This is a genomic window from Hydrogenophaga sp. H7 (assembly GCF_002025745.1).
Classification (GTDB): domain Bacteria; phylum Pseudomonadota; class Gammaproteobacteria; order Burkholderiales; family Burkholderiaceae_C; genus Hydrogenophaga; species Hydrogenophaga pseudoflava.
The window spans coordinates 280,607-336,885 of record NZ_MCIC01000014.1; the positions used below are offsets into that span (position 1 = coordinate 280,607).

Annotated in this window: 52 protein-coding genes and 3 tRNA genes (2 of these 55 running past the window's edge); 19 read left to right on the top strand and 36 right to left on the bottom strand. The window is 65.2% G+C overall.

Annotated elements, in window-relative coordinates:
• From BC358_RS10410 to BC358_RS10435, 6 genes are all read left to right on the top strand, one after another.
• Window positions 1-1,739 carry the 3' portion of an acetolactate synthase 3 catalytic subunit gene (locus BC358_RS10410; RefSeq protein WP_079365762.1) on the top strand. The gene continues 43 nt to the left of window position 1, outside the view, so only the last 1,739 of its 1,782 coding nucleotides appear in the window; the start codon falls outside the window, past its left edge; its stop codon occupies window positions 1,737-1,739.
• A 132-nt stretch (window positions 1,740-1,871) separates the two neighbouring features.
• Window positions 1,872-2,363 carry an acetolactate synthase small subunit gene (ilvN, locus tag BC358_RS10415; RefSeq protein WP_066151204.1) on the top strand — a complete coding sequence of 164 codons (492 nt, stop codon included), beginning with the start codon at window positions 1,872-1,874 and terminating at the stop codon, window positions 2,361-2,363.
• 110 nt (window positions 2,364-2,473) lie between these two features.
• The gene (ilvC, locus tag BC358_RS10420) at window positions 2,474-3,490 is read left to right on the top strand and encodes a ketol-acid reductoisomerase (RefSeq protein ID WP_066151200.1); all 1,017 of its coding nucleotides are present in this window, start codon (window positions 2,474-2,476) and stop codon (window positions 3,488-3,490) included.
• 111 nt (window positions 3,491-3,601) lie between these two features.
• Complete coding sequence (gene pssA / locus BC358_RS10425; protein ID WP_066151197.1) at window positions 3,602-4,411, top strand: CDP-diacylglycerol--serine O-phosphatidyltransferase; 810 nt, start codon at window positions 3,602-3,604, stop codon at window positions 4,409-4,411.
• A 241-nt stretch (window positions 4,412-4,652) separates the two neighbouring features.
• Entirely contained in the window at window positions 4,653-6,194 is a 1,542-nt protein-coding gene (locus tag BC358_RS10430; RefSeq protein WP_066151194.1) for a 2-isopropylmalate synthase, read from the top strand.
• Between the two features lie 175 nt (window positions 6,195-6,369).
• Window positions 6,370-7,593 carry a serine hydrolase gene (locus tag BC358_RS10435; RefSeq protein WP_079365763.1) on the top strand — a complete coding sequence of 408 codons (1,224 nt, stop codon included), beginning with the start codon at window positions 6,370-6,372 and terminating at the stop codon, window positions 7,591-7,593.
• A 63-nt stretch (window positions 7,594-7,656) separates the two neighbouring features.
• On the opposite strand, the gene BC358_RS10440 is transcribed toward BC358_RS10435, so the two are convergent.
• From BC358_RS10440 to BC358_RS10500, 13 genes are all read right to left on the bottom strand, one after another.
• Window positions 7,657-8,460, bottom strand: a complete 804-nt coding sequence (locus tag BC358_RS10440) for an IclR family transcriptional regulator (protein WP_079365764.1) — start codon at window positions 8,458-8,460, stop codon at window positions 7,657-7,659.
• 37 nt (window positions 8,461-8,497) lie between these two features.
• Window positions 8,498-9,238 (bottom strand): arginyltransferase, encoded by a 741-nt coding sequence (locus BC358_RS10445; RefSeq protein ID WP_066151189.1) that lies wholly within the window; start codon window positions 9,236-9,238, stop codon window positions 8,498-8,500.
• The gene (gene aat / locus BC358_RS10450; RefSeq protein ID WP_079365765.1) at window positions 9,235-10,008 is read right to left on the bottom strand and encodes a leucyl/phenylalanyl-tRNA--protein transferase; all 774 of its coding nucleotides are present in this window, start codon (window positions 10,006-10,008) and stop codon (window positions 9,235-9,237) included. Before aat ends, BC358_RS10445 begins: the two co-directional genes overlap by 4 nt.
• Before the next feature lie 4 nt (window positions 10,009-10,012).
• Window positions 10,013-10,369, bottom strand: a complete 357-nt coding sequence (locus BC358_RS10455; protein ID WP_079365766.1) for a VanZ family protein — start codon at window positions 10,367-10,369, stop codon at window positions 10,013-10,015.
• Window positions 10,370-10,786: 417 nt separating this feature from the next.
• Window positions 10,787-10,862 (bottom strand) — tRNA-Asn (locus tag BC358_RS10460).
• Between the two features lie 65 nt (window positions 10,863-10,927).
• Window positions 10,928-11,992: an NAD(P)/FAD-dependent oxidoreductase gene (locus BC358_RS10465; RefSeq protein ID WP_143434264.1), complete on the bottom strand. Its 1,065-nt coding sequence runs from the start codon at window positions 11,990-11,992 to the stop codon at window positions 10,928-10,930.
• Between the two features lie 9 nt (window positions 11,993-12,001).
• Window positions 12,002-12,331, bottom strand: coding sequence for a ferredoxin FdxA (fdxA, locus tag BC358_RS10470; protein ID WP_066151171.1), 330 nt, complete (start codon window positions 12,329-12,331; stop codon window positions 12,002-12,004).
• 108 nt (window positions 12,332-12,439) lie between these two features.
• Complete coding sequence (locus tag BC358_RS10475; RefSeq protein WP_079365768.1) at window positions 12,440-13,744, bottom strand: sulfate adenylyltransferase subunit 1; 1,305 nt, start codon at window positions 13,742-13,744, stop codon at window positions 12,440-12,442.
• A gap of 44 nt (window positions 13,745-13,788) precedes the next feature.
• The gene (cysD, locus tag BC358_RS10480; protein WP_079365769.1) at window positions 13,789-14,745 is read right to left on the bottom strand and encodes a sulfate adenylyltransferase subunit CysD; all 957 of its coding nucleotides are present in this window, start codon (window positions 14,743-14,745) and stop codon (window positions 13,789-13,791) included.
• Between the two features lie 35 nt (window positions 14,746-14,780).
• Window positions 14,781-15,404, bottom strand: a complete 624-nt coding sequence (locus BC358_RS10485) for a phosphoadenosine phosphosulfate reductase family protein (RefSeq protein WP_079365770.1) — start codon at window positions 15,402-15,404, stop codon at window positions 14,781-14,783.
• A 17-nt stretch (window positions 15,405-15,421) separates the two neighbouring features.
• Window positions 15,422-15,805, bottom strand: coding sequence for a DUF934 domain-containing protein (locus tag BC358_RS10490; RefSeq protein WP_079365771.1), 384 nt, complete (start codon window positions 15,803-15,805; stop codon window positions 15,422-15,424).
• A 17-nt stretch (window positions 15,806-15,822) separates the two neighbouring features.
• Window positions 15,823-17,604: a nitrite/sulfite reductase gene (locus BC358_RS10495; protein ID WP_079365772.1), complete on the bottom strand. Its 1,782-nt coding sequence runs from the start codon at window positions 17,602-17,604 to the stop codon at window positions 15,823-15,825.
• A 20-nt stretch (window positions 17,605-17,624) separates the two neighbouring features.
• Window positions 17,625-18,416, bottom strand: a complete 792-nt coding sequence (locus BC358_RS10500; RefSeq protein ID WP_079365773.1) for a sulfite exporter TauE/SafE family protein — start codon at window positions 18,414-18,416, stop codon at window positions 17,625-17,627.
• 137 nt (window positions 18,417-18,553) lie between these two features.
• On the opposite strand from BC358_RS10500, the gene BC358_RS10505 reads away from it, so the two are divergent.
• Entirely contained in the window at window positions 18,554-19,345 is a 792-nt protein-coding gene (locus BC358_RS10505) for a hypothetical protein (RefSeq protein WP_079365774.1), read from the top strand.
• 6 nt (window positions 19,346-19,351) lie between these two features.
• Here BC358_RS10505 and BC358_RS10510 read toward each other — a convergent pair whose 3' ends face one another.
• Both BC358_RS10510 and BC358_RS10515 read right to left on the bottom strand, forming a co-directional pair.
• Window positions 19,352-20,521 carry an FAD-dependent oxidoreductase gene (locus tag BC358_RS10510; protein ID WP_066151142.1) on the bottom strand — a complete coding sequence of 390 codons (1,170 nt, stop codon included), beginning with the start codon at window positions 20,519-20,521 and terminating at the stop codon, window positions 19,352-19,354.
• Between the two features lie 24 nt (window positions 20,522-20,545).
• On the bottom strand, window positions 20,546-20,824 hold the full coding sequence (locus BC358_RS10515; protein ID WP_066151138.1) for an oxidative damage protection protein: 279 nt from the start codon (window positions 20,822-20,824) through the stop codon (window positions 20,546-20,548).
• A 289-nt stretch (window positions 20,825-21,113) separates the two neighbouring features.
• Here BC358_RS10515 and BC358_RS10520 point away from each other — a divergent pair, with 289 nt between their 5' ends.
• Both BC358_RS10520 and BC358_RS10525 read left to right on the top strand, forming a co-directional pair.
• Window positions 21,114-21,890: a ferredoxin--NADP reductase gene (locus tag BC358_RS10520; RefSeq protein ID WP_066151134.1), complete on the top strand. Its 777-nt coding sequence runs from the start codon at window positions 21,114-21,116 to the stop codon at window positions 21,888-21,890.
• A 72-nt stretch (window positions 21,891-21,962) separates the two neighbouring features.
• The gene (locus BC358_RS10525; protein ID WP_079365775.1) at window positions 21,963-22,475 is read left to right on the top strand and encodes a disulfide bond formation protein B; all 513 of its coding nucleotides are present in this window, start codon (window positions 21,963-21,965) and stop codon (window positions 22,473-22,475) included.
• A 24-nt stretch (window positions 22,476-22,499) separates the two neighbouring features.
• On the opposite strand, the gene argA is transcribed toward BC358_RS10525, so the two are convergent.
• Complete coding sequence (gene argA / locus BC358_RS10530; RefSeq protein WP_066151130.1) at window positions 22,500-23,840, bottom strand: amino-acid N-acetyltransferase; 1,341 nt, start codon at window positions 23,838-23,840, stop codon at window positions 22,500-22,502.
• Between the two features lie 69 nt (window positions 23,841-23,909).
• On the opposite strand from argA, the gene hrpA reads away from it, so the two are divergent.
• Both hrpA and BC358_RS10540 read left to right on the top strand, forming a co-directional pair.
• Complete coding sequence (hrpA, locus tag BC358_RS10535) at window positions 23,910-27,845, top strand: ATP-dependent RNA helicase HrpA (protein ID WP_179130060.1); 3,936 nt, start codon at window positions 23,910-23,912, stop codon at window positions 27,843-27,845.
• 71 nt (window positions 27,846-27,916) lie between these two features.
• Window positions 27,917-28,633 (top strand): twin-arginine translocation signal domain-containing protein, encoded by a 717-nt coding sequence (locus tag BC358_RS10540; RefSeq protein ID WP_079365900.1) that lies wholly within the window; start codon window positions 27,917-27,919, stop codon window positions 28,631-28,633.
• 9 nt (window positions 28,634-28,642) lie between these two features.
• Here BC358_RS10540 and BC358_RS10545 read toward each other — a convergent pair whose 3' ends face one another.
• Genes BC358_RS10545 through lptF form a run of 5 tightly spaced genes read right to left on the bottom strand, consistent with a single transcriptional unit; the run spans window position 28,643 to window position 33,392 of the window.
• On the bottom strand, window positions 28,643-29,824 hold the full coding sequence (locus BC358_RS10545; RefSeq protein WP_079365777.1) for a pyridoxal phosphate-dependent aminotransferase: 1,182 nt from the start codon (window positions 29,822-29,824) through the stop codon (window positions 28,643-28,645).
• 4 nt (window positions 29,825-29,828) lie between these two features.
• Window positions 29,829-30,773: a CysB family HTH-type transcriptional regulator gene (locus tag BC358_RS10550; RefSeq protein ID WP_066151121.1), complete on the bottom strand. Its 945-nt coding sequence runs from the start codon at window positions 30,771-30,773 to the stop codon at window positions 29,829-29,831.
• Entirely contained in the window at window positions 30,770-31,135 is a 366-nt protein-coding gene (locus BC358_RS10555; protein WP_079365778.1) for a sirohydrochlorin chelatase, read from the bottom strand. Before BC358_RS10555 ends, BC358_RS10550 begins: the two co-directional genes overlap by 4 nt.
• Before the next feature lie 2 nt (window positions 31,136-31,137).
• Window positions 31,138-32,256, bottom strand: coding sequence for an LPS export ABC transporter permease LptG (lptG, locus tag BC358_RS10560; RefSeq protein ID WP_066151115.1), 1,119 nt, complete (start codon window positions 32,254-32,256; stop codon window positions 31,138-31,140).
• The gene (gene lptF / locus BC358_RS10565) at window positions 32,253-33,392 is read right to left on the bottom strand and encodes an LPS export ABC transporter permease LptF (protein WP_256861467.1); all 1,140 of its coding nucleotides are present in this window, start codon (window positions 33,390-33,392) and stop codon (window positions 32,253-32,255) included. Before lptF ends, lptG begins: the two co-directional genes overlap by 4 nt.
• Before the next feature lie 4 nt (window positions 33,393-33,396).
• Between lptF and BC358_RS10570 the strand changes: the two genes are divergently transcribed.
• From BC358_RS10570 to BC358_RS10595, 6 genes are all read left to right on the top strand, one after another.
• Complete coding sequence (locus BC358_RS10570) at window positions 33,397-34,899, top strand: leucyl aminopeptidase (RefSeq protein ID WP_079365779.1); 1,503 nt, start codon at window positions 33,397-33,399, stop codon at window positions 34,897-34,899.
• The gene (locus BC358_RS10575; protein WP_079365780.1) at window positions 34,896-35,327 is read left to right on the top strand and encodes a DNA polymerase III subunit chi; all 432 of its coding nucleotides are present in this window, start codon (window positions 34,896-34,898) and stop codon (window positions 35,325-35,327) included. The genes BC358_RS10570 and BC358_RS10575 overlap by 4 nt, the downstream gene beginning before the upstream one ends.
• Window positions 35,328-35,520: 193 nt before the next feature.
• Window positions 35,521-36,729: a branched-chain amino acid ABC transporter substrate-binding protein gene (locus tag BC358_RS10580; RefSeq protein WP_066151105.1), complete on the top strand. Its 1,209-nt coding sequence runs from the start codon at window positions 35,521-35,523 to the stop codon at window positions 36,727-36,729.
• 195 nt (window positions 36,730-36,924) lie between these two features.
• A complete protein-coding gene (locus BC358_RS10585; RefSeq protein WP_079365781.1) occupies window positions 36,925-38,100 on the top strand; it encodes an ABC transporter substrate-binding protein in 1,176 nt (391 codons plus the stop codon).
• Window positions 38,101-38,120: 20 nt separating this feature from the next.
• Window positions 38,121-39,740, top strand: coding sequence for an ABC transporter permease (locus tag BC358_RS10590; RefSeq protein ID WP_079365782.1), 1,620 nt, complete (start codon window positions 38,121-38,123; stop codon window positions 39,738-39,740).
• 1 nt (window position 39,741) lies between these two features.
• Window positions 39,742-40,389: an ATP-binding cassette domain-containing protein gene (locus BC358_RS10595; RefSeq protein ID WP_066151095.1), complete on the top strand. Its 648-nt coding sequence runs from the start codon at window positions 39,742-39,744 to the stop codon at window positions 40,387-40,389.
• Between the two features lie 24 nt (window positions 40,390-40,413).
• Here BC358_RS10595 and selD read toward each other — a convergent pair whose 3' ends face one another.
• From selD to BC358_RS10635, 8 genes are all read right to left on the bottom strand, one after another.
• Window positions 40,414-42,699: a selenide, water dikinase SelD gene (gene selD / locus BC358_RS10600; RefSeq protein WP_079365783.1), complete on the bottom strand. Its 2,286-nt coding sequence runs from the start codon at window positions 42,697-42,699 to the stop codon at window positions 40,414-40,416.
• Between the two features lie 45 nt (window positions 42,700-42,744).
• Window positions 42,745-42,821, bottom strand: a tRNA-Arg gene (locus tag BC358_RS10605).
• 58 nt (window positions 42,822-42,879) lie between these two features.
• Window positions 42,880-42,956: transfer RNA gene (locus BC358_RS10610), tRNA-Pro, on the bottom strand.
• A gap of 57 nt (window positions 42,957-43,013) precedes the next feature.
• Complete coding sequence (locus BC358_RS10615; protein ID WP_066151089.1) at window positions 43,014-44,273, bottom strand: acyl-CoA dehydrogenase family protein; 1,260 nt, start codon at window positions 44,271-44,273, stop codon at window positions 43,014-43,016.
• Window positions 44,274-44,315: 42 nt separating this feature from the next.
• Complete coding sequence (locus BC358_RS10620; protein WP_079365784.1) at window positions 44,316-45,401, bottom strand: phosphotransferase family protein; 1,086 nt, start codon at window positions 45,399-45,401, stop codon at window positions 44,316-44,318.
• Window positions 45,402-45,432: 31 nt separating this feature from the next.
• The gene (locus BC358_RS10625) at window positions 45,433-46,152 is read right to left on the bottom strand and encodes a Crp/Fnr family transcriptional regulator (RefSeq protein ID WP_066151083.1); all 720 of its coding nucleotides are present in this window, start codon (window positions 46,150-46,152) and stop codon (window positions 45,433-45,435) included.
• Between the two features lie 138 nt (window positions 46,153-46,290).
• Window positions 46,291-47,070, bottom strand: a complete 780-nt coding sequence (locus tag BC358_RS10630) for an oxepin-CoA hydrolase, alternative type (RefSeq protein ID WP_079365785.1) — start codon at window positions 47,068-47,070, stop codon at window positions 46,291-46,293.
• A 2-nt stretch (window positions 47,071-47,072) separates the two neighbouring features.
• Window positions 47,073-48,593, bottom strand: a complete 1,521-nt coding sequence (locus tag BC358_RS10635; RefSeq protein ID WP_079365786.1) for a 3-hydroxyacyl-CoA dehydrogenase — start codon at window positions 48,591-48,593, stop codon at window positions 47,073-47,075.
• Between the two features lie 75 nt (window positions 48,594-48,668).
• On the opposite strand from BC358_RS10635, the gene BC358_RS10640 reads away from it, so the two are divergent.
• The gene (locus BC358_RS10640; RefSeq protein ID WP_143434265.1) at window positions 48,669-50,720 is read left to right on the top strand and encodes a FimV family protein; all 2,052 of its coding nucleotides are present in this window, start codon (window positions 48,669-48,671) and stop codon (window positions 50,718-50,720) included.
• Between the two features lie 68 nt (window positions 50,721-50,788).
• On the opposite strand, the gene BC358_RS10645 is transcribed toward BC358_RS10640, so the two are convergent.
• The 3 genes from BC358_RS10645 to lexA all read right to left on the bottom strand — a co-directional run bounded on the left by BC358_RS10645 (window position 50,789) and on the right by lexA (window position 53,007).
• The gene (locus BC358_RS10645; RefSeq protein ID WP_079365788.1) at window positions 50,789-51,796 is read right to left on the bottom strand and encodes a D-2-hydroxyacid dehydrogenase family protein; all 1,008 of its coding nucleotides are present in this window, start codon (window positions 51,794-51,796) and stop codon (window positions 50,789-50,791) included.
• Between the two features lie 47 nt (window positions 51,797-51,843).
• On the bottom strand, window positions 51,844-52,194 hold the full coding sequence (locus BC358_RS10650; protein WP_066151068.1) for a hypothetical protein: 351 nt from the start codon (window positions 52,192-52,194) through the stop codon (window positions 51,844-51,846).
• Window positions 52,195-52,326: 132 nt separating this feature from the next.
• Window positions 52,327-53,007, bottom strand: a complete 681-nt coding sequence (gene lexA, locus BC358_RS10655) for a transcriptional repressor LexA (RefSeq protein ID WP_066151065.1) — start codon at window positions 53,005-53,007, stop codon at window positions 52,327-52,329.
• Window positions 53,008-53,123: 116 nt separating this feature from the next.
• On the opposite strand from lexA, the gene BC358_RS10660 reads away from it, so the two are divergent.
• Window positions 53,124-54,062: an asparaginase gene (locus tag BC358_RS10660; protein ID WP_306292796.1), complete on the top strand. Its 939-nt coding sequence runs from the start codon at window positions 53,124-53,126 to the stop codon at window positions 54,060-54,062.
• A 74-nt stretch (window positions 54,063-54,136) separates the two neighbouring features.
• Here the strand turns inward: BC358_RS10660 and adk are convergent, their stop codons facing one another.
• The 4 genes from adk to lpxK all read right to left on the bottom strand — a co-directional run.
• A complete protein-coding gene (adk, locus tag BC358_RS10665) occupies window positions 54,137-54,793 on the bottom strand; it encodes an adenylate kinase (RefSeq protein WP_066151059.1) in 657 nt (218 codons plus the stop codon).
• A gap of 126 nt (window positions 54,794-54,919) precedes the next feature.
• Window positions 54,920-55,702 (bottom strand): 3-deoxy-manno-octulosonate cytidylyltransferase, encoded by a 783-nt coding sequence (gene kdsB / locus BC358_RS10670; protein ID WP_066151056.1) that lies wholly within the window; start codon window positions 55,700-55,702, stop codon window positions 54,920-54,922.
• The gene (locus BC358_RS10675) at window positions 55,699-55,899 is read right to left on the bottom strand and encodes a Trm112 family protein (protein ID WP_066151054.1); all 201 of its coding nucleotides are present in this window, start codon (window positions 55,897-55,899) and stop codon (window positions 55,699-55,701) included. Before BC358_RS10675 ends, kdsB begins: the two co-directional genes overlap by 4 nt.
• Window positions 55,880-56,279, bottom strand: partial view of a tetraacyldisaccharide 4'-kinase gene (gene lpxK, locus BC358_RS10680; protein ID WP_079365790.1) — the 3' end only. The gene runs 707 nt beyond the window's last position; the window shows 400 of its 1,107 coding nt (coding positions 708-1,107); its start codon lies off the right edge, out of view; its stop codon occupies window positions 55,880-55,882. The genes BC358_RS10675 and lpxK overlap by 20 nt, the downstream gene beginning before the upstream one ends.

Below are 56,279 nucleotides of genomic sequence, written 5' to 3' on the forward strand. Positions count from 1 at the left end.
CCGGCCAATCCCCCGCATCCGAACAGCTCATGGGCGCCGAAATCATGGTGCGCGCCCTGCAGGCCGAAGGTGTGAAGTACATCTGGGGTTACCCGGGTGGTGCGGTGCTCTACATCTACGACGCCCTGTACAAGCAGGACACCATGCAGCACGTGCTGGTGCGCCACGAGCAGGCCGCCGTGCACGCCGCAGACGGCTACGCCCGTGCCACCGGCGATGTGGGCGTGGCGCTGGTCACCTCGGGGCCTGGCGTGACCAATGCCGTCACCGGTATTGCCACGGCGTACACCGACAGTATTCCCATGGTCATCATCGCGGGCCAGGTGCCCACGGCGGCCATCGGCTCGGACGCATTCCAGGAATGCGACACCGTCGGTATCACGCGACCCATCGTCAAGCACAACTTCCTGGTCAAGGATGTGCGCGATCTGGCCGACGTGATGAAGAAAGCCTTCCACATCGCCCGCACCGGTCGTCCGGGTCCTGTGGTGGTGGACATTCCGAAGGACGTGTCCTTCAACAAGGCCACCTGGACCGGTTATCCCGAGTCGGTGGAGATGCGCTCCTACAACCCGGTGCGCAAGGGGCATGGTGGCCAGATCCGCAAGGCGCTGCAGCTGCTGCTGAACGCCAAACGACCTTACATCTACACCGGTGGTGGCGTTCTTCTCGGCAACGCGGTTCCCGAACTGCGTACCCTGGTTGACCTGCTGGGCTACCCGGTCACCCACACCCTGATGGGGCTGGGCGCCTACCCGGCGACCGACCGCAAGTTCCTGGGCATGCTCGGCATGCACGGCACCATCGAAGCCAACCACGCCATGCAGAACTGCGACGTGCTGCTGGCGGTGGGTGCACGCTTTGACGACCGCGTGATCGGCAACCCCAAGCACTTTGCTTCGGTGGAACGCAAGATCATCCACATCGACATCGACCCTTCGAGCATCGCCAAACGCGTGAAGGTCGATGTGCCCATCGTGGGCGACGTCAAGGATGTGCTGACCGAGCTGATCAACATGATCAAGGAAGCTCAGGCAAGGCCGGACGAGAAGGCGCTGGCCTCCTGGTGGGACACCATTGAGGGGTGGCGTTCGCGCGACTGCCTGCGCTATGACCGCACCAATACGCAGGTCATCAAGCCGCAGATGGTGGTGGAAACGCTCTGGAATCTGACCAAGGACGATGACTGCTACATCACGTCCGACGTGGGCCAACACCAGATGTTCGCGGCGCAGTTCTACAAGTTCAACGAGCCTCGGCGCTGGATCAACTCGGGCGGCCTGGGCACCATGGGTGTGGGTCTGCCATACGCCATGGGCATCAAGCTGGCCAAGCCCGATGCCGACTGCTGGTGCATCACCGGCGAAGGCTCTATCCAGATGAACATCCAGGAGCTGTCCACCTGCCAGCAATACGGCACGGCGGTGAAGGTGTTGTCCCTGAACAACCGCTATCTGGGCATGGTGCGCCAGTGGCAGGAACTGATTTACCAGGGCCGTTACAGCCACAGCTACATGGATGCGCTGCCGAACTTCGTCAAGCTGGCCGAAGCCTACGGTCACGTTGGCATACTGGTCGAGCGCCCACAAGATGTGGAAGCCGCATTGCGTGAAGCGCGTTCCATCAAGGACCGCTGCGTCTTCATCGACGTGCGCACCGACCCGACGGAGAACGTCTGGCCCATGGTGGAGGCCGGCAAGGGCATCACCGAAATGCTGCTGGGCTCAGAAGAGCTCTGACTTTCCCTCCGCACCCGGCGCTGCGCGCATCAGTGTGCAACGCCAAGGTGCTTCCCTTCGACGAATCTATTTGCAGCCGAGCCTGTGCATTACCGTGCGCAGGGGAGGGCTCAGAAAAGAGGAATCTTCATCATGAAACACATCATTGCTGTCCTGCTTGAGAACGAAGCGGGTGCGCTGTCCCGCGTCGTGGGGCTGTTCTCGGCCCGTGGCTACAACATCGAGTCGCTCACCGTGGCGCCGACGGAAGATCCATCGCTCTCGCGCATGACCATCCAGACCACCGGGTCGGACGACGTCATTGAGCAGATCACCAAGCACCTGAACCGCCTGATCGAAGTGGTGAAGGTGGTGGACCTGACCGAAGGCGCCTACACCGAGCGTGAGCTCATGCTCGTGAAGGTGCGTGCGGTGGGCAAGGAGCGCGAAGAGATGAAGCGCATGGCGGACATCTTCCGCGGTCGCATCATCGACGTGACGGAGAAGAGCTACACCATCGAGCTGACGGGCGACCAGGGCAAGAACGACGCGTTTCTGGAAGCCATCGACCGCTCTGCCATTCTTGAAACGGTGCGTACGGGATCGTGCGGCATCGGGCGTGGCGAGCGCATTCTGCGCGTTTAAGATCTCAGGTTTTTCGGGCTCAGCCGAACCGCCGTTCGGGCTGGGCCTGTCGAGGGCCTTCGACGGGCTCGTGTACGAACGGCAAACCAACACTCCAAAGAGGAATGACCATGAAAGTTTTCTACGACAAAGACTGTGACCTGAGCCTGATCAAGGGCAAGACCGTCGCGATCATCGGCTATGGCTCGCAGGGCCATGCCCATGCCCAGAACCTGAACGACAGCGGCGTCAAGGTCGTGGTCGGCCTGCGCAAGGGCGGCGCCTCTTGGGACAAGGTCGGCAAGGCTGGCCTGACCGTGATGGAAGTCAACGATGCCGTGAAGGCCGCTGACGTGGTCATGATCCTGCTGCCCGACGAGCAAATCGCCGAGGTTTACAGCAACAACGTGGCCCCCAACATCAAGCAAGGCGCTTCGCTGGTGTTCGCCCACGGCTTCAACGTGCACTACAACCAGGTCGTGCCCCGCGCCGATCTGGATGTGTGGATGGTGGCCCCCAAGGCCCCCGGCCACACCGTGCGCAACACCTACACCCAAGGCGGCGGCGTGCCCCACCTGATCGCGGTGCACCAGGACAAGTCCGGCAAGGCTCGTGACCTGGCCCTGTCCTACGCCATGGCCAACGGTGGCGGCAAGGCCGGCATCATCGAGACCAACTTCAAGGAAGAGACCGAGACCGACCTGTTCGGCGAACAGGCCGTCCTGTGCGGTGGTGCCGTCGAGTTGATCAAGATGGGTTACGAAACCCTGGTCGAAGCGGGCTATGCCCCCGAGATGGCGTACTTCGAGTGCCTGCACGAACTCAAGCTGATCGTCGACCTGATCTACGAAGGCGGTATCGCCAACATGAACTATTCGATCTCCAACAACGCGGAGTTCGGCGAGTACGTGACCGGTCCGGAAGTGATCAACGAAGAGTCGCGCAAGGCCATGCGCAACGCGCTCAAGCGCATCCAGAACGGCGACTACGCCAAGATGTTCATTCAGGAAGGCCGTCTGAACTACCCGAGCATGACCGCTCGCCGCCGCAACACCGCCGATCACCAGATCGAAGTGGTGGGTGCCCAGCTGCGCGCCATGATGCCCTGGATCGCCAAGAACAAGCTGGTTGACCAGACCCGCAACTGATCGCCTCGGCGTCCGATGCAAAGGCCACTTCGGTGGCCTTTGTCGTTTGTGCGGGCTTGCCACTGGCTTACACTGCTTTTTTGACGCTTTTCGGCTTGAAGCCCATTCCTCATGCACGACGGATCCGACCCCCTTCACGAGCCCATGACGGAGAGCCCGCGGCGCCCCAAGGGCATCTACATGCTGCCCAACATGATCACCCTCGCGGCTCTGTTCGGCGGGTTCTACGCGATCGTGATGGCCATGAATGGCCGCTTTGATCTTGCGACCGTGGGCATCTTCGCTGCCATGGTTCTGGACAGCCTGGACGGACGTGTGGCCCGCATGACCAACACGCAAAGTGCCTTTGGTGAGCAGATGGACTCCTTGTCCGACATGGTGTCGTTCGGTGCAGCACCCGCGCTGGTGGCCTATGTCTGGGTCCTCAGGGACATCGGCCGCTGGGGCTGGATTGCTGCCTTCGTGTACTGCGCATGCGCGGCGCTGCGGCTGGCGCGTTTCAACGTCAACACGGGAGTGGTCGACAAGCGTTACTTCCAGGGGCTGCCATCGCCCGCTGCTGCGGCGCTGGTGTCCGGGTTCATCTGGTTGGCCAACGAGCTGGAACTGGTCAAGGCCGATCTCGTGTGGGCGATGTTCGCGATCACGCTGTACTCGGGCCTGACCATGGTGACCAATGTGCCGTTTTACAGTTTCAAGGATCTGAGTCTGAAGAAGAGTGTTCCGTTTGCTGCCATCGTGCTGGTGGCGCTGGGTATTGCGGTGATCAACATCCATCCGCCCACGGTGTTGTTCGGGTTGTTCGTTCTGTATGGTCTTTCTGGCTATGCCATGTATTTCTGGCGCAAGGCCAAGGGGCGGCCAACCAGCGTGATCAGCACGTCGACCGACGAACCGGACGAGCGTGGCCTGCACGAGTGACGCGGCGATGTCAATCGCGGTCATGGACGGCTTTTGTAGGGATGTCCGGGCCGTTGTGCTACATTGCTCTGTATGAAATCCGTTTCCTCCTCGCTACTACTGGGTGTCCGGCACGGGCAGGTCTGGTAACGCGCGAGTGATTTCCAACAACGGCCCGTTTGCACCCGCAGCGGGCCGTTTTGTTTTGGAACTGCGGGTTTTTTCAAGAGTGGTCCACGAGGCCACACACCGGAGAACTGAGATGAGCGACAAACTGATCATTTTCGACACCACCCTGCGCGATGGCGAGCAGTCGCCTGGTGCTTCCATGACCAAGGACGAAAAGCTGCGTATTGCACGTCAGCTCGAGCGGCTGAAAGTCGATGTGATCGAGGCGGGTTTTGCCGCCAGTTCCAATGGGGACTTCGACTGCGTCCAGGCGATTGCCAACACCATCAAGGACTCGACGGTCTGCTCGCTGGCCCGTGCCAATGATCGCGACATCTCTCGCGCCGCCGAAGCCCTCAAAGGGGCCAGTCGGGCGCGGATTCACACCTTCATCGCTACTAGCCCTCTCCACATGGAGAAGAAGCTGCGCATGACGCCGGACCAGGTGTTCGAGCAGGCCAAGCAGTCGGTGCGCTTTGCGCGGAACCTTGTCGATGACATCGAGTTCAGCCCGGAGGACGGCTATCGCAGCGACATCGACTTCCTCTGTCGGGTGCTTGAAGCCGTGATCAACGAAGGGGCCACAACGCTGAATATTCCTGACACGGTGGGGTATGCGGTGCCCGAGCTTTACGGCAACTTCATCCACACGTTGCGGGAGAGAGTTCCCAACTCCGACAAGGCCATCTGGTCTGTGCATTGCCACAACGATCTGGGCATGGCGGTCGCCAACTCGCTGGCCGGTGTGAAAATCGGCGGCGCTCGCCAGGTCGAGTGCACCATCAATGGACTGGGCGAACGTGCAGGCAACTGCTCGCTCGAAGAGATCGTGATGGCGGTGAAGACCCGTCGCGACTATTTCAATCTGGACATTGGAATCGACACCACCCAAATCGTGCCAGCCAGCCGTATGGTCAGCCAGACCACCGGTTTTGTGGTTCAACCCAACAAGGCTGTTGTCGGGGCCAACGCGTTTGCGCACGCTTCGGGCATCCACCAGGATGGGGTGCTCAAAGCGCGCGACACCTACGAAATCATGCGCGCAGAGGATGTGGGCTGGAGCGCCAACAAGATCGTGCTGGGCAAACTCAGTGGTCGCAACGCGTTCAAGCAGCGCCTGCAGGATCTGGGCATCGAGATGGCCTCGGAAAGCGAGATCAACACGGCGTTTGCCGCGTTCAAAGAGCTGGCTGATCGCAAGAGCGAGATTTTCGACGAAGACATCCTGGCACTGTGCAGCGACGAGAGCGTGACCGCCGAAAAGGAACGATATGGCCTGGTGTCGCTGTCCCAGCGCAGTGAAACCGGTGAACGCCCTCATGCAGAGGTGGTGTTCACTGTCGAAGGCAAAGAGATCCGTGGCTCGTCCGATGGCAATGGCCCCGTCGATGCTTCGCTCAAGGCCATCGAGAGCCATGTCAAGAGCGGTGCGGAACTGGTGTTGTACTCGGTCAATGCCATCACCAGTGGTTCAACCGAAAGCCAGGGAGAGGTGACGGTTCGTCTGCAGCTCGGTGGCCGGGTGGTGAATGGGGTTGGAGCCGACCCCGACATCGTCGTGGCCTCCGCCAAAGCCTATCTGAGTGCTCTGAACAAACTGGAAAGCCAGGCAGAGCGGGTTGCTGCGCAAGGATAAAGCATTACAAATCAACCACTTGTAACGAAATCCTCGGATGAGGCTCCGAATAGCCGTGCATCTTCACGGTTGTTTTGGCGTTCACTGAGGAGTGCGTTACAAGCGTTTGATATTGCTAGTTTTTTTTCGTTCTCCTATACTTGGGCTCATCTTTGAGGTCGCTGGAGTGGAGTCCATGAAATTGTCCCGCGTACGATTTGTCACGCTGCTGCACTTGGTTGCGGTTGCCGTGATGTCGGTGTCCCTGGCGTTGCCGGTGACCGCGGAGGCGGCCTCCAACAAAGCCGAAAAAACCGCTCGCAAAGCGGATGCCCAGCCTGCCGAACGCAGCAAGCGCGCCAGCGTCACCAAACTGAGTGCGCGATCGGGCAAGAAGGAACTCTCCGCCAAGAGAAAGCAGGGGGCAAAGGCCACTCGTGTGGCCCGGTCTGATTCCCGGGCGAGCAAGCGCAAGCCCGAAAACAGCACCCGCTTGGCGAAGTCCCGCAAGTTCAGTGAAGCGAGGTATGTGCGTGGTGGTCGTCAGCCGGTGCGACTGGCTGCGCACCCGCGCAGCAGTACGGTGCGTCCGGTGGCGATGGAGCCCCGTTCTTCGATGGGTGAACAGATGGGGCTTCGGGCTGCTGGAGACCCTCTGGCTCTCAATTCAAGCGTTGCACTGGTGGTGGACCAGCAAACCAATGAGGTGCTGTTCAGCAAGAACGATTCTGCTGTCCTGCCAATCGCCTCGCTGACGAAGTTGATGACCGGGCTTGTGGTCACCGATGCAAACCTGCCCCTTGATGAGATGGTGACCATCACGTCCGACGACGTGGATACGGTCAAAGGCAGTCGCTCGCGATTGGCGGTGGGGACCACCCTGACGCGTCTGGAGTTGATGCACCTGGCGCTCATGTCCAGTGAGAACCGAGCCGCTCATGCTTTGGGGCGCACCTTCCCTGGAGGACTGGACCAGTTTGTGCGTCTCATGAATGCGAAGGCACGAGAACTGGGCATGCGCGACACCCGCTATGTCGAGCCCACTGGCTTGTCCAGTCTGAATCAGTCCAGCGCGCGTGATCTGGCGACTTTGGTGTCGGTGGCGTATCAACGGCCGCTGCTCCGCAGCCTATCGACCTCGCCGAGTCACCAGCTCGAACTGGGCCATAGGACACTGGAGTATCGCAACTCGAACCGATTGATTCGTGATCCCGACTGGGATATCGGTCTTCAGAAAACCGGGTACATCTCGGAGGCGGGGCGATGCCTTGTGATGCAGGCCCGTGTCGCAGGACGCCAGTTGATCATGGTCTTCCTTGATGCCACGGGCCAGCTGGGAAGGGCTCAGGATGCCGAGCGTGTGCGACGCTGGGTCGAGGCCCAACCAATGCACCAGGCGGCGGTGCGTCCGCAAGGGTGAGTCTCTTCTGCCGCCCCAACGGATAAAAAAGCGGCCCGCTTCGGGCCGCTTTTTGTTTGTGGATCAGCGGGCGGCTGGCTGTGTGGCGAATCCTTTGGGACACCCCAAAGCAATCGAAATCTCTGCGGCTGTTGAGCGGAGTTTGGGAACCCAGTTTTCGTCGATGCGGTCGGCGGGCGCTGAAATCGACAGGCCAGCGACCAGACGGCACTGGTCGTCATAGATGCCAGCGGCCATGCAACGCACACCCAGTTCCAGCTCCTCGTTGTCGCGGGCCAGGCCTGCCATGCGGCACTGCTGCAACTCGCGTTCAAGATTGGGCAGCTGGGTCAGACTGTTGCGGGTGTTGCCGGCAAGACCGGTTCGGGTTGCATACGCGCGCACCCGTTGAGGTTCGTCGGCCGCCAGAAACAGTTTGCCCACCGAAGTCAGATGCAGCGGGGCACGCCCGCCAATGGCGCGTACGACCTGCATTCCGGACCGTTCGCTGTAGGCCCGTTCTACATAGACGATTTCATCGCCCTGCCGGACGCTCAGGTTGACCGGTTGCTGGATCAGCTTGTGAAGTTCCCGCATCGGAGCGAGCGCGGCATCCCTGACGCTGAGACGCGCTTTCACCAGGTTGCCAAGTTCAAGGAGGCGCATGCCGAGCCTGTAGCTTCCTGCCTCAGGGCGGTCCACGAAGCGGCCGATGGTCAGGTCGTTGAGAATCCGGTGTGCGGTTGAAGGGTGCAGGCCGGTCTTCTCGCTGATTTCCTTGAGCGACACCGGCTCTTCGCGGGAGGCGAGAACCTCCAGAAGATTGAACATCCGTTCTATGACCTGGACAGTCGGGGTGCTGGGCAGGGAGTCGTTTCGTTTTGTCATGGCCGCAATAGAGTTGCGGATATTTTACGAGATGAAATCAAGGCGCCATCACCCACTGCCCATCTCTGAGCAGTTCATGCGGTCTGAAGGCCGCCTTGTAGTTCATCTTCGAACTCTGCTCGATCCAGTAGCCCAGATACATGTGCGACAGGCCCAGCTCACGGGCCTGTTCTATCTGCCAGAGGATGCTGTAGGTGCCGTAACTGGCGCCCGCGTCGGATGGCTCGTAAAACGTGTACACGGCCGATAGTCCGTCGTTGAGGACGTCGACGATGGACACCATCACCAGACGGCTTGGACGGTCTGAGCGGGCGGGCTCACGGAACTCCACCAACCGTGAATTGACACGGCTTTGCAGCAGGAATTGGCTGTACTGGTCAATGCTGTCCTGATCCATGCCACCACCGGCATGGCGACTGTTCTGGTAGCGCAGGTACAGCTGGTAGTGCTCAGGTTCGAAACACAGTCCGAGAACCCGGGTCTCCAGATTGGCATGCCGGGCCATGGAGCGCCTCTGGCTGCGGCTGGCGCGAAACACGTTCACCGGAATGCGCAGCGGAACACAGGCATGGCAACCGTCACAGTGCGGGCGGTAGGTGAACACCCCGCTGCGCCTGAAGCCCAGGGTCACGAGGTTCGAATAGGCGTCGTTGTGGATCAGGTGACTTGGCGTTGCCACCTGCGAACGGGCCTGTCGGCCGGCCAGGTAGCTGCAGGGGTAGGGCGCCGTGGCGTAGAACTGCAACGCCTGCAGCGGAAGTTCTTTCAGGTGCGTCACGCTGTTGCGTCAGGGCCTGTGATGAGGTGGTTCCAGTATACGGGCTCGAATCGCCACACCGGTGCACGGTGGGACGTGGTCTTTCGCAGGTGCTGGCTGAAGTCGGTCCTTGGCATCAGGGTTGCACCGAGTGATGCCAGATGAGAGGTCTCCTGCTGACAGTCGATGAGGGGAATTCCATTGGCCAGGCAGAATGCGACCAGTCCGCACATCGCCAGTTTGGAGGCATTGCTGCGGCGGCTGAACATGGACTCTCCGAAAACCATGGCACCGAGATTGACGCAGTAGAGCCCGCCAGAAAGCTCTCCATCGATCCAGGCTTCCACGCTGTGCGCATGACCTGCGGAATGCAGCTGCAGATAGGCCTGGATCATGGGCTGCAGAATCCAGGTGCCCGCCTGATCTTTGCGGGGCGTATGCGCACAGGCCCGGATCACGCGCTCGAAGTCGTGGTCGAACCGGATGACCAGTCGCTGGTCCAGCAGAAGCTTGATCAGCGTCTTGCGAAGCGAGCGGTGCAACCTGAACTGGTGCGTGCGGAGCACCATCCGAGGGTCGGTCGACCACCAGAGGATCGGCTGCCCCGCGCTGTACCAGGGGAAAATGCCTTCGCTGTACGCGCGCAGAAGGGTGTCAACGTCCAGAGCCCCTCCTGCTGCCAGCAAGCCTGGCGCGGGGTCGGTCGCGCCCCAGGCGCGTTCCACTGCTGGGAATGGATCGCCCGGCTCCAGCCATGGGAGTTCCGGAGTGAACGTGGGGGTGGACGACATGCGCCTATTGTGGGCGGGATCGCTGCGACCAAGGCAGGGGCATTGCGAGCAACAGGGCGCCCAGCCACACACCCACGGCATCGGCCACCAGGTCGAACAGATCGCCGTTTCTCCAGCCTGTTGCGGACTGGGCTACCTCAATCAAGGCCCCGTAGACCAAGAGGCCGATCAACACTTTTCCCCGCGGCCTCTGGTAAGCGAGTCCGCCCAGCAGGGCCAGCAACAGGAAGCCTCCGGCGTGCTGGGCCTTGTCCCATATGTTGAACACCTGCGCAGGCAGTTCGGTCGCGGGCACGAGCGAGAGGGTGCCCATGAGGACCACGGCTGCCCAGAAGGCGGCTTTTAACAGGAGGCGGTTCATGTGAGGCGGCACAGCCGTTGTTGAAGGTCGTTTCAGACAACAAAAGCACTTGGGCCAATGACCTGAGTGTCCTTTGGGTGCTCCCCGCCCTGGACTCGACCCAGACACCGTAGATCAGCCGTAGGCGTTCAGAGCATCTATTCGAGATTCCCCGGAATTATGAGGGGCGCCATGTCCACGGCGGGAGGTGAATGCGCTTAGGGATGCCGCGAGCGCAAAGCGAAGAGGTCCCGATTCCCCGAGAGGCAGATCGCGTGTTCGCGCGGGGCCGTCATCCAGACGGGGCCGTCGATCATCGAAGCCGGGAGCGTGTGCGTCCGAAGGCCGGCCTCAGAACACTGCTGGCGGCCAAAACAGCGCCCGTCAACCAGAAAATAAAAAAGCCAGCAGGCGAATGCTTGCTGGCTTTTGTGTTTTTGGCTCCCCGACCTGGACTCGAACCAGGGACCTGCGGATTAACAGTCCGTCGCTCTACCGACTGAGCTATCAGGGAACAGCCTCAGATTATAGTGTGATTTTTATGATGTTTGGAAGCCGGGTCACAGTTTCTTCAAAAAATTATGGAACTGGGCCGCCAAGTGGCTCGGGCCGCACTTCCAGCAGGCGATGCAGTCGGGAACTGGAGGTTGTGTATTCGAGGTGGATGGCTTTGCCGGGAAACACCCGCGTGGCTGCCGCATACGCTGCGAGCACGCACTCGTGGAAGCCACAGACGATGAGCTTCCTCTTTCCCGGGTAGGTGTTGATGTCGCCAACAGCGAAGATCCCGGGCTCGCTGGTGGAAAACGTCGCGGTGTCGACTACCAGCTGTTTGCGTTCCAGCGCGAGTCCCCACTGGGCCATGGCGCCCAGACGGGGTGAGAGTCCCTGCATCACATACATGCTGTCGACGTCCAGGCGTTCTGCGGCGCCATCGGCCCGCAAAACACTGACAGCGCTCAGACGTTCGCCATCCGATTCGCAGGCGGTGGCCTGGCCAATCAGCAACCGCATGCGTCCCTGTGCACAGAGCGCGCGCATCTGCGTCTGCAAGTCCGTGCCGGACTGAAACACATCGCGTCGGTGCATCAGTGTCACATCGACGCCGCCTTGGTTCACCAGGGACAGCGCCCATTGCATGGCGCTGTCGGTGTCTCCAACCACCAGCACGCGACGCCCGATTTCCTGTTCCGGGAGGCGCGGAAAGAAGAAAAGCTGCGAGCCTTCAAAGGTCTCCAGACCCTCGAGCTTGAGGCGACGTGGCTCGAAGGCGCCGACACCTGCGGCGATGAACACCGTCTTGGTCAGCAGCGAGGTTCGCTGGGAGGTCGACACCAGAAAGCGATCATCGCCTTGTCGTTCGACACGGGATACCGTCTGCCCGAGATGAAAGGTGGGTTCGAAGGGGCGAACCTGTTTCAGCAGCGCATCGGTCAACTCCTGACCGGTGCAGGCGGGCACGGCAGGAATGTCATAGATCGGTTTGTCGGGATAGAGCTCTGCGGGCTGCCCGCCAAGGTGCGGGAGCGCGTCGACGATGTGGGCCCGGATCTCCAGCAGCCCCAGCTGGAAAGCCTGGAACAGGCCCACAGGACCGGCACCGATGATGACCGCATCGGTCTCGATCACGTCACCGGTCATCATCTCCTGGGATCAGCGGGCGAGTTCGGACAGTTTGCCGGTGCGGTCTTTCCACTCCTCGTGGTCGGGCAGCGGATCTTTGCGCTTGGTGATGCTCTTCCAGTTCGGCAGCTTGGCCAGTTCGGCGTTGAGCGCTGTCATGTGCACCTGGTCTTTGGGCAGATCCTCTTCGGCGAAGATGGCGCTGACCGGGCACTCGGGAATGCAGACCGCACAGTCGATGCACTCGTCCGGATCGATGGTCAGGAAGTTCGGGCCTTCGCGGAAGCAGTCGACGGGGCAGACGTCGACGCAGTCGGTGTATTTGCAGCGGATGCAGGCTTCGGTGACGACGTGGGTCATGGTGTGGGAGGAAAATCGATCAAACCAGGATTTTAGGCGGAGCAGGAGGGTAAGGCCCCGGGGAAGCCCTTGGCCTTGATATTGGTTAAACCCGACTTGCGAAGCGCGTCAGTTCACCAGCACGGCGCCGGAAGTTTTGTGGCTGGCGGTGTCCACCAGCACCAGCGAACCCAGCGCACGCGACTGTGCGAACGGTGCAGTGGCCAGCGGTTCCTGCAGCGCCAGTTCGACGTGGCCAATGGCGTTGGGTTCTAGCTGGGTGGCTTCCCCTTCGGCCAGGGTGTGGATGTCCAACTTGTGCACGATGCGCTTGACCTTGGCCTTGACCCAGCGGTGGCCATGCAGCGCCCAGTAGACACGGCCGGCGACCAGGGTTTCATCGTCCATCCAAGCGACCGTGGCGCGGATCTCGCGGCTGGCTTCGAGGGATTGACCTTGCTCGTCCACGGCCAGCAGCCAGTCGCCGCGCGAGACATCGACCTCGCGGTCGAGCACGATGCCGGCGCTGTGACCGGCGGGGACCGCCTGCGGGTTGCGCACGTGGTTGAGCACCTGCGCCACGGTGGCGGTCTGGCCGCTGGGCATGACCTTGACCTGCAGGCCTGGCTGGACGACGCCGGTGGCGACACGGCCCCAGAACACACGGCGGCCCTGGCTGGTGTCCGAAGACGAGGAGAACTTTTCGACCCACTGCACAGGGAAGGCCAGCGGCAGCTCGGTGTCCGGGCGGGTCACCGGCAGGTGCTCCAGGATGTTGAGCAGGGTCGGGCCCTGATAGCCGCACCAGCCAGCCTGCACGGGGGCGTCGACTACGTTCCAGCCCTTGAGGGCTGAGACCGGGACGGTGGCGGTGACCTCGATCCCGGCGTCCGCTGCAAACGCGCTCAGAGCACCCGAGATGTTGGTGAACGCCAGTGCGCTGTCCTCCACCGCGTCGAGCTTGTTGACGGCAAACACGACGGAGGGCACGCGCAGCAGCTTGAGCAACAGCGAGTGGCGGCGTGTCTGGGGCAGCAGCTTCAGGCCGGCGTCTTTCCAGTCCAGCTTGGTCGCGTCGACGAGCACCACGGCGGCGTCGGCAGCCGAGGCGGCCGTGACCATGTTGCGGGTGTACTGCTCGTGTCCGGGGGCGTCGCCGATGATGAACTTGCGGGCCTCGGTGTTGAAGTAGCGGTAGGCGACGTCGATGGTGATGCCCTGCTCGCGTTCGGCCGACAGGCCATCGGTCAGCAGTGCGAGATCGGTCTCACCCTGGCGCTGCACGCCGGCGAGGTGGTCTTGCAGCACCGCCTTGCTGTCCACCAGCAGGCGGCCGATCAGGGTGCTCTTGCCGTCATCGACCGAGCCGCAGGTGATGAACTTCAGGGCGGTGCGGGTGTCGGCGGCAGTGGAGGGGGTAACAACAGCGTTCATGGGAATGTCCGGGGAAAGGTCGGTTCGTGGGTGCGAAGTCGGCTTCAGAAGTAACCGTCTTTTTTCCGCTTCTCCATCGAAGCTTCGGACGTCTTGTCGTCCATGCGCGTCGCACCACGCTCGCTGACGTCAGCCGCCAGAGTCTCGATCACGATGTCGCCGGCGGTGGCGGCCAGGCTCTCCACCGGGCAGGTGCAGGTGATGTCGCCCACGGTGCGAAAGCGCACATCGCGGATCTGCACCGTCTCGCCATCCTTGGGCGGGGTGAGTTCGGTTACAGGCACGAGCAGGCCGCGGCGGTCGACCACCTCGCGCTTGTGGGTGTAGTAGATCGAGGGCAGGGCGATGGCTTCGCGCTCGATGTACTGCCACACGTCCAGTTCGGTCCAGTTGCTGATGGGGAACACGCGGAAGTGCTCGCCCGGGGCCAGGCGGGTGTTGAACAGGGTCCAGAGCTCGGGGCGCTGGGCCTTGGGTTGCCACTGGCCGAAGCTGTCGCGGTGCGAAAAGATGCGTTCCTTGGCGCGCGCCTTTTCCTCGTCGCGGCGGGCACCGCCGATCAGTGCGTCGAAGCGAAATTCCTCGATGGCTTCCAGCAGCGTGACCGACTGGTGCACGTTGCGGCTCTCCCCCGGGTGGGCCAGGCGCACGGTGCCGCGGGCCATCGAATCTTCGACGCTGCGCACGATCAGTTCGGCTTGCAGTTCCTTGGCGCGGCTGTCGCGGAAGTCGGTCACTTCCGGGAAGTTGTGGCCGGTGTCGATCATCAGCAGCGGGTAGGGGATGCGGCCGATGCCGAAAGCCTTCTCCGCGCACTTGAGCATGACCAGCGAGTCCTTGCCGCCCGAGAAGAGCAGGGCGGGGCGCTCGAAGGCGGCGGCCACCTCGCGCAGGATGAAGATGGTTTCCTCTTCAAGCGCGTCCAGGTGGGCGTTGCTCAGGTGGTGTTGGGCAGCGTTGTGGGCGGATTGCAGCACGGCGGAGTCGGTACGGGCGTTCATGATCGTTGTCGGCAGTCGGTTCGGTGGGCCGGGCTTCAATGGGCCAGGTGCAGGCCGCACTCGCGGTTTTCTTCGCCCTTGGTCGGGTCCACGTAGTCGAAGTTGTTGGGCAGGCCGTGCAGCTCGCAGTAGTGGTGCAGGTCCTTGGACGTCCAGTGCAGCAGCGGGGCAACCTTGATCAGGCCGTCCGGGTTGATGCTCACCGGGTCCATCTGCGCGCGCACGGCGGTGTCGGTGGCGCGCAGGGCGGTGAACCAGACCTTGGGCGCCGTCTCGCGCAGGGCGCGGGCAAACGGCTCCAGCTTCACTTCTTCGGTGAACGCGGCGTGGCGCGGGTCGTCCAGCGCGGGCGTGGCGCCTTCCACGGCCTCGCGGTGCGCGCGCGAGCGCCGCGGCAGGTAGATCTTCAGGTTCAGCTTGAGCTGGCGGGTCACCTCGTCGGCGAAGCGGTAGGTGGCCTCGGTGTTGTAGCCGTTGTCCATCCAGACCACCGGCACGTCCGGGTTGACCTGGGTGACCAGGTGCAGGATCACCGCCTCGAAGGGGCGGAAGTTGGTGGTGACGATGGCCGGCTGATTCAGGCCCAGGGCCCACTTGACGAGGGCGGGGGCGTCGCGGCCGATGTCGGCGTTGATTTTTGCGAGATCAATGGTGCTCATGGTGTTCGTCCTGGTGCTCAGGCGTGGGCGAAGTGCGGGCGGGTGTCCACGGCATCGCCCTGGTAGTAGGCGTCGTACTGGGCCAGCAGCTTCTGTCCGTGCTCGATGCTCTGGTCGGCGCGCAGCACGGCCTGTGTGAAGCCGCTGCGCTGCATCTGCGCCAGCTGGTCGATCAGCACATCGCCGATGGCGCGGATCTGGCCGGTGAAGCCCAGACGGCGGCGCAGCAGGAAGGCCTGGCTGAAGGCGCGGCCGTCGGCAAACGATGGGAACTGCAGCTGCACCGTGTGGATGCCGTCCAGGGCAGCTTCGCGCGGGTCGGCGTCGTTGGGCAGGGTCAGGGTGCCGGTGTCGTCGGCGCTGAAGCTGTCGGCCTTGAAGAGTTGGATCGTGGGTTTCATGTCGTGGGCTCCTGCGTTCAGGCGGTGACCGGGGTGCGGGCCGTGGCCACGCGCACCGCGTTGGCGGCGGTCTTGAAGGGCTCGATCCCCACGCGCTTGACGGTATTGACGAAGGTCTCGGCCGGCAGGCGCTGGGTGCGGAAGGTGTCGATCAGCGCCTCGATCACGTCGACCATCTCGTCGGCCGCGAAGGACGGACCGATCACCTTGCCCGGCACCGCTTCACCCGACAGGCGCGTGCCGTCGGAGCCGCCCAGGGTGACCTGGTACCACTCCTGGCCGTCCTTGTCGACGCCCAGGATGCCGATGTGGCCGCTGTGGTGGTGGCCGCAGCTGTTGATGCAGCCGCTGATGTGCAGGTCGATCTCGCCGAGGTCGTGCAGTTCGTCCAGGTCCTGGTAGCGGGCCAGCAGGGCCTGTGCGATGGGCAGCGAGCGGGCGTTGGCCAGATCGCAGAAGTCGCCGCCTGGGCAGGCGATCATGTCGGACAGCAGGCCGATGTTGGGCTTGGCCAGGCCCAGGCGACGCGCCTCGCGCCACAGCTCGGGCAACTGATCGCAGCTGACCCAGGGCAGCAGCAGGTTCTGTTCGTGGGTCACGCGGGCTTCGCCGCAGGAGAAACGGTCCACCAGCTCGGCCGCGCGTTCCAGCTGGTCGGCCGTGGCGTCGCCGGGCGCAGAGCCCAGCCGCTTGAAGGACAGAGTGACGGCGCGCAGGTCGGGGTTCTGGTGCGGCTTGACATTGCGGGTCAGCCAGCGGCTGAACTCGACGTCGTCCTCGGCGGCGGCCTTGAGGATGTTGGCGATCTTGGCGTCGGCACTCTTGCGATCGCAGCGAAGGGTGGGTTGAACAAAGAAGGCGCTCACGCGGTCCAGCTCGGCCTGCGTGATGGTGTGTGGCGCGCCGTCTTTTTCGACGATGTCGCGGTACTCGGCTTCCACCTGATCGGTGAAGGACTGGCCTTCGGCCTTGACCAGGATCTTGATGCGGGCCTTGTACTTGTTGTCGCGGCGGCCGAAGCGGTTGTACGCGCGCACCACGGCTTCGAGGTAGTTGAGGATCTGGTGCCAGGGCAGGAACTCACGGATCACCGATCCGATGACGGGGGTGCGGCCCATGCCGCCACCCACGCGCACCTGGAAGCCCAGATCGCCGTCCACGTTGCGCAGCAGGCGCAGGCCCACGTCGTGCCAGGGCGTGGCGGCGCGGTCTTCGCGGGCACCGGTGATGGCGATCTTGAACTTCCGCGGCAGGAAGGCGAACTCCGGGTGCAGCGTGCTCCACTGGCGCATGATTTCCGCGAAGGGGCGCGGGTCTGCCACCTCATCGACGGCGATGCCGGCCAGGGCGTCGGTGGTGATGTTGCGAATGCAGTTGCCGCTGGTCTGGATGCCGTGCAGGTTCACGCTGGCCAGCAGGTCCATGGCGTCGGCGGCGCGGTGCAGCGGGATCCAGTTGTATTGCACGTTCTGGCGCGTGGTGAAGTGGGCGCAGCGGTCGGGCAGGCTGGGCACGTCGGCCAGGGCAGCGTTGGCCTTGGAGGTGTCGTGAGCCTCCTTGTGGTCGAAGTCGCGGGCCAGCTTGGAGAGAACGCGCAGTTGGGCGGTATTGATTTCGCCATAGGGCACCGCCACGCGCAGCATGGGCGCAAAGCGCTGGATGTACCAGCCGTTCTGCAGGCGCAGCGGCTTGAAAGCTTCGTCGTCCAGCGTGCCGGCCTGGAAACGTTCAAGCTGGTCGCGGAACTGGGCGGCGCGCTGTTGGACGAACTGTCGGTCGAAATCGGAGTACTGGTACATGGCTGTCGTGAGGCGAAAAATCAGAAGGCGATCAGCTTGGTGCCGGCGTAGGCCAGCAGCAGCGAGAGCAGGGAGCGCACCAGACGCTCTGGCGTGTGGCGCATCAGGCGGGTGCCGAGCCAGATGCCGGGCAGCGAACCGGCCAGCAGCTTTCCCAGCAGCGGCCAGTCGACCGAGCCGAGGCTGGCGTGGCCCAGACCGGCGACCAGGGTCAGCGGCACGGCGTAGGCGATGTCGGCGGCCACGATGCGCGGCAGCGGCAGCAGCGGGAACAGGAGCAGCAACACCGAGACACCGATGGCGCCAGCGCCGACCGAGGTCAGCGTGACCAGGGTGCCGATGACGGCGCCGAACAGCACCGGCAGGCTCCAGTGGCGGGCATGGGTGGCTTTGTCGATTTCCGTCGTGGGCAGACTTCGCGGCAGAACCTTGCCACGGGCCGCCTTGTAGAGCATGGCGGCGGCGGTCAGCAGCAGGGCCACGCCCAGCGTGTGGGTCATGACCGACTGCACTGCAGGGCTGGCTGGGCCCACCTGGTGCAGCACCCAGAGCGTGACTAGCGCAGCTGGGATGCTGCCGGCGCACAGCTGGGCCACCACGCGCCAAGGCACCAGGCGCTGGCGTGCCAGATTGATGGTGCCACCCGCCTTGGTCACGGCCGCGAACAGCAGGTCGGTGCCCACGGCGAGGTAAGGCTTGATTCCGAAGAAGAAAATCAGGATGGGGGTCATCAGCGAACCGCCGCCCACGCCGGTCAGGCCCACGACGAGGCCCACAAAAAAACCGGCAAAGACAAAAGCAAGTTCTGACATGGGGCGCGACTCTACGCAAATGCTCATATATCTCAAACGACATTTTGGTTGTTCATATATTTCTTCTGGTTATCAGTGGTGTCGGATGTCTGGTCTCTTTTGGTTGTGCAGCGGCGTCACGCGGGTAACATGCGCCGATGGTCAAGCAGCGGATTCATGTGCAGGTGGTGGGCTTCAGCGACGTGGAGCGACATGCGCTCAACACCGTTTTCCGACTGTCCGAAGAGCGCGAACTGAGTTACGCGCCCTGGGTGCCACTGACCGCGCCCGGGGTCCAGGCCCCGACCCGGCTGGCAGAAGTGGCTCTGGTGGACGGCGACGCGGCCGAGGCGGTGTTGTCCCATGCCAGGGAGACCCCGCCGGGTCAGCGACTGATCTGGGTGGGGTCGCATGCACCTGCGCATGCTTGGCGAGTGCTGGAGCGGCCGATTCAGTGGGCCGTCATGCTCAATGATCTGGATGCGGTGTATGCCGCGCGACGGGTGGACTCCGGCTTTCTCGACCTGGATGTGACCCAGCCCGGGCCACTGGAGACCGGCTCGGAGTCGCCGAACAAGCGGGCGCTGATCGTTGGCGCCGCGGGCGAGCGCGGGCAGGTCACGGCCTGGCTGTCCGGGGTGGGGGTGTCGGAGGTGGACGAGGCGGACAGCACCGAAGCCGCTCTTGAATGCATCGGACGCCGCCGTTATGTCTGTGGGGTATTCGACCTGGACGAGCACCACGTCGACACCTGGCAGCTGGCGCGGCTGTTTTCACAGCACAACGCCAATGCGCTGACCGTGGGGGTCAGCGAGCACGCCGACCCCCTGGCACCCTGGCTCAATCGTCGGCGGCTCAAGCGGGACACGGAACGCACGGGCATCAGCGCCCTGGTGGGTCGGCCGTTGCAGGAAGCCCAGTGGCGGCGCTGGCTTGAACTCCTGGCCTGAGCCGGTTCAGGCCACCGGCTGCCGGCGGGCTGCCTTCCAGGCGAAACGGGCCGGGTCGAGGGCCTTCTCCAGGTCCCGATCCTGCTCGGGCAGCGGCGAGGGCTCGCCGCTCATCCGGCCGGCCAACCAGTCGGCACACCAGTGGGCCAGCGTCAGGCCGCGGGAGCCAAGCGCCGTCAGCATGAACAGTCCTGGCAGACGGGGCGTCTGCAGCAACGGGACCCTGCCGCGGCGCGCCCCAGCGGCGTTGAACAATTCCTGCATGGCTTTCAGGTCGGGCGCGGCGCCGACCATCGGCAGCCGGTCCTGCGACGCACACCGGACCTGGGACCAGCCAAGCAGGCGCCCGTCGCTGGCGCAGCGTCGCAGCTCGGCAGCCGCCTGCGGATGCATCTCTTCCAGGCTCACCGCGTTGCGTTCATGAGCCGCGGAATCCACGGTGGTGTCGTCGCGACCGCGTTCGTAAGTGGAACCCATGGCCCAGACGCGGGAAGGCCATGCAGGCGGCAGACCGGCATCTTCGTAGGCCGGCACAAAGACCCCGTTGTTGCGCATGGGGCGGGGCGCGAGCGGTGGCGTCTGCAGGGCCGCGAGCGTCAGCTGGCCCTTGACCGGTCGCAGCGGCACCGCGCCCGATCCGTGGCCGTGGATTCCTTCCAGCAATGGAAATGCCCCGTAGGCGGTGGCCACCACCACAGTCGGCGCGGCGCCGAGCACCACGCCTGCACCATCCCTGGCCACCCACTGTCCATCCTCGCGGACCAGGCTGGCCACAGCGGCATCGAAGCGGATGCTCAGGCCCCCGGAGGACTGCGCCTCAGACAGCCAGGCCAGGACCAGTGCCGACGGCCGGACCACTGCTGCAGGCCAGCGGCCGGGGTCGTGTCCGAGGTTGTCGACTTCCGTGGCCTGCCAGCCGTGGCCCTGTGGCACCAGACGCTCGAGCTGGGACCGTGCATCGGCCACGCCCAGGGAACAAAGGCGCGAGAGCGGTGTCGGCGCGCGCGTGACATGCGGGCTGAGCATGCCCACCGGAAGGCCGGAGGCGCCCATGGCGGCCTGGCGGCCGCGTTCGAGCAGCTCGACCCGCCAGCCCCGGCGGGCGAGGGTCGCGCAACAGGCAGCACCGGCCAGACCGGCGCCCAGCACCAGCGCGTGGCGGGATGAGGAGGTCACCAGGGAAGGAGGTGATCCGGCTGCTTACTGACCCGCGCTCGGGGGCACATAGCCCGCCGCCGCGTCGGCACCTTCGCCAAAAAAGTGCTTCTCCATCTGGCGGGCGAGGTACTGACGGGCCCGGGCATCGGCCAGGTTGAGGCGGTTTTCGTTGAGCAGCATGGTCTGGTGCTTGAGCCAGTCCGCCCAGGCTTCCTTGCTCACGTTCTCATAGATGCGCTTACCCAGTTCGCCGGGGTAGGGTGGAAAGTCCAGGCCTTCGGCCTCCTTGCCGAGCTTGATGCAGTGGATGGTGCGTGCCATGGGGTTTCCTTATTCTGTTGTTGTCTAAGTAAAATGAAAAACTATTCGTTCCAGTATTAACCCAAGGTCGGCATGATGCGAGCAGCCAGCAAGACCGGGTTGCATGGTGCAGGGGCCTGCAAGAGGGGCTCCACTGTAGCAATGAATACCCAGCGCAAGCGAATCCCCTTCGGGCGCCGGTGCCAGTTCCTGATTTATCGCAAGGCGCGCCGGAACCCGACTTCTACAATCGCGAACTGTTTTTGTTTCCAAGTCCGGCGTCCCGGCCGGACCCATCTTCTTCAAGACCATGAGTGCATTTCTGGAAGAGCGCGTCCTGAGCGTTCATCACTGGACCGATCGTCTGTTCAGTTTCACCACCACCCGCGACACGGCGCTGCGCTTCTCCAACGGCCACTTCACCATGATCGGGCTGCGGGTGAACGACAAGCCGCTGCTGCGCGCCTACTCGATCGCCAGTGCCAACTATGAAGAGCATCTGGAGTTCCTGAGCATCAAGGTGCCGGACGGTCCGCTGACCAGCCGCCTGCAGCACATCCAGGTGGGCGACACCATCATCGTCGGCAAGAAGCCCACCGGTACGCTGCTGATCGACTACCTGCTGCCGGCCAAGCGCCTGTACCTGCTGGCCACCGGCACCGGGCTGGCGCCGTTCCTCTCGATCGTGCGCGACCCCGAGACTTACGAGAAGTTCGAGCAGGTGGTGCTGATCCACGGGGTGCGCGAGGTCAAGGAACTGGCCTACCGCGACATGCTGGAAACCCAGCTCAAGCAGCACGAGTTCCTGGGCGAGATGGTGAGCCAGCAGTTCATCTACTACCCGACCGTAACCCGCGAACCCTTCGTGCACCAGGGCCGCATCCCCAACATCATCGAGAGCGGCCAGATCGCCAAGGACACCGGCCTGCCTGAGTTGAACCCCGCCGAAGACCGCGTCATGATCTGCGGCAGCCCCGAGATGCTGCGCGACCTCAAGGCGCTGTGCGAGAAGCGCGGTTTTGCTGAGGGCAATACCACGCGCCCGGGCCAGTTCGTGATCGAGCGCGCGTTCGCCGACAACGGCTGATCGCCCGCCGCTGGAACTTGAAGGCGCTGGCCGGGTCCACCCGCAGCGCCTTTTTCATCTTCTGGAGTTTTCTTGAGTTTCCTCACCCCCGCCCTCGATGTTCTTGACCAGCACCCGCGCCGTGTGCTGACCCTGGTGGCTGCCGGCTGCATCGGCCTGCTGGCTTTCGGCATGTACCTGCAGCATGTGGTGGGACTGGAGCCCTGCCCGATGTGCATCGTGCAGCGTTATGCGTTGATCCTCGTGGCCATCATGGCCGGTGTCGCTGCCTCCCTGTCGGGGGCCAAGGGCCGGCGCGTCGGCGTCGTCCTGATGGGTCTGCTGGCACTGGGTGGCGCCTTCGTCGCCGCGCGCCAGAGCTTTCTGCAGTGGTACCCGCCCGAGGTGCTCAGCTGCGGACGCGACTTCTACGGAATGATCGAATCCTTCCCGCTCAAGCGCGCGATTCCCATGATCTTCAAGGGCAGCGGCGACTGCTCGGCGATCGACTGGACCTTCCTGGGCCTGTCCATCGCAAACTGGTCCTTCCTCTGTTTTGCCGGCATTGCGGCGCTGGCGACGGCACTGCTGCTGCTCCGACGGTAGGCGCGGCCTGCTAGCTGGGCAGGCTTAGCCCAGCTTCTTGACCAGTACCTGGCTGCGGCGGTCCCAGTTGTACTTGCGCTTGCGCGCCTCGGGCAGCCAGTCGGGGTTGACCTGCACGAAGCCTCGCTTGATGAACCAGTGCATGGTGCGGGTGGTGAGCACGAAGATGCTCTGCAGTCCCTGGGCCCGGGCGCGGGTCTCGATGCGCTTGAGCAGGCGCTCGCCGTCGCCCTGGCTCTGGCTCTGTGGCGAAACGGTGAGCGCGGCCATTTCGGCGGTGCGCTCTTCGGGGTAGGGGTAGAGCGCGGCGCAGCCGAAGATCACGCCGTCGTGTTCGATGATGGTGTAGTTGCCGGCGTCGCGTTCGATCTCGGTGCGGTCGCGTTTGACCAGGGTGCCGTCCTTCTCGAAGGGCTCGATCAGGGCCACGATGCCACTGACGTCGTCGATGGTGGCTTCGCGCACGCTCTCCAGTTTCTCGTCCACCACCATGGTGCCGATGCCGTCGTGCACATAGATCTCCAGCAGCAGCGACCCGTCCAGCTTGAACGGAATGATGTGGCTGCGTTCCACACCACCTTCGCAGGCGCGCACGCAGTGCTGCAGGTAGAAGCCCGGATCGGTGGGCAGGGTGGCGACGGGCAGGCTGGCGATCAGGCGCTTGGCATCGGCCAGGGGCAGCTCGGTGTCGATGTCGCTTTCAGGATCGTTGGCGTCCACGCGGATGCCCGGGATCTCGGTCAGGAAGATGAGCTTGTCGCTCTGCAAGGCCACAGCCACCGAGGTCGCCACGTCTTCCATCCCGAGATTGAACGCCTCGCCGGTGGGTGAAAAGCCGAATGGCGAGATCAGCACCAGGGCGCCCATGTCCAGCGTGCGCTGGATGCCTTCGGTGTCCACCTTGCGCACCAGGCCCGTATGTTGGAAATCGACACCGTCGATCAGGCCCACCGGTCGGGCGGTGATGAAGTTGCCCGAAATCACGCGCACCCGGGCGCCGGCCATGGGCGTGTTGGGCAGGCCCTGGCTGAAGGCGGCTTCAATTTCGTAACGCAGCTGGCCCGCCGCTTCCTGTGCGCAATCCAGCGCGATCGGGTCGGTGATGCGCATGCCATGCGAGTACTTCGCCTCCTGGCCCTTGAGGCGCAGCTGTTCGTTGACCTGCGGGCGGAAGCCGTGCACCAGCACGATCTTCACGCCCATGGCCTGGATCATGGCGATGTCCTGCGCGATCGAGGCCAGCTTGCCCGCAGCGATGGCCTCGCCAGTCAGGCCGATCACGAAGGTCTGGTTCCGGAACTTGTGGATGTACGGGGCCACCGAACGGAACCAGGGCACGAAGGTGAAATTGAAGACGGTGGACATGTCGGGCGGGTGGGGCAGACGGGCGGGGTGCGCAGGATAATCGCGGGTTGCCCGATTTTGACTGAAGTTATCCCCTTGTCCTCCGCGCTGCACATCGAGTTCCCAGAAGCCTTGCCCGTCTCCGCCCGCCGGCAGGAGATCGAGGACGCCATCCGCGACCACCAGGTCGTGATCGTCTGCGGCGAAACCGGTTCGGGCAAGACCACGCAGTTGCCCAAGATTGCCCTGGCGATGGGGCGTGGCCGGCTCAACGCGAAGCCGGGCCAGCGCGGCCAGCTGATCGGCCACACGCAGCCGCGGCGGATCGCGGCCAGCAGCGTGGCCAAGCGCATTGCCGAAGAGCTGAAGACACCGCTGGGCGAGGTGGTGGGCTACAAGGTGCGCTTCCAGGACCGGCTGAGCAAGGACGCCTCGGTCAAGCTGATGACCGACGGCATCCTGCTGGCCGAGACGCAGACCGACCCCGACCTGCGCGCCTACGACACGCTGATCATCGACGAGGCGCACGAGCGCTCGCTGAACATCGACTTCCTGCTGGGTTACCTGCGCCAGCTGCTGCCGCGCCGGCCGGACCTGAAGGTGATCGTCACCTCGGCCACCATCGACGCGGACCGCTTTGCGGACTACTTCGCGTCCAGCAAAGGCAAAGCGCCTGTCTTGATGGTCTCTGGCCGCACCTACCCGGTGGAGGTGCGTTACCGGCCGTTTGAAGAGAGCCGCGAGTACGACCTGAACGATGCGATTGCCGACGGCGTGGACGAACTGTGGCGCGGTGGAGCAGGCCAGGGCGGTGACATCCTGGTGTTCCTGCCCGGCGAGCGCGAGATCCGCGAGGCCGCCGACCATCTGCGCAAACACCTGTCGCATCAGCCCGCGCTGCGCAACGCCGAGGTGCTGCCGCTGTTCGCGCGCCTGTCGCAGGCCGAGCAGGACCGCATCTTCCAGCCGCACGGCCAGCGCCGCATCGTGCTCTCGACCAACGTGGCCGAGACCTCGCTGACGGTGCCGGGCATCCGTTTCGTCATCGACGCCGGCACGGCCCGCGTCAAGCGCTACAGCTTCCGCCAGAAGGTGGAGCAGTTGCTCATCGAGCCGATCAGCCAGGCCGCGGCCAACCAGCGCGCCGGCCGTTGCGGCCGGGTGGCCGATGGCATCTGCATCCGTCTGTACGACGAGGCCGGGTTCAACAGCCGGCCGAAATTCACCGACCCCGAAATCCTGCGCAGCTCGCTGGCGGGGGTGATCCTGCGCATGAAGGCGCTGCACCTGGGCGCGGTGGAGGATTTCGCGTTTCTGGAAGCGCCGCAGCGCCGCGCCATCACCGACGGCTACCAGCTGCTGTCCGAACTGGGCGCAGTGGACGAGGCCAACGAACTCACCCGCATCGGCCAGACGCTCAGTCGCCTGCCCCTGGACCCGCGCGTGGGCCGCATCCTGTTGGAGGCGCAGCAGCGCGGCGCGCTGGACGAGGTGCTGGTCATTGCATCCGCGCTGAGCCTGCAGGACGTGCGCGACAGGCCAATGGACAAGCAGACCCAGGCCGACCAGGCGCACAAGAAGTTCGACGACGAGAAGAGCGAGTTCACCGGCACGCTCAAGCTCTGGAAGTGGCTGGAAGACAGCAGGGGCGGCCACGGCACCGATCACAAGCTCAGCCACCGCCAGTACGAAAATCTGCTGCGCGAGAACTACATCAACGTGCGGCGTGTGCGCGAGTGGCGCGACATCCATTCGCAGCTGCACACCGTGGTGGCAGAACACAAGTGGCCCATCAACACCGCGCCTGCGTCGTATGAACAGTTGCACCTGTCCATGCTCGCCGGCCTGCTGGGCAACATCGGCCAGAAGAACGACACCGAGGACTGGTACCTGGGCGCGCGCGGCATCAAGTTCCACCGCCACCCCGGCGCGAACCTGAGCAAGAAGCCTGGCCGCTGGATTGTCTGCGCCGAACTGGTGGAAACCGCGCGCCTGTTCGGTCGCGGCATTGCGAACATCGAGCCGCAGTGGCTGGAGCAGGTCGGCGGCCATTTGCTCAAGAAGCAGGTGCTGGACCCGCACTGGGAGAAGAAGGCCGGCCGCGTCAGCGCCTATGAACGTGCCACGCTGTACGGTCTGGTGGTCTATCAGCAGCGGCGGGTGGACTATCAAAAAGTGGACCCGGCCGGCGCGCGCGAGCTCTTCATCCGCGAAGCCCTGGTGGGCCACCTGCACGAGGACACCTGGGACAGCAAGCTGCCCTTCCTGACCGCCAACCGCCGCACCGTGCGCGAGGTGCAGGAGCTGGAACACAAGGCACGCCGCCAGGATGTGCTGGTCGACGACGAACTGATCTACGCCTTCTACGATCAGCAACTGCCGGCCGACGTATGCAACGGCGCGGCTTTCGAGCGCTGGTACCGCGACGCCTCGCGCGCGAACCCGAAACTGCTGTTCCTCACGCGCGAAGAGCTGATGCGGCACGAGGCCGCCGGCATCACCACGCAGGCCTACCCCAAGACCATCCGCCTGGGCGGCGTGGACTGCGCCGCCGCCTACCTGCACGAGCCCGGCGACCCGCGCGACGGCGTGAGCGTGACCGTGCCGATCTTCGCGCTCAACCAGGTCAGCGAAGACCGCTGCGACTGGCTGGTGCCCGGCATGCTCAAGGACAAGGTGCAGGCCCTGCTCAAGACCCTGCACCAGCGGCCGCGTTCGCGCCTGGTGCCGCTGCCGGCCACCGCCGAGGAGATGACCGAGGCGCTGTGCCAGCCCGAAACGTTCGGCAGCGGTAACCTGATGGACGCGCTGCTCAAGCTGGTGCGCGAGGCCACGCAGCTGCCGGTGCAGCGCAACGACATCAAGGTGGACATGCTGCCGGCCCACCATTTCATGCACCTGCGCGTGGTGGACGAACACGGCCGCCAGCTCGGCCAGGGGCGCAACCTGGGCGCACTGAAAGCCGAGCTGGGCAGTCAGGCGCGTGGCGCCTTCCAGGCGCTGGCTTCGCTCAAGCTCAAGGACATCGCGGCGCCCGCGGCTGCGCCCGCTGCAACGGCGCAGTCAACGGCCGCCGATGGCGTTCGCCGTATGCCTGCGCCCGACAAGGCCAAGGCACCGACCTCACCGGCCGCGAAGACGTCCAGCGCCGAACAGCGCCACACCAGCTGGGACTTCGGTGAACTGCCCGAGCTGATGGAAATCCGCAAAGGCGGCCAGACCCTGATCGGCTTCCCGGCGCTGATCGACGACGGCGACGCGGTGCGCATCGAGGTCTTCGATGAGCCCGAGGTGGCGCAGGCGCGCCACCGCGCCGGCCTGCGCCGCCTGTTCGCGCTGCAGATCAAGGACGCGCTGAAGTACCTGGAGAAGAACCTGCCCGGTCTGCAGGCCATGGGCGTGGCTTACATGGCCGTCGGCAAGACCGACAGCGGCGGCGGTGGTGGCTCGCTGGACGAGCTGAAGAACCAGATCCTCGACCTGGCGCTGGACCGAGCCTTCCTCACCGATCCCCTGCCCGCCGACGCCGCGGCGTTCAAGGCGCGCGTGGACGAGGGGCGGGGGCGTTTGACCCTGATCGCCAACGAGATCGCCCGCCAGGCCGGCGTGATCCTGACCGAATACGCCGCCGCGGCGCGCAAGCTCAAGGACAGCAAGCCGCCGGCCGACGTGGCGACCGACGTGCAGCTGCAGCTGCAGCGCCTGGTGCCCAAGACCTTCCTGAGCGCCACGCCCTACGCGCAGCTGCAGCATTTCCCGCGCTACCTCAAGGCGGTGCAGCTCCGGCTGGACAAGCTGCGCGGCGACCCGGCGCGCGACGCGGCCAAGTTCGCCGAACTGCGCCCGCAGGACCAACGATTCTGGCGCCTGGTGGCCGAGCGCAAGGGGGTGCAGGACGCACGGCTGCAGGAGGTGCGCTGGCTGCTGGAAGAGCTGCGCGTGAGCTTCTTCGCTCAGGAGTTGCGCACGCCGCAGCCGGTGAGCATCAAGCGCATCGACAAGGCCTGGGCCCAGCTCAACACCTGATCCGGCGTGCCCCTGTTGACAGGGGCGCCCGGCATGCGCTTCACTGGCGCCTTCTTCGCATGGAGGTGTCCATGGATCGGCGTGACTTCGTGGAAGGTTGTGCGCTGGGCGCGGGTGTGCTGGCCACCACCCTCGGGACGGGCAGTTGGGCGGCGCAAGCCACGCCGCGTCGCTACGCCGCGGCGTTGCTCGTCGACGAGCTGGGCGATCCGGTGAAGGCCTCGCAGCTGAAACTGCAGACGAACTACGTCTTCCACTACCCGTTCGAGGCCACGCCGGTGTTCCTGCTGGACCTGGGCAAGGCGGCGATGCCGCTGTCCCTCAAGACCAAGGGCCAGCAGGACTACCAGTGGCCCGGAGGAGTGGGGCCGCGCCGCAGCCTGGTGGCGTTCAGCGCCATCTGTGCCCACCAGCTGGTTTATCCGACCAGGGACCTGAGTTTCATCAGTTTCCGCAAGGGGCCAGTGCTCAACCCCAAGACGCCCAGCCATGGCAACGACCTGATCCACTGCTGCGCCGACCACAGCCAGTACGACCCGGCGCGCGGTGCCCAGGTGCTGGGCGGGCCGGCGGAACAACCGCTGTGCGCCGTGCTGCTGGAGCACGATGCGCGCACAGACACCCTGACCGCGACCGGCACCCTGGGTGGTGAACTCTTTGACGAGTTCTTTCGCAAGTACGAGATGAAGCTGAGCCTGGACGTCGGGCCCAAGGCGCGCCAGCCGGTGGCCGGGCGCAGCACCGTGAGGGAACTGGAGCGCTTCTGCCGCAACCCGATCCGCTGCTGACGCGCTGCGTCAGAGGCGGGCCAGCCGCTCCAGTGCAGCCTTCAAGGTGTCGTCCTTTTTGGCGAAACAGAAGCGCACCACCTTCTGGTCGAAGCCGTTGCCGTAGAACGCCGAAAGAGGAATCGCCGCCACGCCGATCTCGCGCGTCAGCCACTGGCAGAACTCGCCTTCGGGCAGGTCGCGTTCCGCCACCGCCAGGTTCTCGATGCCCACGCACTGGAAGTAGGTGCCCTGGCCGGGCAGCAGGCGAAAGCGCGTTTGTGCAAGACCTTCCCGGAACAGGTCGCGCTTGCGCTGGTAGAAATCGCTCAATTGCAGGTAGGGCGCCGGGTCGGCCATGTAGGCGGCCAGCGCGTGCTGCATGGGCGTGTTCACGGTGAACACGTTGAACTGGTGCACCTTGCGGAACTCGGCCGTCAGCGGCGCAGGTGCGACCACCGTACCGACCTTCCAGCCGGTGACGTGGTAGGTCTTGCCGAAGCTGCTGATGATGAAGGCGCGCGCCGCCAGGCCGGGGAAGCGTGCAGCGCTCTGGTGCTGCTGGCCGTCGTAGACCATGTGCTCGTAGACCTCGTCGCTGATCAGCAGCACGTCGGTGGGGGCCAACAGTTCGTCGAGTCGGCGCATGTCCTCGGCGCTCCAGACCTGGCCGCTGGGGTTGTGCGGGCTGTTGATCATGAGCGCACGGGTGCGTGGCGTGATGGCGGCGGCGATGGCATCGAAGTCGGGCCGGAACGTGCCCGGCACCAGTGGCACCCGAACGACCTTGCCACCGGCCAGTTCGATGTTGGGCACGTAGCTGTCGTAGCAGGGCTCCAGCACGATGACTTCGTCGCCCGGGTGCACCACCGCGAGGATGGTGGTCAGGATGGCCTGCGTCGCGCCGGCGGTGACGGTGATCTCGGTGTTCGGGTCGCAGCGCAGGCCGTACAGCGCTTCCATCTTTGCCGCCATGGCTTGGCGCAGCGCGGGTACGCCGGGCATGGGTGGGTACTGGTTGTGGCCGGCCTGCATGGCCAGGGTGACGGCGTTGACCAGTTCCGGGTCGCAGTCGAAGTCAGGGAAACCTTGGCCCAGGTTGACGGCCCCGACCTCGGCGGCGAGCGCCGACATGACGGTGAAGATGGTGGTGCCGACGGCGGGCAGGCGGGAGGTCAGCGGCGGCGTGCGGGGGGCGGTGGCGGTGTCCATGGCTTCAGATGTCGTATTCGTCGGAGTTGCCGGCCATGGCGCGCAGGATCAGGTCGCGCGAGAGCCGGTCGCTGAGCAGCTCGGCAAAGCGCAGCACGAACTGCCGCAGGTAGCTGCCGCGCTTGAAGGCCACGCGGGCCAGGTTGTGGCCGAACAGCTGCGCGCCGGGGCGGGCCACGAGGTCGGGGGTCGCGTTGTCACCCTGCATCGCCATCTCGGCCACGATGCCCACGCCCATGCCCAGCTTCACGTAGGTCTTGATCACGTCCGAATCGATGGCTTCGAGCACGATGTTGGGCCGCAGGTGCCGCAGCGCAAAGGCCTGGTCGATGCGGGTGCGGCCCGTGAAGCTCGGGTGGTAGGTGATCAGTGGCACATGGGCCAGGTCTTCCAGCGTGATGCGCTCCTGCGCGACCAGCGGGTGGTCGTAGGGGAAGACCAGCACGTGCTGCCATTCGTAGCAGGGCAGGGTGACCAGATCGGGGTAGTTGGTCAGCGACTCGGTGGCGACGCCGATTTCAGCTACTTCCTCGATCAGCATCTTGGCGACCTGGTCGGGTGAGCCCTGGTGCAGGCTGACCGCCACCTTGGGATAGGCTTGGCGCAGCTTGGCCACCGGTCCGGGCAGCACGTAGCGCGCCTGGGTGTGGGTGGTCGCGATGGACAGCGTGCCGCTGTCCTGCGCTGCGTACTGCTCGCCGATGCGTTTGAGGTTGTTGACCTCGCGCAGAATCACTTCGATGCTCTTGAGCACCTGCACGCCGGGTTCGGTGATGCGCTTGATGCGCTTGCCGTGGCGGGCAAAGATCTCGATGCCCAGCTCTTCTTCGAGTTCGATGATGGCCTTGGAAACGCCGGGCTGCGAGGTGTGCAGCGCCTTGGCGGCTTCGGTCAGGTTCAGGTTGCGGCGCACCGCCTCCTGGACGAAGCGGAACTGGTGCAGGTTCATCGGGCAGGTTCCAGCGCAATCTGTGCGAGCAGGGCGGTCAGGCGGGGATCTTCGCCGGCGGCGGCGAGGCGCTCGAAGCGAACGTCGGGGTGGGCGCGTGCCAGCTGCTCCACCAGCACCGGGAGGTCTTCACGCGCGTGTTTGCCCATGCCGAAGAACAGGGGCAGTACCCGGATGCGGGACACCCCCTGGCTCACCAGCTGCGCGGCGGCGGTGGGCAGGTCGGGCTCGCTCAGCTCCAGATAGGCACAGGCCACCCGGACCGCCGGATCGGCGTCACGGATCTGCCGCGCCACCGATTCGACCGGCGCCCGCCACAGCGGGTCGCGGGACCCATGCGCAAAAACGATGACGCCCAGCATGGCTATCTCCTGAGCACCAGCCAGCCAAACGCACCCAGCGAGAGGAACGAATAGATGATGGCCGGAGACGCCGCCGCCAGCCAGGGACGCCAGTGGTTGAGGTTGCCGATGTAGCCGAAAACGTTGTTCAGCAGGAAGAAGCTGATGCCGATCATCACGCCGCCGAACACGTAGCCGGTGATGCCGCCGCTGCGGAAATGCAGATAGGCGAATGGCAGGGACAGCACCACCATCACCAGACAGGAGAGTGGATAGAACACCTTGCGCCAGAACTCGATTTCGTAGCGTTGTGCGGTCTGGCCGTTGGCCTCCAGGTGCTGGACGTAGGCGTAAAGATCGGTCGTGCGCATGCGGTCTGGCTTGAGCAGCGCCACCGACACCATCTCCGCGGAAATCGCGCTGGGCCAGGCGAACGACTCGTGCTGGCTGCGCACGATCCGGGCCGACAGCTGGCCCGCCACATCAAACTCTCTTCGTACCGCATTGTTCAGCGTCCAGGTACCGTGGCCTTCGATCCGGCCCTGCTCGGCCTGCACCGTGGACACCAGCAGGCCCTGGTTGTCGAACTCGAAGATGCGGACTTCTCCCAGCTCACCGGAGGGGGAGAGCGACCCCACGTTGACCGAGAAGTTGCTGTGCGCCTGCCGCTCCTTGAGCCAGGCGCCGGTCTGGCCCAGGCTCAGCTTGCCCTGGTACCGGGCCTTGAGCAGTTGCGCCGTCTTGTCGGCAATGGGGGCCACATAGTCCCCGACCGCGAAGGTGAGCGCGACAAACAGCAGGCCCAGGCCCAGCAGCGTGCGCAGCGCTTTCCACGGCCCCAGGCCGCTGGTGCGCAGGATGGTGTATTCGGAACTCTGGGCCAGGCGCGCCAGCACCGCCACCGAGCCGATGAGCACCGATATCGGGAGCAGCTCGTAGATGCGGCTGGGCATCAGCAGCGCCACATACAGCATGGCGTGCGTCAGCTCGTAGGTGACCTTGGGGTCCAGGCGGGACGGCTGGCCGATCGCCGCCAGCTCCTCGACGAAATCGAAGAAGAAGAACAGCGACAGGAAGGCCAGCAGCACGTAGCCGGTGGCGATCAGGACCTCGCCGTAGATCAGTCGGCGGATCGTTTTCATGCGGATGCCCCCGCGGCGCCGCCACGTGCGATCAGGCTGAACCAGGTGCGCCAGTGGATGTTGTGGTGGCGCTTGGCCAGCCACAGGGCACTGAACAGGAACACCGAGCCGTGCAGCAGGACGGTCAGCGTCAGCCAGCTGACCTGTCCGGCGGTGACCCAGCGCTGACCGACGTTGAGCAGGTTGAAGTACACGATGAAGGCAAAGAGCGTGAACAGCAGGTTGCCGCTGCGGCCGGCACGGGGGTTGCTGACCGTGGTCGCGACGCCCAGCAAGACCAGATTGAAGGCGGTCAGTGCCATGCCGATGCGCCAACCCAGTTCACCCATGTGCGCGGGCGTGGGGTCCTGGATGAGCGCGAGGGTGCTGCGCGCCTTGAGCGCCTGGCCGCCGCGGATGTAGGAGGACGAGGCGCCGATCTGTGCCCCGTACTGCTCGAACTGGCTGACCTTGATGCGGCCGGTCTTCGGGTCGCTTTCGAGACGCTGGCCGTTGTTGAGCATCAGGAACTGGCGGTCACCCTGCCACTCGATGCGGCCGGACACCGCCGAGGTGACGGTCTCGTTGCCGTTCTTCTCGATGCTGGAGATGAACACGTTGCGACCTTCGGTGCCGTCGGCCGTGTCCTTGTCGATGAAGAACACCCGCCGGCCGCTGGACGACTCCTGGAACTGACCCGGGGCGATGCGCTGGAGGTCGCCGCGGTTTTCGAACCGGTTGCGCAGTTCGGCGGTCTGCTGGTTGGCCCAGGGCCAGACGAACAGCACCATCAGAACGATCACCAGCAGCACCGGCCAGGCGAACCTCATCACCGGACTGAGAAATCCCCCCAGCGAGCGCCCGCTGGAGAACCAGATGATCATCTCGCTCTCGCGGTACATGCGGGAGAGCGTGGAGACAATCGCGATGAACAGGGCCAGCGTCAGGATGGTCTGCGTGTAGCCCAGCACCGTGTAGCCCAGCACCAGCATGACCTCTTCCGGGTTCACGCTGCCGCGCGAGGCCAGTCCCAGCGTGCGGATCAGCAGCACCGTCAGCACGATGGTGAAGAGCACCACCAGGGTGGCGCCGAAACTGCGTGCCAGTTCGGTGCGGATGGATGAATGGAATAACATCGAATCAAACAGGAAAGACATGATTATGGACTTCGAACTCAAAGCCCTTTCCCCGGTTCAGGCAAGCCAGCTCGCGGTGGACGCACTGGTGGTGCTGGTGCCCGACGACACCCAGGGTATGGACGGCGCCGACGCCTTGAGCGAGCTGGTGCGGGACGCCTCCCGCAGGGGAGATCTTGAAACCGGCGTGGGCAAGTGCCTGTCGGTCTACCGGCCCCAGGGGCTCAAACCGGTCAGGGTGGTGCTGGCACGCACTGGCGACTGTTCGCCCGCTGCGGTCCGCAAGGCGGTCACGGCGGCGATGTCGGGCCTGAAGTCGTCCAGTGTGAAGAAAGTGGCTGTGCTGCTCAGCGGGATGGCGAGCGACCAGCCCACGGTGCACAGCGCCATGGTGGCGGTGGCGGACAGCACCTACGCCTATGTGACCACCAAGCCTTCTGCCACCGCTCGCGCGATCCGGCAGGTGATCGTCGGTGTGAGCGACGTCGCCGTGGCGCGTCCTGCCTTCCGTTTCGGTCTGGCCCAGGTCGCCGGGATCGAGCTGGCCAAGGAGTGGGCCAACCGGCCCGCGAACCACGCCACGCCCAGCCACCTGGCCGAGGCCGCGCGCAAGCTCGGGCGCAAGCCCCGCATCAGGACCGAGGTGCTCGGGCCCAAGGAAGTGGCGGCTCTGGGCATGGGCGCCTTCATGGCGGTGGCGCAGGGCTCGTCCCAGCCGCTGCGGTTCATCGTCATGCACTACCAGGGTGGGTCCAAAGGCAGTGCGCCGGTGGTGCTGGTGGGCAAGGGCATCACCTTCGATACCGGCGGCATCTCGATCAAGCCTGCGGCCGAGATGGACGAGATGAAATTCGACATGGGTGGGGCTGCGAGCGTGCTGGGCACCTTCGCCGGGCTGGCCGAGCTGCAGCCCGAGGTCAACGTGGTGGGCATCATTCCGAGCTGCGAGAACATGCCGGACGGCAGCGCGGTCAAACCCGGGGACGTGGTCACCAGCATGAGCGGACAGACCATCGAGATCCTCAACACCGACGCGGAAGGTCGGCTCATTCTTTGCGATGCACTGACCTACGCCGCGCGGTTCAAACCGCGTTGCGTGATCGACATTGCCACGCTCACGGGTGCCTGCGTGATCGCTCTCGGGGCGGTACGGTCTGGCATGTTCGCCAACCGGAGCGACCTGGCCGACGCACTGCTCGCGGCGGGAGATCGGTCAATGGATCTCTGCTGGCGGCTCCCGCTGGACGACGAATACGCCGAAGGCCTCAAGTCGAACTTCGCGGACATGGGCAATGTGGCCGGACGGGCGGGTGGTGCGATCACCGCGGCCAAGTTCCTGCAGAAGTTCGTGGCGGAAATGCCCTGGGCGCACCTCGACATCGCAGGGACGGCCTGGAAGAGCGGCACCAGCAAAGGTGCGACGGGGCGACCGGTTCCCTTGTTGCTGCAGTACCTCAGCGATCTCCAGGGCGAGACCGGAGCGCCCAAGAAGTCGCGCTCAGGCGGCAGGACATCCCGCAAGGCATGACCGAGGTCGCGTTTCACCTGAACGTCGGAGACCGGACGGTCTACCTCTGCAGGCTGCTGCGCAAGGCCTACCTCAAGGGCTCCCGCGTGTACGTGCTCGGCGGCGCGTCGTCCATCGACCCGCTCGACAGGGCTCTCTGGCTCATGGCGCAGGGTGAGTTTGTGCCGCATGCAAGAAGCGGATCTGCAGAGCACGTCCGCCGCCGTTCGCCCATCGTGCTGGGCGAGCATGAGCCCGAGTGGGGGCCGGTGGATGTGCTGGTCAATCTGTCGGATCAGGCCCTCTGCGGTGTGGGTGTTGTGCCGCGGATCATCGAGGTGGTGGGCTCGGAACCAGGAGGCAGGGAGAAAGGTCGGGAGCGGTGGCGGCTCTACCGCCAGGCGGGCGTTGAGCCCACGGCCCACGACCTGTCCGGGTCCGTGGCGTGATGGATGGTCGTTTGCCTTGCATGCGGTGTGCTTATGGTGCATGCGTTGGAATGATGCTCACTGGGGCAAACCCTTGAAGCGATTTGTGCAAGCCCTGATGCAGCGTCCTCTGCGCAACGATTTGGAGTATCTTTATGGATGTGGAGAAAAGTTCCCTCCGCATTCCAAAATTCATTCCTTTCCGAGGATACCTATGCAACTGAACCTGAAACTGGCCGTCATTTCCGCAGCCGTCGTTCTGGCCGCCTGCGGCAAAAAAGAAGAGGCAGCTCCGGCCGCCGCTCCTGCTGCTGCCCCGGCACCTGCTGCCGCTCCTGCGCCCGCAGCAGATGACGGCGTCATCAAGATCGGTCACGTCGGTCCCACCAGCGGTGCCATCGCCCACCTCGGCAAGGACAACGAAAATGGCGCACGCATGGCCATCGAAGAGTTGAACGCCGCTGGTCTGACCATCGGTGGCAAGCCTGCCAAGTTCGAGCTGCTGGCCGAAGACGACGCTGGTGATCCGAAGCAGGGCACGGCCGCCGCTCAGAAGCTGGTGGACGCCAAGGTCAACGGCGTGATCGGTCACCTGAACTCGGGCACCACCATCCCCGCGTCCCAGATCTACAACGACGCTGGCATTCCCCAGATCTCTCCCTCCGCCACCAACCCCAAGTACACCCGCCAGGGCTACGCAGGTGCGTTCCGCGTGGTGGCCGACGACGTGCACCTGGGTGGCACGCTGGGCAAGTACGCTGTGGAATCCCTCAAGGGCAAGAGCATTGCAGTCATCGACGACCGCACCGCCTACGGCCAGGGTGTGGCCGACGAGTTCGAGAAGGGTGTGACGGCCGCTGGCGGCAAGGTCGTGGGTCGTGAATTCACCAACGACAAGGCCACCGACTTCAACGCCATCCTGACCACGCTGAAGGCCAAGAAGCCGGACATCGTGTTCTTCGGCGGCATGGACGCCGTGGCTGGCCCGATGCTCAAGCAGATGAAGCAGCTCGGCATCAAGGCCAAGTTCATGGGCGGCGACGGCATCTGCTCTTCCGGCCTGGTCGATCTGGCTGGTGACGGCATGTCCGACGAGCAGGTCTACTGCGCGGAAGCCGGTGGCGTGGAAGGTGAAGCCAAGGCGGGTATGGAGAAGTTCAAGGCCGACTTCAAGGCCAAGTTCAACGCCGACGTCCAGGTGTACGCACCGTACGTGTACGACTCCGTCAAGGTGATGGTCGAAGCCATGAAGGCTGCCGATTCTTCCGACCCGGCCAAGTACCTGCCGAAGCTGAAGGAAACCAACTACAAGGGCGTGACGGGTCAGATCGCTTTCGACGAGAAGGGCGACATCAAGAACGGTGCCCTGACGCTGTACACCTACAAGGGTGGCAAGCGCTCGGAACTGGCCGTGATCCGCTGATCTGCGGACAAGCCTCAAAAGAGCCGCCTTCGGGCGGCTTTTTTGTGGGTGCCTCTCGGCCGATCGACGCACAACCCTCCTGGCACAGGGTGCTCGGTTGGCCGGGTCAGGCCGTACAGTCGGTGTCGGCTGTAAGTTTTCGGCCTCCCGCCCGACTGCTGGCCTTCCATTTACTGTTTTATCGAGAGTTCGCGCATGAAATGGTTCTCGCTGACCGCACTGACCCTGAGCCTGTGTGTCCCGTTCGCTGCCCACGCCGACTGGGCCAAGACCGAAGCCGAGGCCAAAGGCCAGTCGGTGTACTTCAACGCCTGGGGCGGCGGCGAAGCCATCAATGCCTATATCGCCTGGGTGGCGCAGGAGGTCAAGGGCCGCTATGGGGTGGAGCTGCGGCACGTCAAGGTGACCGACGCAGCCGAGGTGGTCAAGCGGGTGCAGACCGAGGTGGCGGCCGGCCGGCGCACCGACGGCTCGGTCGACCTTGTGTGGATCAACGGCGAGAACTTCCGCAACCTCAAGCAGGGCGGTCTGCTGTTCGGTCCCTGGGCCGAGTCCCTTCCCAACTGGGGCGCGGTGGACCTGAACAAACCGGTGCGCAGCGATTTTTCAGTGCCGACCGAGGGCTACGAAGCACCGTGGGGCACGGCCCAGCTGACCTTCATTGCCGACAAGGCCCGCACACCCACGCCACCGCGCTCGGCGGCCGAGTTGCTGAGCTTCGCCAAGGCCAACCCGGGGCGGGTGAGTTACCCGAAGCCGCCGGACTTCCACGGCACCACCTTCCTCAAACAGGTGCTGATCGAGCTGGCGCCTGACCGCAAGGTGCTGCAGTCGCCGGTGAGCCCTGCCAGCTTCGGCGCCGCCACCGCGCAGCTGTGGGCCTACCTGGACCAGCTGCACCCGGCTCTCTGGCGCAGTGGCAAGACCTTCCCGGCCAGCGCCGCCGAGATGCACCGCATGCTGGCCGATGGCGAACTCCGGCTCTCGCTCACCTTCAACCCGAATGAGGCCGCGAACCTGATCAGCTCGCGCCAGTTGCCTGCCACGGCCTACAGCTTCGGCTTCGCCGGCGGCACCATCGGCAACGTGCACTTCGTGGCCATTCCCGTCAATGCCAAGGCCCGCGCCGGGGCCCAGGTGGTGGCCAACTTCCTGCTGTCGCCCGAGGCCCAGGCGCGCAAGGCCGACATCACGGTCTGGGGCGACGGCAGCGTGCTGGATGTGAACAAGCTGCCGGCGTCGATTCAGACCGCCATGCGCAAGACGGCGCCGGGCGCGCTGGCCGAGGCCGTGCCCACGCTGGCCGAGCCCCATGCCAGCTGGGTGGAGGCGCTGGAGAGCGAGTGGCTCAAGCGCTACGGGACCCGCTGAGTCAGCGCGGCTTACCCTCCGTGCCATCGGGATACCGCTGGAGCCAGGCGTGGGCCTGGCTCGCGGCCCTGCCGGCGCTGGCGATCCTCGGGCCGGTGCTGCCCGGCCTGTACTGGGCGCTGGCGCCCTCGCTGGACCTGTCGGTCTGGCGGGCACTGTGGTCCGACGTCCAATGGCCTCAGGCCCTGCGCACCACCCTGGTGTCGGCCGGGCTGGGCAGCGTGCTGGGCATGGCCCTGGCGGCCGGGCTGGCGACTGCGCTGTACCCGGGGCCGCGCTGGCTGGCGATGCAGCGACGATTGCCGCTGATGCTGTCGGTGCCGCACGCGGCCTTTGCCGTCGGCCTTTTGTTCCTGATCTCGCCCTCAGGCTGGCTGGCGCGTGCGGTGGCTCCGCTGGCGGGCTGGATCGATCCGCCGGCTTGGACGACGGTGCAGGACCCGCTCGGCCTGAGCCTGGCCCTGGCGCTGGGACTCAAGGAGAGCTGGTTCCTGCTCTGGGTGCTGGTGGCGGTGCTGGGCGAGCAGACCGTGCATCGCCACATGGTGGTGGCGCGGTCGCTGGGCTACAACCGCGCCCAGACCTGGCGGCACGTGCTGTGGCCCCAGCTGCTGCCGCGCCTGGGCTGGCCGCTGGCGGCGGTGCTGGCCTACGGCCTGTCGGTGGTGGACATGGCCGTGGTGCTGGGGCCGAGCACGCCGCCCACGCTGGCGGTGCTGGTCTGGCAATGGCTGACCGACCCCGACCCCGCCCTGCAAGCCCAGGGGGCGGCGGCGGCACTGCTGCTGCTGGGGCTGTTTCTGCTGATCGCGGTGGGCGCCCGTTGGATATGGCATGGGCTGGTTCGGCGCGCGGCCTATCCTGCGGGTGTGCGCCGGCCTGCAAGCAACCCGTCCCGCTGGGGGCTGCACCAGCCGCTGTTTCTGGTGGGCTATGCGGTGGTGGCGGTGCTGCTGCTGTGGTCGCTGGCGGACACCTGGTTCTTCCCCGCGCTGTGGCCCGATGCGCTGTCGCTGCAGACCTGGATGCAGGCCGACTGGGCGCCGTTCGGCACCACCCTGTGGCTGGCGGCGGCGGCCACGCTGCTGTGCCTGCCGGCCGCGCTGGTCTGGCTGGAGTGGGGGCCGCAGCGCTACAACGCCGTGCTGTATCTGCCCCTGATCATTCCCTCGCTGCCCCTGGTGGCGGCGCAGTACGCGGCGCTGCTGCGGCTGCCGGCCGACGGCACCGCAGGCGGCCTGTTGTGGAGCCACCTGCTGTGGGTGCTGCCCTACATGGTGCTCACCCTGATCGGGCCCTACCGCGCATTCGACCGGCGGCTGATGACCACCGCGCGGGCGCTGGGCCAGTCGCCCCTGGGCGCCTGTCTGCACGTCAAGTGGCCGATGCTGCTCAAACCCATCCTGGCCGCGCTCGCGGTCGGTTTTTCGGTCAGCGTGGCGCAGTACCTGCCGACGCTGTTCGCTGGCGGCGGGCGCTTTGCCACGGTGACCACCGAAGCGGTGGCGCTGAGCGCCGGCGGCAATCGCCGCGTGCTGGCCGCGCAGGCGTTGCTGCAAATCGTGCTGCCGCTGCTGGGCTTCGGTCTGGCAGCGCTGCTGTCTCAATGGGCGGGTCGACACCGTCGAGGGTTGCGCTGAAATGCTTGAGGTTCGAAATCTGACCATCGTCAAGGACGGCCATGAGCTCATCGCGGGCCTGGACCTGCAGGTCGGGCAGGGCTGCATCGTCACACTCACCGGCGCGTCGGGCTCGGGCAAGTCGACCCTGCTCAACTGGCTGGTGGGCGATCTGGACCCGGCGTTCCAGGCCCAGGGCGAACTGTGGCTGGACGGCCAGCGGCGTGACGCCTGGCCGGTGGAGGCGCGCGGCATCGGCATCCTGTTCCAGGACGACCTGCTGTTTCCCCACCTCAGTGTGGGGCAGAACCTGGCGTTCGCCTTGCCGGCCGCGGTGCGCGGCGCCGCCGCCCGGCGCGAGCGGGTGGCGCAGACGCTGCGCGATATCGGTCTGGAGGGCTTTCACGACCGCGACCCCGCGACGCTCTCGGGCGGGCAGCGCGCGCGTGTGAGCCTGATGCGTGCGCTGCTGGCCGAGCCCTGCGCGCTGCTGCTGGACGAGCCCTTCTCGCGGCTGGACGCGGCGCTGCGCGCGCAGTTCCGCGGCTTCGTGTTCGAGCAGATCCAGCTCCAGCGCATCCCGACCGTGCTGGTCACACACGATCCGGACGACGTGCCACCTGGCGGGCAGGTGTTCGACATCCAGCAGTGGCAGGCGCCGCCGGACTGAGCGAACCGCTAAGCCCAGGCGGACTCAGGCACTCAGCACCACTGGTTCGAGCGCGTCGCTGGCAGCGCTGATGCGGCCGATGGCGGCGGTGTGCGGGTAGCCCGCCGCCTGCAGCGCGCGGACGCAGTCGGCCGCGCGGTCGGCGGGCACGCTGGCCAGCAGGCCACCCGCGGTCTGCGGGTCGAACAGAAGCGGGTAGCGTTGGTCGTCCACGAAGGCCACGGCGTTGCGCAGCGCACGGCGCAGGCGCACGTTGGCCGGCTGCAGCGAACTGACGATGCCGGCCTTCACGCAGTCCACCGCGCCGTCGAGCAGGGGCAGGGCGCCCAGCTGCAGCTCGGCGTCCACCCCCGAGGGGCGGGTCATCTCGACCAGGTGCCCGAGCAGGCCGAAGCCGGTGAGGTCGGTGCAGGCGGTGGCGCCGTGTTCGCGCAGGATCTGCGCACCGGCCTGGTTGGAAAGCACCATCGATTTCAGCGCGGCGTCTATCCAGCGGCCTTTGGCGGCGTGCCGCGCGTGCGCCGCGAACAGGGTACCGGTGCCGATGGGTTTGGTCAGCAGCAGCACGTCGCCGGGCCGCATGCCGCCCTTGCGCATCACGCCGGTCATGCGCTCGTCGATCAGGCCGTTGACGGCAAAGCCCAGCGCCAGCTCGCGCCCTTCGCCGGTGTGTCCGCCGACCAGGCTGCAGCCGGCGGCGTTGAGCACCTCGACCGCGCCGGTCATCATCTGCAGCAGCAGGTCTTCGACCTTGGCCTCCAGGCCGGGCGGCACGGTGGCGATCGCCGTGGCCGACTGGGGCTCGGCGCCCATGGCGAAGATGTCGCCCAGTGCGTGGTTGGCCGCGACCTGGCCGAACAGGTAGGGATCGTCGATGAAGCTGCGGAAGAAGTCCACCGTGTGCACCATGGCCATGCCCGGTGGCACGCGCACCACGGCGGCGTCGTCCGGCGCGTGCAGGCCGATCAGCACGTCGTCGCGCTGCACCGGCTGCAGGTTGCCGAGTGCGCGGCTGAGGATGCTGGCCCCCACCTTGGCGCCGCAGCCGCCGCAGCGCATGGCGATGGCCGAGATGGCCTGGCGCGATTCTTCGGCGTTCAGCACCAGGCCGCTGGCGGGCGCGGCCTGTGACGGTGATGCCGGCGCCATGGCGGGCAGCTCGGTGAACTTGCGCATGAAGTGGCGGTCGATGTGGTCCTTCCAGCGCCAGACCCAGTCGCCCGCGAAGCCGATGGGGCCGCGCGAGGCCACGGCGTGGCGGTCGCCGGTGGAGATCAGCGCCAGCCAGTGTTTCTGCGGGCGGTAGGGCTGCAGGGGTTGACCGCGCAAGGCCCGGCGCAGGTTGCGCGCCAGCGGACGGCCCATGCGCACCGCGAACACGCCGGCCTTTTCCAGCGGGCGCGGCAGGAAGGACGCCACGTCGCCGGCCGCGAATATCTTCGGATCATCCGGCGTCTGCAGGTATTCGTTGACGCAGACGAAGCCGTGTTCGTCCAGCGCCAGACCCGTGCCCTGCAGCCAGGCCGGGCCGCCCGCCTGCGTCACCCACATGGTCTCGTCGGCGTCGAAGGTGCGGCCGTCCTGCGTGGTCAGGCAGCCGGGCGAGACCTGCGACACCTCGGCCCGGGTGTGCACCGCCACGCGCCGCTCCTTCAGCACGTGGGCAAAGCGCGCCCGCACCCCGGGGTTGTGGGTGGGCAGGATGGTGTCGCCGGCGGTGAGCAACACGAACTGCAGCAGGTCCGGGCTCTTGCCCAGGACCTGCAGCTCCTGGCGCAGCCGGTATTGCATGGACAGCGCCAGTTCCACACCGCCCGCGCCGCCGCCCACCACCGCCACGGTGAAGCGGTCGCGCAGGCCCCGCACGCGCTCCAGCAGGTCGAGCCAGCGCTGATTGAAGTGGGCGATGGGCTTGACCGGCACCGCGTGGGCCTGGGCGCCATCGACCTGACGCACATTCGGCGTGGAGCCGGTGTTGATGGACAGCAGGTCGTAGGGAATGGCGGGTCGCCCCTTGAGCAGCACGCGCTGGTTCGCGCGGTCCAGCCCGGTCACCTCGCCGTGGATGAAGCGCGCGCCGGCGAACACCGCCAGACGGCCCAGGTCGATGTGGACCTCGTCAAAACGGTAGTGGCCCGCGATGTAGCCCGGCAGCATGCCGGAGTAGGGCGTGTCAATGTCGGTGCAGACCAGGGTGATGCGCAGGCCCGGTTCGGGCCGCATGGCCAGCATGCGCAGCGCGACCACATGGCTGTGGCCGCCACCGACGAGGACCAGATCGCGCAGGACAGGTTGTTCGTGTGATTGCATGCGACGTTGGCCGCGCAGAAGGGAGGGGTGTTGGGGAGGAATCGCTGGCCTGCCCGGAGGGACTCGAACCCCCGACCTGCTGCTTAGAAGGCAGCTGCTCTATCCGGTTGAGCTACGGGCAGCCGGTGCGGACAGGATACAAAAAAGGCCCACGCAGTGGGCCTTTTTTGTCCTGAAGAATGGTCGGAGCGGCGGGATTCGAACTCGCGACCCTCTGCTCCCAAAGCAGATGCGCTACCAGGCTGCGCTACGCTCCGACAAGCCAGCAAGTATACCCTGTCGCCAGGGGGCTCTGCGCGGTTTGTTGGTGCGCATCAGCAACCGCGCGTCACCGGCATCTCGACGTCGCTCTTGATGGCCATGTGTTTGGCCAGCTCCAGCTTGGCAATCGCCGCGCGGTGCACCTCGTCAGGACCATCGGCCAAGCGCAGCGTGCGCTGGTTGGCGTAGCTGTAGGCCAGCGGGAAGTCGTCGCTGACGCCACCGCCGCCATGGGCCTGGATGGCCATGTCGATGATCTCGCAGGCCATGTTGGGCGCCACCACCTTGATCATCGCGATCTCGGCCTTGGCCACCTTGTTGCCCACTGTGTCCATCATGTAGGCGGCCTTGAGCGTGAGCAGGCGCGCCTGTTCGATCTTGCAGCGGGCCTCGGCGATGCGCTCGTGCCAGACCGACTGCGCGGAGATCGGCTTGCCGAAGGCGACGCGGCTGTTGAGGCGCTTGCACATCAACTCCAGCGCGCGCTCGGCTGCGCCGATGGAGCGCATGCAGTGGTGGATGCGGCCCGGGCCGAGGCGGCCCTGGGCGATCTCGAAACCGCGGCCCTCGCCCAGCAGCAGGTTGCGCACCGGCACGCGCACGTCCTTGAGCACCACTTCCATGTGGCCATGCGGCGCGTCGTCGTAACCGAACACGGAGAGCGGGCGCACCACAGTGACGCCGGGCGTGCCGGCGGGCACGACGATCATGCTCTGCTGCGAATGGCGCGGTGCCTCGGGGTCGGTCTTGCCCATGACGATGTAGACCTTGCAGCGCGGATCGCCAGCACCGGACGACCACCACTTGCGGCCGTTGAGCACGTAGTGGTCACCGTCGCGCGTGATCTCGCACTGGATGTTGGTGGCGTCCGACGAGGCCACCGCGGGTTCGGTCATCAAGAAGGCCGAACGGAACTCGCCGCGCAGCAGGGGTTCGAGCCATTCGTCCTTGATCTCCTCGGACGCATAGCGCTCCAGCGTTTCCATGTTGCCGGTGTCGGGAGCGGAGCAGTTGAACACCTCGGCCGCGAACGGCACGCGGCCCATGATCTCGCACAGCGGTGCGTATTCCAGGTTGGACAGGCCCTCGGGTGCCCGCTTGCTCATCGGTAGGAACAGGTTCCACAGGCCTGCGGCGCGCGCCTTGGGCTTGAGCTCCTCGATGACGGTGGTCGGGATCCAGGCATTGCCTTTGGCGCGGTTGGCCGCGATCTCGGCGAAGAAGCGCCCTTCGTTCGGGTAGATGTGCTCGTCCATGAAGGCCAGCAGGCGCTGGCGCATGTCCTTGACCTTGTCGGTGTAATCGAAGTGCATGGTGTGTTCCTTGGGTGTGGGGTCGGGACGTTGGAGTCGGGGTCAGGCCTGCTGTGCAAAGCGCCAGGCCATCTCGGCCAGCGGGCGCGCACCGGCGGCGGACGACACCGCCTGCGCGCTGGAGGCGGTGCCCATCTCGACGCGCTTGGCGATGCCCTGCAGGATGGCGGCGAGACGGAACAGGTTGTAGGCCAGGTAGAAGTTCCAGTCGGCCTTGAGCTGTTCGGGCGTGACGAAACCGGTGCGTTCGCAGTAGCGGCGGATGTATTCGGCCTCGGTCGGAATACCCAGCGCTTGCACGTCCAGGCCGCCGATGCCGCGGAAGGCGCCGGGCGGGATGTGCCAGGCCATGCAGTGGTAGCTGAAATCGGCCAGCGGGTGACCCAGCGTGGACAGCTCCCAGTCGAGGATCGCGAGCACGCGCGGTTCGGTGGGGTGGAACATCAGGTTGTCCAGCCGGTAGTCGCCGTGCACGATGGACACCATCGATTCGTCGCGCGCCATGGCCGGAATGTTCCGAGGCAGCCACTCCATGAGCTGGTCCATCTCGGGGATGGGCTGTGTGATCGACGCCACGTACTGCTTGCTCCAGCGGCCGATCTGGCGCTCGAAGTAGTTGCCCGGCTTGCCGTAGTCGGACAGACCGATGGCGTCCGGGCGCACGCTGTGCAGCGCGGCCATCACGCGGTTCATCTCGTCGTAGATGGCGCCGCGCTGGTCATTGGTCAGATCGGGCAGCGATTGGTCCCACATCACGCGGCCGTCGACGCACTCCATCACATAGAACGCACGGCCGATCACCGACTCGTCCTCGCACAGGGCGTGCATGCGGGCCACCGGCACACCGGTGCCGTGCAGTGCGCCCATCACGCGGAACTCGCGCTCGATGGCGTGGGCCGAAGGCAGCAGCTTGGCCACCGGGCCGGGCTTGGCGCGCATGACGTAGGCGCGCGCCGGCGTGATGAGTTTGTAGGTGGGGTTGGACTGGCCGCCCTTGAACATCTCGATGCTCAGGGGGCCGGTAAAGCCGTCGACATGGCGTTCGAGCCAGGCCTGGAGGGCGGCGGTGTCGACGGCATGCTGGGTCGCCACCGGCCGTGTGCCGGTGAAGTTCTGGAGGTCGTTCATTCGGTCACGGTCGGTGAGGGCAGGAAAACGGTCAGTGTTCGGCTTCGGCGATGCGCATCAGCATGTCGCGGTTGCGCACCACCAGCCCTCCCTGCTCGATGCGGATCGCTTCTTCGCGCTCCATGGATTTGAGTTCCTGGTTCACGCGCTGGCGCGAGGCGCCCAGCAGCTGCGCCAGTTCTTCCTGCGCCAGTTGCAGGCCGATGCGCATCTCGTTGCCGTCCGAGAGGCAGGGCACGCCGTAGGAGCGCACCAGGTGCAGCAGCTGTTTGGCCAGGCGCGCGCGCAGCGGCAGGGTGTTGAGGTCTTCCACCAGGCCGAACAGCGTTCGGATGCGCCGCGCCTGCAGGCGCATCAGCGCTTCGTACAGTTCGACGTGGGCGCTGAGGATCTTCTGGAAGTCGTTGCGGGCCACGCACAGCAGCGTGGTCGGGCCATGCGCATAGGCGTCGTGCGTGCGACGGTCCCCGTCGAAGAACGCCACATCCCCGAACCACACACCGGGTTCCACGTAGGTCAGCGTGATCAGCTTGCCCGAGAGCGAGGTCGAGCTGACACGCACCGCACCCTTGGCGACCGCCGTCCACTCGGTGGGCGGTTCGCCGCGGGCGACGATCAGGTCGCCGTCCTTGAATCGCTTGACGTAGGCGCATCGGAGAATGTCGTGACGCAGGGAGGGGGAAAGACTCTGGAACCAGCGACCGTTGTTGATCGCCTCGCGTTCTTCCATTGTCAGAATGGGTTCGTCCATTGGATGTCTTTTGAGTGACTGAAAGCGGCCCCATTGTCACCACTGGGACGCGCCGGGAGCATCAGGGATAGCGCGGGGAAGCTGTCCCGCAGGTGTCGCCGTGCCGCTTTTAAAACCGCAGCACGGCAGGCTTGTCGATCAACGGTAGCCGGGGCGGCGCTTCTCAAGGAAGGCCGAGATGCCTTCACCGCCGTTGGCGTGGTGGAGGTTGCGCACGAAGTGGTCGCGCTCGGCCGCGAGCTGGGTGTGCAGCGGCGCGGTCTGGGCCTCGTTCACCAGCTCCTTGATGCTGGCCATGGCGTTGGGCGCCCGGGAGTTGAGTTTTTCGGCCAGCGCCAGCGCGGAGGCCATCGCCTCGCCGCTGGCACACACCTGGTTGACCACGCCGAGGGTCTGCAGGCGCGCGGCGTCGATGCGGTCGCCACACATCAGCAACTGCATCGCGGTGGCGCGGGGCAGGGCGCGCGCCAGGCTCCAGGTGGCGCCGCCGTCGGAGGACAGGCCCACATTGCTGTAGGCCATCACAAAGACGCTGTCCTGTGCGGCGACCAGCAGGTCGCAGGCCAGCGCAAGCGAGAAGCCCGCACCGGCGCAGGCGCCTTCCACGGCGGCGATCACCGGCTTGGGGAATGCGCGGATGGTTTCGATCCAGTTGTGCAGGCTTTCGATGCTCTGGGCCTGCACCTCGGGTGGCTGCTGGCGGTTGGACAGCAGGCGCTGCAGGTTGCCGCCTGCGCAGAAGTGGCTGCCTTCGCCGGTGATGACGACCGAGCGGACCTCGGGGCTGGACTCGGCCACGTTCAGCGCCTCGACCCCCGCGGCATAGATCTCCGGACCCAGGGCATTGCGGTGTTCCGGGTTGCTGATGGTCAGCACCATGGTCTGGCCATGGCTGTGGCTTTTGAGGCTGGCGCTCATGCTCAGGCCTCTTCGTGCATCAGGCTCAGACCCAGGGCGCCGCGGCGGCGCAGCCAGGGCGAAGGGCGGTAGCGAGGATCGCCGTAGACCGTGCCCATGTTGAACAGGATCTCCAGCACATTGGTGGGGCCGACCTTGTCGCCCATGGCCAGCGGGCCCATGGGGTAGCCCAGACCCAGTGTCACCGCCACTTCCAGGTCCTTGGGTGTGCAGATGCCCTGCTGGCACATGTCGGCCGCGATGTTGACGATGGTGGCGACGACGCGCTGCGTCACGAAGCCGCCGCTGTCCTTGACCACGCTCACCGCCTTGCCATCCTTGGCGAACAGGGCGTGCGCGGCGTCGCGCATGTCGGGGCGGGTGGCCGGGTTGGTGGCCAGCACGCGGCGCTTGGTGGCGGCGTCCTCCAGCATCATGTCGATGCCAACGGTGCGGGTGGGGTCGAGCCGCTCGACCGCGGCGAGGGTGGTCACGTCCAGTCCGAGCGGAGCCACCAGGATCAGCGCGCTGGCTGATGGGGCCTGGGCGGTTTCGATGCTTGCGCCCAGGTTCTTGAGCAACTGGTAGATCTCGGCCCGACGCGCGGCTTTGGGCGAGACCCAGACCGGCGGCAGGGCACCGACCTCGGGCACCGGAGGCTCGGCAGGAACCTGGGCAATGCCCTCTCTGTATGTATAGAAGCCGTCGCCGACCTTCTTGCCGACCACACCACCGGCCAGTCGCTGCGCCGTGATCACGCTGGGGCGGTAGCGTGGTTCGTCGTAGTACTGGCGGTAGATCGACTCCATGACCGGGTGCGAGACGTCCAGGGCGGTCAGATCCATCAGCTCGAAAGGACCGAGCCGGAAGCCCATCTGGTCTTTGAGGATGCGGTCGATGGTCGCGAAATCGGCCACCCGCTCGCTCGCCACCCGCAGTGCTTCGGTGCCGTAACCGCGACCGGCGTGGTTGACGATAAAGCCGGGGGTGTCCTGCGCCGATACGGGGGTATGCCCGAATTCGCGGGCAAAGGCCGTCAGCCGCTCGCACACCACCGGATCGGTCTTGAGACCGGCGATCACTTCGACCACGCGCATCAGCGGCACGGGGTTGAAGAAGTGGAACCCGGCAAGCTGGCGAGGGCGCTGGAGCGCCGCACCGATGGCGGTCACTGACAACGAAGAGGTGTTGGTTGCCAGCACCGATTGTTTGGAAACGATGGACTCAAGTTCGGAAAACAGCTTCTGTTTGACATCCAGCCGCTCGACGACGGCTTCGATGACCAGGTCGCAGGGGGCCAGCGAAGCAAGGGCATCGGCGCAGCGGAGCCGATCCAGCATGGCGGTGCGTTGCGCGGCATCGAGCTTGTTCTTGTCCACCAGCTTCTGCCAGGTGTCGGCCAGCGCCTGCCGGGCGGTTTCGGCCGCATTGGGCTGCAGATCGAACAAGATGACTGCGCTTCCGGCCTGGGCTGCCATCTGTGCGATGCCGCGGCCCATGGCGCCTGCACCCACGATGCCGACGGTTTGAAAAGTTGGGGTCATATGAAAGTGTTATTTAAGAAGGGTGGGCAACGACCTATGACAAAATGTTGCCACGAAGAACGGAAGGGCTGTGACGTGCGCCAGATCTTGGTTGGCTCTATTTTGCTATCAACGGCATTGGGCGGTTCGGCGGCCACTCTGGGGCGACACAGCGGCGCTGTTCTCATTGGCAGGCCTCTTGATATACGGGTGCAGGCCGTCGCGGCTCCAGGGGAAGATCTGTCCGCACTGTGCCTGCAGGCCGATGTGTTCTTCGGCGACAACCAGCTGGGCCCTTCGTCTGTGCGCACCTCGACGCAGCACAACGCGCCCGATGCCGAGGCATCGGTGCGGATCCAGACCACGGTGCCGGTGAACGAACCCGTTGTCTCGGTGGTGTTGAGGGCGGGCTGCGCTTCGCCGTTCTCCCGTCGGTATGTGCTGCTGGCTGACTTTCTGTCCGAGCCTGCAACGGCGTCGCAAACAGCGCCTGCGTTGTCCGGTTCACAAGTAGTGCCCAAGCCGTCGCCCATCCCGGCGGAGGGTTCGACAGGCAGCTCCAGAGTGTCTGCTGGTCCGGCAGCTGGCAGCGGTACTCCTGTGGCGGCTCCGACGCGCAGCACGGCGCCTGCTTCTGCTTCCAGGCCCAGGCCCAGGCCAGCCAGCGTGGTGCGCAAGCCGGTGGAACCGGCAAGGGATGTAACCCCGCGGCTCCAGCTGGACCCTGTGGACGTGAGTCTCGCGATCGAGCGCGATCCGGTTCTCAAACTGTCACTGTCCCTGCTCAGCGAGCCCTCCTCGAACCCCCAGGAGCGGGCCGCTGCTGCCCAGCTCTGGAAGGCATTGAACGCATCCCCCGAGGACATTCTTCGCGACACCCAGAAGCTGGCAGTCCTGGAGGCCGAATCCAAAGGCTTGCGTGAGCGGGAGGCGCGCAACAAGGCCGCCATGCAGGACATGGAGGCCAGGCTCGAACAGTCGCGCTTCATGTCGTGGGCTGCGTACACCTTGGGGGCGCTGCTGCTTCTTGCTTTGGCAGCACTGGCCTGGCTGTGGCGACGCAAGACCGCCATTGGCGTTGCGGGTACCCCTCAGAAGGACTGGTGGACGTCTGGTGCAGCGAAAGCGGCCAAGGTGCCTGCCGACAAGCCTGCAAGGAAGGTGGCGGCCAAAGGATTGGATCTTGACCTTGATCTGGATGCCGATTCCGGGTTGGACGAACTGGGTCCTGTGCGCAAAGGTTCTGGTGACAGCGGAGCGATGCCCTTGTCCACTTCCGAGCGCCGCGATTTCCGCACCAGCCACATCGGCGTGTCCCGGTCCGTCGCTACGGAAGAACTGTTCGACGTCCAGCAGCAGTCGGATTTTTTCGTTTCGCTGGGCGAGTTTGACCAGGCGATCGGTGTCCTCAAGATGCATTTGCACGAAAGCCAGGAGCCCAGTGCGCTCGCGTATCTTGACCTCTTCAAGCTCTACCACCGGCTGGGGCGGCGCGACGAGTACGAAAAGCTGCGCGAAGAGTTCAACCGCCAGTTCAATGCAAGTGCCCCGCCGTTCGATCAGTACAGCGACTCCAACCGGGGCCTGGAAGCCTACGAGACTGCGTTCGGGCGGATTCAGGCACTGTGGCCTCAGCCCAAGGTGCTGGATGTCATCGAAAAGTCCATCTTCAGGGATGCGGCCGATCCCGAGTCGGAGGTGTTTGATCTCGAAGCGTACCGTGAGCTCCTGCTCCTCCACGCCATCGCGAAGGATGTGATCCAGCGCGATTCGAGCACCCCTTCTTCTGACTTCCAGCACACGGCGATTCGTCCTCTCAAGGCTGCGGGGCCGAAGATGGCTGCTGTTTCGTCCTCTGCGGCAGCTTCGGAACGGTTGACCGAACCGATGGATGAAATCCCGCACGCCTCCCCCCGTCTTGGCCTGGATATCGACCTGGATGCGCTGCACGACGCGTCGGCGTTCGAAGCATCGCTGCCCGACGTTGTGGTGCCGGTGGAGCCCACGGCCAGGCTCGCGTCATCGACGGGCATCTCTGCAGTGGAGGCCGCGGACATGGGCAACCTCATTGATTTTGAAGTTCTGGATTTCACGCCACCCGATGACGGAGAAATCCCACCGGGCAAGGGCGCACAGTCCACACAGTGAGCATGTTTGCTCAACAAAAAAAGCCAGACACGTGCTGGCTTTTTTGTTGGCGCTGCTGAGCCTGATGGTCAGCGTCGCACCTGCAGGGCGCCAGGGTTGACGATGTTGGTGGGCGTTCCCTTGATGAAATTGACCACATTGTCGAACGCAGCCGAGAACAAGGTCTCGTAGTTGCTGAGCTCGACGTAGCCGATGTGAGGCGTGCAGATGCAGTTCTCTAGCCTGAGCAGCGCATGCCCCTGAAGAATCGGCTCTGATTCGAAAACATCGATGGCGGCCATGCCTGGGCGCCCCCGGTTCAACGCGGTCAGCAAGGCCTCGGCCTCGATCAGTTCGGCTCTGGATGTATTGACCAGCAGGGCGGTCGGCTTCATGCGAGAAAGATCCTCCAGCGTGACACAGCCCGCGCTGCGGTCGCTGAGTCGAAGATGAAGGCTGAGCACATCCGAACGCTCAAAGAGATCTTCCCGGCTGGCTGCGACCTCAAAGCCGTCGGAAACGGCCTGCCGGCAGGACTCATTGCCACCCCAGACCAGCACCTGCATGCCGAAGGCCTTGCCGTAAGCAGCGACCAGCTTGCCGATGCGGCCATAGCTCCACAAGCCGAGTGTCTTGCCGTGAAGAACCATGCCGAGGCCGAAGTTGGCGGGCATGGACGATGACTTCAGCCCCGACTGTTGCCAGGCACCGTGCTTGAGGCTTGCGACATACTGGGGAATGCGCCGCATCGACGCCATGACCAGAGCCCATGTCAGCTCGGCGGTGGAGATCGGGGAACTTGTGCCTTCGGCCACGGCGATGCCGCGTTCGGTGCAGGCAGTGACGTCAATATGGCTGCCGATACGCCCCGTCTGCGCAATGAGCTTCAGGCGAGGCAGCTTGTCAACCAGTTGACGGGATACCGGGGTTCTTTCCCGGATCAGGACCACGATGTCGGCATCCCGCAACCGTATGGACAGTTGCCCGACCCCCTTGACCGTGTTGGTGAACACTTTGGCGGGATAGGGGTCGAGGCGCGCTGCGCAATCCAGCTTTCGGACGGCGTCCTGATAGTCGTCCAGTATCACGATGTTCATGGAGCACTATTGTGCCGCCATGAGCATTCTGTACAGACTTTGAGCTGTCAGGCGGGTTCGGTGCGGTGCTCGAGAGCGGCCAGACGGTCCAGTTCGGCGCAGACATCGGCCATGCGCCCTGAAATCACCAGGCAAGCGCTTCGATCCGGTTGGCTGGTGTGCTTCAGGCGGATGGTTGCTGTCTGTGAGGGCCGCGACACCTCGGCCATGGAAGCGCCGTGAGAGGTCGACAGCGACTGTTTCGGTTGCTTGTTGGTCAACCATCCGGCCCTGACAAACCGCTGCATCAACGTTGGCAGCGGTTTGCGGGTCTTGTTGGGACAAGGAGGTGACGGCAGCCAGTTGTCGATCAACTGCAACGGAGCGCGCCAGGTCTTGGAGGTGATGCGGATTCCCATGTGAAACTCCGGAAAGGGGTTGGACACAGGCAGGATTGGTTCGGAAGAGCCGCTCTCGCAGGGTTTGCCAAGGACAGTGTGCTGTTCTGGCAAAACGCCCGCCACCTGCGAGGGCGGCACCGACCCAGCGGGTCAGATCTGGAAGCTGTTGCGAATCAGGCCCACGGCGAGGCCTTCGATCTCGAAGGGTTCACCCGGTTGCACCACGATCGTTTTGTAGTCCGGGTTTTCCGCGTGCAGCTCGATTTGGTGGTCGCGGCGCATGAAACGCTTGACAGTCACATCGTCTCCGAGCCTGGCCACCACGATCTGCCCATTCTTCGCGTCCTTGCCGGACTGCACGGCCAGCAGGTCGCCGTCGAGGATGCCGACGTCGCGCATGGACATGCCGCGCACGCGCAGCAGGTAGTCAGGTGTGCGCTGGAACAGGCTGCGCTCGACGTGATAAGTCTGGTCGACGTGTTCCTGAGCGAGGATCGGTGAGCCGGCAGCCACCCGCCCGATCAGGGGCAGCATGAGCTGAGAAAGGCCGGGCATCGGCAGTGTAAGCTGATGAGTCCGCTGATCGTTGATGGCCTGCAGATCCCGGCTGCGAAGACGGATCCCGCGGGAGGTGCCGCTGACCAGTTCGATCATGCCTTTGCGTGCGAGCGCCTGAAGGTGCTCCTCGGCCGCATTGGCCGACTTGAATCCGAGCTCGGTGGCGATTTCTGCGCGGGTGGGTGGAGCGCCGGTGCGGGCAATGGCGTTCTGGATCAACTCCAGGATTTGCTGCTGGCGGGCCGTGAGCTTGGGCGGGAACGACTCGATCATGTCAACCTCGTGGTTAGGCGGGATGCGGCTGGACAGGCTGTTTGTACATCCAGTATCTGTATTTTTAAACAGTTTCGGAGACTTGGCAAGTGAACGACAACAACAGAGGCTTTTGCGTGATCCTGGGGACTGGCGGAACGATCGCCGGGCGGGCCGCCCGGGCAGGAGATAACGTGGGATATGTGGCAGGGCAGGTTCGTGTGGAAGATCTTCTGGGGGGCGTTCCAGCGCTGCAAGGCAGTCCACTGGAGGTGGAGCAGGTGGACCAGGTGGACAGCAAGGACATGCACTTCGGTCTGTGGAAGCGGCTGTTGCTTCGGCTCTCTCACCACCTTGCACGCGACGAGGTTGCCGGCGTTGTGGTCACACACGGCACCGACACGCTGGAAGAAACTGCCTTTTTCATCCAGACGGTGCTGCAGCCCCGCAAGCCGGTGGTGTTCACCTGCGCGATGCGCCCAGCCACCGCCCTTGTGCCCGATGGCCCTCAGAACCTGCTGGATGCCGTGACCGTGGCGGGTCATCCCGAGGTCGGAGGGTGTGTGGTGGTCTGTGCGGGGCTGGTGCACGAGCCCGAGCACTTGACCAAGGTTCACAGCTACCGGGTGGATGCGTTCGATTCGGGCGACGCCGGCCCTATGGCGTGTGTGGAAGAAGGCGAGGTCCGGTGGTTCCATCCTCCCGCAAGCCGCCCGATCGCCGAGCGATCTGAGGCACTGCTGGCGCGGGTGCTGCGGGCCGATGCGCTGCCACGCGTCCAACTGGTGACCAGCCATGCCGATGCCGACGGCTCCATCGTTCGCGCGCTGCTGCAGGCGGACCCGGCACTGCGTCCGCAGGGCATTGTGGTGGCTGCCACCGGCAACGGCACGGTTCACCAGTCGCTGGCCTCGGCCTTGTTGGAGGCCATGGCCCGTGGTGTGCGGGTGGTCAGGGCCACGCGCTGTGCCCGAGGGCGTGTGATTCCTGACACGGCCAATCCCATGCCCGACTCCGCCGGACTGCCCCCTGTGAAGGCGCGGCTGGCTCTGGCACTCTCGCTGCTGGAACCCTGACGCGCCAGCCCGTTGCAACGACAAAGAAAGAAACCCGGCAAGTTGCCGGGTTTGCAGGAGGAGTGGGCGCTGGGTCAGGCGGCCAGGGCCTGGAACGCGCGGGCTGTGATCTCATCCACCGAGCCGGTGCCGCTGATGGCGCGGTACTTGGGGGCGGAGGCCGGATCTGTCCTGGCCCACTGGCTGTAGTAGTCGACCAGCGGTCGGGTCTGGGCGCTGTACACCTCCAGGCGCTTCTTGACCGTTTCTTCCTTGTCATCGTCGCGCTGGATCAGCGGTTCACCGGTGACGTCGTCCTTGCCTTCCACCTTGGGCGGGTTGAATTTCACGTGGTAGGTGCGCCCTGAGGCGGGGTGTGAGCGGCGGCCGCTCATGCGTTCGATGATGGCGTCGAACGGCACGTCGATTTCCAGCACGTAGTCCAGCTTCACGCCGGCCGCTTTCATAGCGTCGGCCTGCGGGATGGTGCGCGGGAAGCCATCGAACAGGAAGCCGCTGGCGCAGTCGGGCTGGGCAATGCGTTCCTTGACGAGGTTGATGATCAGGTCGTCACTCACCAGGCCACCGGCGTCCATGACCGCCTTGGCCTGCATGCCCAGAGGCGTGCCAGCCTTCACGGCGGCACGCAGCATGTCGCCGGTCGAGATCTGGGGGATGCCGTACTTCTGGCAGATGAAGGTGGCTTGTGTGCCCTTGCCCGCACCAGGAGCGCCCAACAGGATCAGTCTCATCGTCTTCCTTGTATCAGTGTTTCATTCGTGCTCGCCTGTCTCCGCGGCTGAGCTGGCCCCGGTATCGAGGGTCGAACGAGGATAGCATGGCCTACCCCGACACTGCCTTACAGACAGTGTCGCAGTTCAAGACTTCCGGAGCAGCGCCCGGACCCTTTCCAGGTCCGTGGGGGTGTCCACACCGGGAGCGGCCGCATGGGTCGCGAGATGCACCGCAATGCGCTCACCGTGCCATAGGGTGCGCAGTTGCTCCAGCGACTCCGTCAGTTCCAGCGGTGCCGGCTCCAGCGACGGAAAACGGCGCAGGAAACCCGCCCGGTATCCGTAGACGCCGATGTGCCGCCAAGGGGCCGGCGAAGGCAGGCTGAGCGGCTGGCCGTTCGACATGCCGTCGCGCCACCAGGCGATGGGCGCGCGGCTGAAATACAGCGCCACCTGCCGCCGGTCGAGCACCACCTTGACCACGTTCGGATTGAGAAAGTCTTCCACCTGCTCAATGGCGTGGGCGGCGGTGCTCATCACGCAATCGGGCCTTTGCGCCAGCTGCGTGGCCACTGCGGCGATGAGCGCGGGGTCCACCAGCGGCTCGTCCCCCTGCACATTCACCACGAGCTCGTCGTCAGCCAGGCCAAGCAGTTCACAGGCTTCGGCCAGCCGGTCGCTGCCGGAGGGGTGGTCGGAACGGGTGAGCAGCGCCGTGACGCCATGCTCCGCACAGGCGCTCAGGATGCGGGGATCGTCGGCCGCCACCACCACCTGGCGGGCGCCGCTGAGCAGCGCCTGCCGGGCCACACGAACAACCATGGGCAGGCCCGCAATGTCTGCCAGAGGTTTATCTGGGAGGCGGCTGGAGGCCATGCGCGCCGGAATCAGCACGCTGAAGGCCGGTGTCCGGACAGCCGCGCTCATGCGGTGGGCGCCGGTGGCCGAGCGGCTTCTTCGTCGCTCAGTGTCCGGGCTTCGTGCTCCAGGAGAATGGGAATGCCGTCGCGCACCGGATAGGCCAGGCGGGCGCTGCGAGAGATCAGTTCCTGGGCCTCGCGGTCGAAGATCAGAGGGCCTTTGGTGACGGGGCAGACCAGCAGTTCAAGCAGTTTGGTATCCATGCCGCGATGATAGTCGCGCGCTTGCACGCAGAGCCTCCAGCCGATGATCCAGTTCAGCCAGAAAGGCCGGGTCGAGCTGAAGCTCCAATGGCACCGTCCACAGGGACGGGCGCCGGTCGGCTGGCAGCGCCAGTGCCTGGGCGAACAGCTTGACCGCATCTTTTTCCGTGCACACCACGGTGGATGAGGGTGAATCCAGGACTGCCTGGTAGGCGTCCGGCGGCGCGTGGTCTGGCAGGGCCATGCACCGGGACAGGGTCAGCCCCTGGTTGCGCAGCATTTCGAAGAAGACATCCGGCCGGGCGATGCCGGCCACGGCCACCAGGTCCTGGCCCACCAGTTCGGACAACGGTCGTTCACTGCCACTAGGACCGCGGGCG

Coding starts and splice junctions, on each gene's coding strand:
- ilvN (WP_066151204.1), top strand. CDS start 1,872: ATGAAACACATCATTGCTGTCCTGCTTGAGAACGAAGCGGGTGCGCTG.
- ilvC (WP_066151200.1), top strand. CDS start 2,474: ATGAAAGTTTTCTACGACAAAGACTGTGACCTGAGCCTGATCAAGGGC.
- pssA (WP_066151197.1), top strand. CDS start 3,602: ATGCACGACGGATCCGACCCCCTTCACGAGCCCATGACGGAGAGCCCG.
- BC358_RS10430 (WP_066151194.1), top strand. CDS start 4,653: ATGAGCGACAAACTGATCATTTTCGACACCACCCTGCGCGATGGCGAG.
- BC358_RS10435 (WP_079365763.1), top strand. CDS start 6,370: ATGAAATTGTCCCGCGTACGATTTGTCACGCTGCTGCACTTGGTTGCG.
- BC358_RS10440 (WP_079365764.1), bottom strand. CDS start 8,460: ATGACAAAACGAAACGACTCCCTGCCCAGCACCCCGACTGTCCAGGTC.
- aat (WP_079365765.1), bottom strand. CDS start 10,008: ATGTCGTCCACCCCCACGTTCACTCCGGAACTCCCATGGCTGGAGCCG.
- BC358_RS10455 (WP_079365766.1), bottom strand. CDS start 10,369: ATGAACCGCCTCCTGTTAAAAGCCGCCTTCTGGGCAGCCGTGGTCCTC.
- BC358_RS10465 (WP_143434264.1), bottom strand. CDS start 11,992: ATGATGACCGGTGACGTGATCGAGACCGATGCGGTCATCATCGGTGCC.
- fdxA (WP_066151171.1), bottom strand. CDS start 12,331: ATGACCCACGTCGTCACCGAAGCCTGCATCCGCTGCAAATACACCGAC.
- BC358_RS10475 (WP_079365768.1), bottom strand. CDS start 13,744: ATGAACGCTGTTGTTACCCCCTCCACTGCCGCCGACACCCGCACCGCC.
- cysD (WP_079365769.1), bottom strand. CDS start 14,745: ATGAACGCCCGTACCGACTCCGCCGTGCTGCAATCCGCCCACAACGCT.
- BC358_RS10485 (WP_079365770.1), bottom strand. CDS start 15,404: ATGAGCACCATTGATCTCGCAAAAATCAACGCCGACATCGGCCGCGAC.
- BC358_RS10490 (WP_079365771.1), bottom strand. CDS start 15,805: ATGAAACCCACGATCCAACTCTTCAAGGCCGACAGCTTCAGCGCCGAC.
- BC358_RS10495 (WP_079365772.1), bottom strand. CDS start 17,604: ATGTACCAGTACTCCGATTTCGACCGACAGTTCGTCCAACAGCGCGCC.
- BC358_RS10500 (WP_079365773.1), bottom strand. CDS start 18,416: ATGTCAGAACTTGCTTTTGTCTTTGCCGGTTTTTTTGTGGGCCTCGTC.
- BC358_RS10505 (WP_079365774.1), top strand. CDS start 18,554: ATGGTCAAGCAGCGGATTCATGTGCAGGTGGTGGGCTTCAGCGACGTG.
- BC358_RS10515 (WP_066151138.1), bottom strand. CDS start 20,824: ATGGCACGCACCATCCACTGCATCAAGCTCGGCAAGGAGGCCGAAGGC.
- BC358_RS10520 (WP_066151134.1), top strand. CDS start 21,114: ATGAGTGCATTTCTGGAAGAGCGCGTCCTGAGCGTTCATCACTGGACC.
- argA (WP_066151130.1), bottom strand. CDS start 23,840: ATGTCCACCGTCTTCAATTTCACCTTCGTGCCCTGGTTCCGTTCGGTG.
- BC358_RS10540 (WP_079365900.1), top strand. CDS start 27,917: ATGGATCGGCGTGACTTCGTGGAAGGTTGTGCGCTGGGCGCGGGTGTG.
- BC358_RS10545 (WP_079365777.1), bottom strand. CDS start 29,824: ATGGACACCGCCACCGCCCCCCGCACGCCGCCGCTGACCTCCCGCCTG.
- BC358_RS10550 (WP_066151121.1), bottom strand. CDS start 30,773: ATGAACCTGCACCAGTTCCGCTTCGTCCAGGAGGCGGTGCGCCGCAAC.
- BC358_RS10555 (WP_079365778.1), bottom strand. CDS start 31,135: ATGCTGGGCGTCATCGTTTTTGCGCATGGGTCCCGCGACCCGCTGTGG.
- lptG (WP_066151115.1), bottom strand. CDS start 32,256: ATGAAAACGATCCGCCGACTGATCTACGGCGAGGTCCTGATCGCCACC.
- lptF (WP_256861467.1), bottom strand. CDS start 33,392: ATGTCTTTCCTGTTTGATTCGATGTTATTCCATTCATCCATCCGCACC.
- BC358_RS10570 (WP_079365779.1), top strand. CDS start 33,397: ATGGACTTCGAACTCAAAGCCCTTTCCCCGGTTCAGGCAAGCCAGCTC.
- BC358_RS10575 (WP_079365780.1), top strand. CDS start 34,896: ATGACCGAGGTCGCGTTTCACCTGAACGTCGGAGACCGGACGGTCTAC.
- BC358_RS10580 (WP_066151105.1), top strand. CDS start 35,521: ATGCAACTGAACCTGAAACTGGCCGTCATTTCCGCAGCCGTCGTTCTG.
- BC358_RS10585 (WP_079365781.1), top strand. CDS start 36,925: ATGAAATGGTTCTCGCTGACCGCACTGACCCTGAGCCTGTGTGTCCCG.
- BC358_RS10595 (WP_066151095.1), top strand. CDS start 39,742: ATGCTTGAGGTTCGAAATCTGACCATCGTCAAGGACGGCCATGAGCTC.
- selD (WP_079365783.1), bottom strand. CDS start 42,699: ATGCAATCACACGAACAACCTGTCCTGCGCGATCTGGTCCTCGTCGGT.
- BC358_RS10615 (WP_066151089.1), bottom strand. CDS start 44,273: ATGCACTTCGATTACACCGACAAGGTCAAGGACATGCGCCAGCGCCTG.
- BC358_RS10620 (WP_079365784.1), bottom strand. CDS start 45,401: ATGAACGACCTCCAGAACTTCACCGGCACACGGCCGGTGGCGACCCAG.
- BC358_RS10625 (WP_066151083.1), bottom strand. CDS start 46,152: ATGGACGAACCCATTCTGACAATGGAAGAACGCGAGGCGATCAACAAC.
- BC358_RS10630 (WP_079365785.1), bottom strand. CDS start 47,070: ATGAGCGCCAGCCTCAAAAGCCACAGCCATGGCCAGACCATGGTGCTG.
- BC358_RS10635 (WP_079365786.1), bottom strand. CDS start 48,593: ATGACCCCAACTTTTCAAACCGTCGGCATCGTGGGTGCAGGCGCCATG.
- BC358_RS10645 (WP_079365788.1), bottom strand. CDS start 51,796: ATGAACATCGTGATACTGGACGACTATCAGGACGCCGTCCGAAAGCTG.
- BC358_RS10650 (WP_066151068.1), bottom strand. CDS start 52,194: ATGGGAATCCGCATCACCTCCAAGACCTGGCGCGCTCCGTTGCAGTTG.
- lexA (WP_066151065.1), bottom strand. CDS start 53,007: ATGATCGAGTCGTTCCCGCCCAAGCTCACGGCCCGCCAGCAGCAAATC.
- adk (WP_066151059.1), bottom strand. CDS start 54,793: ATGAGACTGATCCTGTTGGGCGCTCCTGGTGCGGGCAAGGGCACACAA.
- kdsB (WP_066151056.1), bottom strand. CDS start 55,702: ATGAGCGCGGCTGTCCGGACACCGGCCTTCAGCGTGCTGATTCCGGCG.
- BC358_RS10675 (WP_066151054.1), bottom strand. CDS start 55,899: ATGGATACCAAACTGCTTGAACTGCTGGTCTGCCCCGTCACCAAAGGC.